The 45,248-nt window shown below is 44.6% G+C and carries 34 protein-coding genes; 11 read left to right on the forward strand and 23 right to left on the reverse strand.

Features of this window, described 5'->3' with window-relative positions:
* Positions 1–27: 27 nt before the first annotated feature.
* Together AB4351_RS21265 and AB4351_RS21270 are read right to left on the reverse strand one after the other, a co-directional pair.
* Positions 28–1,836, reverse strand: coding sequence for a DUF3413 domain-containing protein (locus AB4351_RS21265; protein WP_372127095.1), 1,809 nt, complete (start codon positions 1,834–1,836; stop codon positions 28–30).
* 28 nt (positions 1,837–1,864) lie between these two features.
* The gene (locus tag AB4351_RS21270; protein ID WP_004734063.1) at positions 1,865–2,092 is read right to left on the reverse strand and encodes a YejL family protein; all 228 of its coding nucleotides are present in this window, start codon (positions 2,090–2,092) and stop codon (positions 1,865–1,867) included.
* Positions 2,093–2,176: 84 nt separating this feature from the next.
* Between AB4351_RS21270 and yejK the strand changes: the two genes are divergently transcribed.
* The 3 genes from yejK to AB4351_RS21285 all read left to right on the forward strand — a co-directional run bounded on the left by yejK (position 2,177) and on the right by AB4351_RS21285 (position 5,945).
* The gene (gene yejK / locus AB4351_RS21275) at positions 2,177–3,181 is read left to right on the forward strand and encodes a nucleoid-associated protein YejK (RefSeq protein ID WP_017061190.1); all 1,005 of its coding nucleotides are present in this window, start codon (positions 2,177–2,179) and stop codon (positions 3,179–3,181) included.
* Positions 3,182–3,286: 105 nt separating this feature from the next.
* Positions 3,287–4,690 carry an Hpt domain-containing protein gene (locus tag AB4351_RS21280; protein ID WP_372127097.1) on the forward strand — a complete coding sequence of 468 codons (1,404 nt, stop codon included), beginning with the start codon at positions 3,287–3,289 and terminating at the stop codon, positions 4,688–4,690.
* Positions 4,691–4,766: 76 nt separating this feature from the next.
* The gene (locus AB4351_RS21285) at positions 4,767–5,945 is read left to right on the forward strand and encodes a chemotaxis protein (protein WP_372110587.1); all 1,179 of its coding nucleotides are present in this window, start codon (positions 4,767–4,769) and stop codon (positions 5,943–5,945) included.
* Positions 5,946–6,049: 104 nt separating this feature from the next.
* Here AB4351_RS21285 and nhaC read toward each other — a convergent pair whose 3' ends face one another.
* A complete protein-coding gene (gene nhaC / locus AB4351_RS21290; RefSeq protein WP_372127099.1) occupies positions 6,050–7,486 on the reverse strand; it encodes a Na+/H+ antiporter NhaC in 1,437 nt (478 codons plus the stop codon).
* 500 nt (positions 7,487–7,986) lie between these two features.
* On the opposite strand from nhaC, the gene asd reads away from it, so the two are divergent.
* Positions 7,987–9,105: an aspartate-semialdehyde dehydrogenase gene (gene asd, locus AB4351_RS21295; RefSeq protein WP_372127101.1), complete on the forward strand. Its 1,119-nt coding sequence runs from the start codon at positions 7,987–7,989 to the stop codon at positions 9,103–9,105.
* Positions 9,106–9,257: 152 nt separating this feature from the next.
* Here asd and AB4351_RS21300 read toward each other — a convergent pair whose 3' ends face one another.
* The gene (locus AB4351_RS21300) at positions 9,258–10,100 is read right to left on the reverse strand and encodes an ion transporter (RefSeq protein ID WP_029235134.1); all 843 of its coding nucleotides are present in this window, start codon (positions 10,098–10,100) and stop codon (positions 9,258–9,260) included.
* A 149-nt stretch (positions 10,101–10,249) separates the two neighbouring features.
* Positions 10,250–10,888, reverse strand: a complete 639-nt coding sequence (locus AB4351_RS21305; RefSeq protein ID WP_004734056.1) for a YchE family NAAT transporter — start codon at positions 10,886–10,888, stop codon at positions 10,250–10,252.
* A 638-nt stretch (positions 10,889–11,526) separates the two neighbouring features.
* Between AB4351_RS21305 and adhE the strand changes: the two genes are divergently transcribed.
* Positions 11,527–14,232 (forward strand): bifunctional acetaldehyde-CoA/alcohol dehydrogenase, encoded by a 2,706-nt coding sequence (gene adhE / locus AB4351_RS21310; RefSeq protein WP_372127103.1) that lies wholly within the window; start codon positions 11,527–11,529, stop codon positions 14,230–14,232.
* A gap of 186 nt (positions 14,233–14,418) precedes the next feature.
* Here the strand turns inward: adhE and AB4351_RS21315 are convergent, their stop codons facing one another.
* The 3 genes from AB4351_RS21315 to sodB all read right to left on the reverse strand — a co-directional run bounded on the left by AB4351_RS21315 (position 14,419) and on the right by sodB (position 16,716).
* Entirely contained in the window at positions 14,419–15,102 is a 684-nt protein-coding gene (locus tag AB4351_RS21315; RefSeq protein WP_017063454.1) for an SDR family oxidoreductase, read from the reverse strand.
* Positions 15,103–15,380: 278 nt separating this feature from the next.
* Positions 15,381–15,884: a VC2046/SO_2500 family protein gene (locus tag AB4351_RS21320; RefSeq protein WP_372127105.1), complete on the reverse strand. Its 504-nt coding sequence runs from the start codon at positions 15,882–15,884 to the stop codon at positions 15,381–15,383.
* Positions 15,885–16,131: 247 nt separating this feature from the next.
* On the reverse strand, positions 16,132–16,716 hold the full coding sequence (gene sodB / locus AB4351_RS21325) for a superoxide dismutase [Fe] (protein WP_372127107.1): 585 nt from the start codon (positions 16,714–16,716) through the stop codon (positions 16,132–16,134).
* A gap of 269 nt (positions 16,717–16,985) precedes the next feature.
* On the opposite strand from sodB, the gene AB4351_RS21330 reads away from it, so the two are divergent.
* Both AB4351_RS21330 and AB4351_RS21335 read left to right on the forward strand, forming a co-directional pair.
* Positions 16,986–17,324 carry a Grx4 family monothiol glutaredoxin gene (locus AB4351_RS21330; RefSeq protein ID WP_004741702.1) on the forward strand — a complete coding sequence of 113 codons (339 nt, stop codon included), beginning with the start codon at positions 16,986–16,988 and terminating at the stop codon, positions 17,322–17,324.
* A gap of 98 nt (positions 17,325–17,422) precedes the next feature.
* Positions 17,423–18,052, forward strand: coding sequence for a DsbA family protein (locus tag AB4351_RS21335; RefSeq protein ID WP_372099925.1), 630 nt, complete (start codon positions 17,423–17,425; stop codon positions 18,050–18,052).
* A gap of 191 nt (positions 18,053–18,243) precedes the next feature.
* On the opposite strand, the gene AB4351_RS21340 is transcribed toward AB4351_RS21335, so the two are convergent.
* Positions 18,244–19,569 (reverse strand): Na+/H+ antiporter family protein, encoded by a 1,326-nt coding sequence (locus AB4351_RS21340; protein ID WP_029235135.1) that lies wholly within the window; start codon positions 19,567–19,569, stop codon positions 18,244–18,246.
* Between the two features lie 65 nt (positions 19,570–19,634).
* On the reverse strand, positions 19,635–20,279 hold the full coding sequence (rnt, locus tag AB4351_RS21345) for a ribonuclease T (protein ID WP_017061178.1): 645 nt from the start codon (positions 20,277–20,279) through the stop codon (positions 19,635–19,637).
* Between the two features lie 188 nt (positions 20,280–20,467).
* Here rnt and motY point away from each other — a divergent pair, with 188 nt between their 5' ends.
* Positions 20,468–21,349 (forward strand): flagellar protein MotY, encoded by an 882-nt coding sequence (gene motY / locus AB4351_RS21350; protein WP_017063457.1) that lies wholly within the window; start codon positions 20,468–20,470, stop codon positions 21,347–21,349.
* A 95-nt stretch (positions 21,350–21,444) separates the two neighbouring features.
* Here the strand turns inward: motY and AB4351_RS21355 are convergent, their stop codons facing one another.
* Positions 21,445–21,879, reverse strand: coding sequence for a DUF2753 domain-containing protein (locus AB4351_RS21355; protein WP_004734047.1), 435 nt, complete (start codon positions 21,877–21,879; stop codon positions 21,445–21,447).
* A gap of 199 nt (positions 21,880–22,078) precedes the next feature.
* Complete coding sequence (gene gloA, locus AB4351_RS21360) at positions 22,079–22,495, reverse strand: lactoylglutathione lyase (RefSeq protein ID WP_004734046.1); 417 nt, start codon at positions 22,493–22,495, stop codon at positions 22,079–22,081.
* 765 nt (positions 22,496–23,260) lie between these two features.
* Between gloA and AB4351_RS21365 the strand changes: the two genes are divergently transcribed.
* On the forward strand, positions 23,261–26,014 hold the full coding sequence (locus tag AB4351_RS21365; RefSeq protein WP_136981685.1) for a cation-transporting P-type ATPase: 2,754 nt from the start codon (positions 23,261–23,263) through the stop codon (positions 26,012–26,014).
* Between the two features lie 179 nt (positions 26,015–26,193).
* Here AB4351_RS21365 and nth read toward each other — a convergent pair whose 3' ends face one another.
* From nth to AB4351_RS21420, 11 genes are all read right to left on the reverse strand, one after another.
* Positions 26,194–26,829: an endonuclease III gene (gene nth, locus AB4351_RS21370; protein WP_048610522.1), complete on the reverse strand. Its 636-nt coding sequence runs from the start codon at positions 26,827–26,829 to the stop codon at positions 26,194–26,196.
* Between the two features lie 164 nt (positions 26,830–26,993).
* The gene (locus AB4351_RS21375; RefSeq protein ID WP_012603531.1) at positions 26,994–27,686 is read right to left on the reverse strand and encodes an electron transport complex subunit E; all 693 of its coding nucleotides are present in this window, start codon (positions 27,684–27,686) and stop codon (positions 26,994–26,996) included.
* Positions 27,686–28,315 (reverse strand): electron transport complex subunit RsxG, encoded by a 630-nt coding sequence (gene rsxG, locus AB4351_RS21380; protein WP_012603532.1) that lies wholly within the window; start codon positions 28,313–28,315, stop codon positions 27,686–27,688. Before rsxG ends, AB4351_RS21375 begins: the two co-directional genes overlap by 1 nt.
* Positions 28,316–28,329: 14 nt before the next feature.
* Entirely contained in the window at positions 28,330–29,376 is a 1,047-nt protein-coding gene (gene rsxD / locus AB4351_RS21385) for an electron transport complex subunit RsxD (RefSeq protein ID WP_372127109.1), read from the reverse strand.
* Positions 29,376–32,060 (reverse strand): electron transport complex subunit RsxC, encoded by a 2,685-nt coding sequence (gene rsxC / locus AB4351_RS21390; RefSeq protein ID WP_372127111.1) that lies wholly within the window; start codon positions 32,058–32,060, stop codon positions 29,376–29,378. The genes rsxD and rsxC overlap by 1 nt, the downstream gene beginning before the upstream one ends.
* Positions 32,061–32,067: 7 nt before the next feature.
* On the reverse strand, positions 32,068–32,661 hold the full coding sequence (rsxB, locus tag AB4351_RS21395) for an electron transport complex subunit RsxB (protein WP_004734040.1): 594 nt from the start codon (positions 32,659–32,661) through the stop codon (positions 32,068–32,070).
* A gap of 2 nt (positions 32,662–32,663) precedes the next feature.
* A complete protein-coding gene (gene rsxA, locus AB4351_RS21400) occupies positions 32,664–33,242 on the reverse strand; it encodes an electron transport complex subunit RsxA (protein ID WP_004734039.1) in 579 nt (192 codons plus the stop codon).
* A gap of 269 nt (positions 33,243–33,511) precedes the next feature.
* Positions 33,512–34,516: a substrate-binding domain-containing protein gene (locus tag AB4351_RS21405; protein WP_136973536.1), complete on the reverse strand. Its 1,005-nt coding sequence runs from the start codon at positions 34,514–34,516 to the stop codon at positions 33,512–33,514.
* A 284-nt stretch (positions 34,517–34,800) separates the two neighbouring features.
* Complete coding sequence (locus AB4351_RS21410; protein ID WP_136981689.1) at positions 34,801–37,902, reverse strand: beta-galactosidase; 3,102 nt, start codon at positions 37,900–37,902, stop codon at positions 34,801–34,803.
* Positions 37,903–38,023: 121 nt separating this feature from the next.
* A complete protein-coding gene (locus tag AB4351_RS21415; RefSeq protein ID WP_372110616.1) occupies positions 38,024–38,926 on the reverse strand; it encodes a MalM family protein in 903 nt (300 codons plus the stop codon).
* A 107-nt stretch (positions 38,927–39,033) separates the two neighbouring features.
* Positions 39,034–40,278: a carbohydrate porin gene (locus AB4351_RS21420; RefSeq protein ID WP_102321134.1), complete on the reverse strand. Its 1,245-nt coding sequence runs from the start codon at positions 40,276–40,278 to the stop codon at positions 39,034–39,036.
* Between the two features lie 831 nt (positions 40,279–41,109).
* Between AB4351_RS21420 and AB4351_RS21425 the strand changes: the two genes are divergently transcribed.
* Positions 41,110–43,227 (forward strand): alpha-galactosidase, encoded by a 2,118-nt coding sequence (locus AB4351_RS21425; protein WP_372127114.1) that lies wholly within the window; start codon positions 41,110–41,112, stop codon positions 43,225–43,227.
* 475 nt (positions 43,228–43,702) lie between these two features.
* On the forward strand, positions 43,703–45,076 hold the full coding sequence (gene melB / locus AB4351_RS21430) for a melibiose:sodium transporter MelB (protein ID WP_102394332.1): 1,374 nt from the start codon (positions 43,703–43,705) through the stop codon (positions 45,074–45,076).
* Positions 45,077–45,248 lie beyond the last annotated feature (172 nt).

Genomic DNA, 45,248 nt, shown 5'->3' on the forward strand with positions numbered 1-45,248 from the left:
GCCTCCTCCTACTCGATTGCTGATTATTTAGTCATTTTTTGTGTAGAAACGCTGTAGCTCTGTCAGGCCTTGCATCAACACAGGTAAGCGAGGGCTTACGTTTTTCAGGCGCTTGTAATTTTGGTCGTACAATTTGTAGTTACCAAATTTATCCAACACCGTTGTTTGCTGGTCAGTAACAAGAGCAAGTTCACGAGAGTCGCCCGCGAGAATCCACTTTCTGTTACGTTCATTAAACAGGCTGCGACCACTACTGAAATCTGTTGGGTTCGAAGATACACCCAATAGCTCTTGCATCAGTGTTACTGACACGTCTAGATGACTAGAACGGTGGGTGTATTCAGAAGCAGACTTGCCAGGCCAGCTGATAAACAGTGGTACTTGTAACTGATAACGACTGTAGTTGGAGTTTGCACCCCAGCTGTTGGTTTTGGTTTCGTTAAACTCAGTACCGTGGTTAGAGGTAATGATAACCACCGTGTTATCGGCAAGCTCTAAGCGTTCCAGTTCAGCGTAGATAGTTGCTAGCTGAGCATCGGCCGCTGTCGCCGACTTTTGATAGTCTGCTGCAAAACGCTCTGCTGTCGTTAGCGTAGAGTCCGACTCTGAACTTGAATCGTAGCTGGCGAAGTTATCCAGTGTGGTTAATTCAATAAAGTTAAACCAAGGGCGTTTAGCTTGCGGTGATTGAATCCAGTTAGACCAAGCTTTTATGGCACTCTGGTCATCATAAGTTGCTTGCTCTGGCATCACATCACGGCCTCGGAAGATGATATCCGAGTACAGTGCATCACTAAAGTTGTCGCCACTGAAAGCAGCGAACTTGTAATCGTGATTCTCTAAAACATCGAGCAATACTGCGCTTGACCCCTGAGCTTCAATGCTGCTTGCGTAGCTGCTCGGTAGGCCGTAGAACAAGCCAAAAATACCAAACATATCGTTACTTGAACTGTAGTGGTTGGTGAAGTTGATCGACTGTTGTGCGTAGGCATAGCTGTTTGGCATCGCTGTCGCATTAAGAGCGTCAGAGCGAAGGTTGTTCACACTCACCATCAGGATATTAAGATCATCACTGCGGCGGTTGTATTGAATTTTTTCTAGCGGGTAGCTAACTAGGTTTACATTCTCTTTGTTCGCTTCTAAACGCTCAAGGTACTCTTCACGGTCTAATAGGCCATGTTTTTCCATAAAGCTTTTCGCTGTCATTGGGTAAGACAGTGGGAAGTTCGCTTTCTGGCTAGTAATTGGGTTATAGAAGTACGCATCAGCCCACATGTAGGACAAGTGGCTGCTGATGAAACACAAGAAGAAGACGGCAGTAATCGGACGGCCAATGTGTTTATGAGACAGTTTACGCTGCTTACGCCAAACCCACTCAGATAGACCGAGTTGCAGCAAGAAGATAAGCGGCATAACAATGAAGAGGTGCTGCAAATCAGACGTGAATGCAGATTCCTCTCCACTGAATAAAACCTCCCACACGACAGGCGTCAGGTGGAGGTTTATATTTTGATACGTTTGGGTATCAATCAGTAGGACAGTTAAACCTATGGTCGCGAAGATAACGGCAACCAAACGTAATAACTTCCTCGACGGAAGAATAAAAGTGAGCGGGAACAGCACTAATAGATAGAGCGCGAACACTAAAAAGCCAAAATGACCAACCCACGATGCAGCCAAATAGAATTGGCCTAGCAAGGTTTCTGGCCAAGCAGATTGAGTAATATAACGAGTACCAATCAACATCGCAGCAATGATGTTGAAAAATGCAAACCAGTGACCCCAACCAACCAGTCGAGATACACGATCGCTATATGAGTTTGCGCTGTCTACCATTTATAATTCTTTTATCCGTCAATCAAATTTAGTGAGACTTTTTATCTTCAAGAGAAGAAATTAAAGCCTCGGCAAATTTTTCAGCAATTCCTTTGCGTTGTGAAGCAGCAACATTCTGATTTAAGACATTGGTTGCGATATTTCCAGCGATCATCAGTGAAAGTTCTGGCGAAGCTTTGTGCTTAGTTAGTACAGCACCTACTTCAGCTAGGATTTTTTCAACTTGATCATCTGTGTATTTAGATATAATCGGCATAAGGACTCTAATAATGATAGTAAAAGCGGCTTATGATAACCTACTATGCACGACAACTGAAACCTGAACGGTAATATTTTCACTATGAGCCTTCACCTTTCCAACGTAATTTTACACCAGCTGAGCAAGAACGATCAGGATGAGCTGATTGTTAACTATCGTGCTGAATCTCTAGAAAACGATGCTTCATCTGAAAGCCTAGTTGCTGAACTTCACCGTGTTTTTAATTCAAAAGCAGGCAAAGGGTTTGGTTCTTTCAAATCTGACAGCGAATTCCAGCAGTGGTTGCATCAACTTCGTGCTGGTGAGACAAACTTTTACGATTTTTCTCAAAAGAGTGCGCAACGTCTAAAAGACGAACTATCAAAGTACCCATTCGCTGACGAAGGTATCTTGGTAATGGCTGAATATCAGTCACTTGCAACAGATTACCTTTTCATTGGTTTATTGCCTTCAAACCAAAGCCTAAAGGTAACTGAAGGGCTTGATATTAGTGCGACTGACTACCTTGATATCTCAAAAATGGATATCGCGGCTCGCCTAGACCTTTCTACTTATGAGACTGATAAAGAGTCAAACCGTTACTTAACTTATATTAAAGGACGTGTTGGCCGTAAAGTCGCGGATTTCTTCTTAGATTTCTTACAAGCTGAAGTCGGTTTGGATGCGAAACAGCAGAACCAAGTACTGATGCAAGCGGTAGAAGACTTCGTTTCTGACTCTAAATTAGAGAAAGAAGAAGCGATCAGCTACAAAAAGCAGGTTGCGGATTACTGTAACGAGCAGCTTAAAGCGGGCGATGAAGTACAAGTTCGTGAACTTTCTGGTGAGTTGCCAGCAAGCACAGATGGCACAAGCTTCTTTGACTATACTAGTGAGCAAGGCTACGAGTTAGAAGACAGCTTCCCAGCCGATCGCGCAACTATGCGTAAACTAACAAAATTTGTTGGTGCTGGTGGCGGTTTGAATGTTAGTTTTGATAGTCTGCTTCTAGGCGAACGTATCTTTTACGATCCGGAGACAGACACGCTAACGATTAAAGGCACTCCACCGAACTTACGTGACCAACTGACTCGCAATAAGTCATAGTCCGAAGTTAACGGATAAAAGCGGCAGCAGGACGTTGTCGCTTATTTTGTGCTTAATCTTTTAGCTACGGTCATGGCTTCAAGTTAACACGCACAAGGAATATAGATGGAACAATCAGTAGCAAAGCCCAAACGCTTTAAAAAACCAGCCACCTTTTTGGTTGTGCTCTTGGCTCTGTGGTTACTTCCTTCATTGGCTCTTCTTAATCTAAGCCGTTCCTACACCAATTCTCTAGCTCAAATCGAAGAGCTCGGTATTCGAGTCAACGAATTGAGGCAATCGCTTTATTTCTCAGAACCGCTTCGAGTCTCTCGTATCAATGATCTCGCACTCGATGCTCAGTTGGTTTATTCGATCCGACTGCTGATTGAATCTGATTTCCAACACGCCTTGTTTCGTCCTGATGTCAACCAACTGTTGTACGTAGCTGATCAGTTCCTAGAAAAGTTCGATGAGTTCATTCCAATAGAAAGCCAAGTTCAAGACATCGTTGATAACATTAAGATCTTGCGTGCTGATAAAGAGCTTTCCCCTCAGCTAAAACCGCTCCTCAACGAATTCGGTGTTGTGGTATTTGAAGCCATGTATTCTGAAAATCAAAGTTCGTCAGCGACTTATCGCGCCTTTGATTCCATTCTAGAAAAATCTTATTCCTTAGAAAACGAAGAACAAGATGCACTCCAACAACTACTGGCTGATGCGTCAGCATTGTTGAGTGATTACGCTCAGCTTAACTATTTGGTTGATAAGATTAAGAAAAACTCAGTAAATGAACAGATCATAAAACTCGAAGCTGAGTTCCATGATCGTCAATTCAACCTATTGTTGGTGATGCTAGGCTTAAGCTTGGTGGCGATGAGCGGGATAGTGTTTTGGGGCGTTAGGTCCACAAAAACGATGAAAGAAGCAGACCAAGAACTCAGCTCTGAACTAGAAATTAATTCAAGTAAGGAAGACACTTCTTATAGCGATGTTGTTTCCTCAGCAGTGAAACAAGCAGATAGTGACGCTTATGTATCCGAGAACAGGCCAACGCGCCAGTCTTCCGACTCTCAACCTCCGCAGAGCGTTAACGTTACAAGCCAACCCGTTGTACCGCAATACTCTATTCAGCAAGTCCCTGAACAGGCGCCAGTAGTAGAGAAACACGTTGCCATTGTCACAGATTCAAAGCCTGCGATTGATATCGAAGACATGTTAGAAACGCTCGATGGTGATGCTGAGTCTGTCGAACTCTTGCTTGGTGTGTTTGTACAAGACCACGCAGGTGACTACGAGAAGTTTAAGTCTTTGTTGACCAAAGATGAAACCTCCGCGGCTCGCATTGTACATAGCTTAAAAGGCGTGGCTGGCAGTATTAAAGCGTCTCGGTTAGCCATCATTGCCGCAACCATTGAAATGACAATGAAGCAGTCCAGAGCGATCAGTGAACATGATTTAGCTGAACTAGAGCAGGCTATAAAAGCCTCTGTGGATTCTGCTCATGAATATTTAGACAGTCAGCGTTAACTTTTACAGGATTTTTGACAATACTCTGACGAAGCGCTCATACAATCAGCGCCCTTAGTCTTTGTCAGAGGTTTATATGTTACGAGTTTCGAGTCGAAGTTGGATGGTGTTGGTGCTTAGCATTGTGCTAAGTGGTTGTTCTCTCTTAGAAGTTAAGTTAGATAGTCAAACGACGCCTCTCACTCAACAAGAGTTAAATGCTCGGCTCATGACGCGTGAATACGCCAAGATGTTTTTTACACGAGTAGAAGACTCGGCTGATTTAATCGCGCAATTTTATCCTGCTGATGACACTTTACATCAATCTTATGTGTTGCTTTGGAAGATCCATGCAGAGCAGGGATTACAACAAGCGGCTTACCAAACTTCCCCTATGTCTGCGTTAATTGACTCGTGGGTTTTCACTGCCCAAATGAATCAGTTTTATAGCCAAGGCGACGGCGCGGATCTGTTCGCGACGGATGATGCAGTAGAGACCGCTCGTTTTCTTGATCAAGAAGCCGAGAAGCTGGCAAAGGGTGTATTGAGTTCGAGTGATTTCAAAAACAGCAAAGCGTTCGTTGCGCAGTTTTCTGCTAGCCACCCATTTAAAGACCTCACATTCAGAAGCACACCTGCTTACCGTGAATGGCTAAATTACCTTGGTAAAGACGAGTCGCAAATCGTCCAGAGCTTAGGCACCATGCCAGAAGCAATGAGTGACGCATCTGATCGTTTAAGCCTTATGGCTGACCAGACACCGAAACTGATGACGTGGAAAGCTGAGTTGGTTGCATTGAATAGCTCGCTAACGGGTGAAGACCTATCGATGACGCTGGAAAGCCTTCGTCAAACATCAGCAAGCATGCAAGACTTCATTGAGAACAATCCGGAGTACATGCAAACACTGGCTTCTATTATGTCGACAGAAATGCAACCATTGCTCAACGACCTCAGTGATAAAACCGACCAAAAATTAGCGATGCTGAGTGATGAACGTGTGGCATTAGAAAAAATGGTGACACGTGAGAGAGAAGCTCTAGTAGAGATGATTGCGAAAGAGCGCATCGAGATTGCCGGCATTGTGACTTCAGAAAGAGAACTGTTCACGCAAGACCTTGATCGCGTCTCTCAAGAGGTGGTGGTACTGGCGATTGATAAGCTAATGGAGTTAATCAAAGGTGTGATTATCTACTTCATCCTGTTTATCTTAGTAGTGTTCTTTGCACCGTTAGGCATCGGTTACTGGTTGGGTAAACGAACCGCCAATAAATAGATAAATAAGTAAATCAGCAGATCAAAAAAGAGCGCTCTAGGGCGCTCTTTTTGCATTTATCCATTAACGTTTTGAGTTACGTTCGAAAGCGTTAGCTCCTGAACTTAAGCTTGTTGCTTGCTTAACTCTGTTGCTTCTTCAGCTTCAAACGCTGGTGCTGTTGGTTCACACTTATCAACGAACCAACCCATGTAAGATGTCACGATAGTCACGATGATACAGATGAAGCTTAACCACATGAAGGGTGCGTAAGACAGCGTCGCAACACCAAGAATACTCGCCATGTAGATACCGTTATCACTCCAGGGAACCATACCCGACGTTAGCGTGCCACCAAACTCAGCATTACGAGATAGGTTCTTACGTTTGTAGCCCAAGCGGTCGTAGTTCTTTGCACAGATTTTTGGCGTAAGGATTAACGATACGTACATCGCAGAACCGAACACGTTACCCATGAAAGCCGTACCAATGGTGCTGGTTGCTAGAGAACCTGCGCTGTTTACACGGCGCTCGAACACTTTAGCAATTGTCTCTAGTACGCCCACTTTATCCAGTAAGCCACCAAAACCTAGACCAAATACGATAACCGCAACCGAACCAAGCATTGAAGACATGCCGCCACGGTTAAGAATAGAATCAATGAATTCTACGCCAGATGAGATAGAGAACGGTGCCCAAGCAGTATTGAATGCCGTTAGGAAATCGATATCTTGGATCATGACTGCCCAGATAATACCTAGCAGAGAACCAAAGCTGATTACTGGGAATGAAGGCATACGGAAAGCCAACAGGCCAAGCACGATAAGTACTGGAACGAATGAGTAAGGCGTGATGTAGAACTGAACTTCCATAGCTTTGATGACAGAATCTACTTGGCTCATGTCAACATTACCTGCGTAGTGGAAACCAAACGCAGTAAACATGATGCCAGTAATAATGTAGCTGATTAGCGCAACAGGCAGCATGCCTTTGATGTGTTCAACCACTTCGACACCAGACATTGAAGAAGCCAGAATCACTGAATCAGAAAGTGGAGACATCTTGTCACCGAAGTAACAACCTGATAGCACCGCACCCGCTGTAATTGGTGCTGGAACACCTAAGCCTTGGCCAATACCCATCATCGCGATGCCTGCAGTACCCGCAGCACCCCAAGACGTACCGGTCGCCAATGCGGTTAGAGAACAGATGATCATGGTCGCTAAAAGGAAGATAGAAGGGTGGATAGCTTTCAGACCATAGTAAATGATAGTAGGTACGATCCCGCCTGAGATCCAAGTACCAACAAGAGCGCCAACGGCTAAAAGTATTAAAACCGCGCCTAAGCCATTGGATATTCCTTTGAGTGCTGCTTTTTCTAAGTCTTTGTATTCGTGGCCAAGACGAATACCAAGAACCATGATAATGAACCAACCAATATACAAGGCAAGTTGAATTGGAAGGTCAAGCTTTGCTGTAAAGGAAAAAGCAAGGGATAGAAATAGTCCTAACGCGATGAATACCTGTAATAGGTTCGGTAGGCGAGTTTTACTCTGCTTCATAAAAGCCTCTTGTTAATTCGAGCATTTATAGTGCTTCGTTATAGTGTGTGGTGCAAAATGGACACTACAGTAATTAGTTTATTATATCGAAAAAATACGCCCAAGTTGTGATATTTGACTGTTAACTCAATCAATTGTGGTTTCATAATCTGAAATTTTGTTAAATTCATGATTGTTACATGTTGAAGTTTGTCGCACGTTGTTTTCGTTTTGTGAAATATAATTCTGATTAACCTTGGTTTAAAAGAGGGATTTACTGTTTGTGATGGGTGTCGATTCAAGCGGTTTTGGCGATGTAAATGTTTGAATTTGACGATAATGGGTGTTTTAACAATGGTCCAGACATTGAATGTCGATACAGAGATAACTGCACGATTCATTACGTTCACTTAAAAGAAACGAAAAAGTTACACTTTTTGACAAAAAGCGCTTGAGTTCTGTTTCTGAAAAACTTATAGATGGGGGAGAGCAATTTTTAATTTATACATGGAGAGTGAGCGATGAGAGTAGGTCTAGTTGGTTGGCGCGGTATGGTTGGTTCTGTACTAATGCAACGTATGGTTGAAGAGAAAGACTTCGACTTGATTGAGCCTGTTTATTACAGCACATCTCAGATTGGTATTCCTGCCCCTGTTCTAGGTGGTAAAGATGCGGGTCTACTTCAAGACGCCTTTGATATTGATAGCCTAAAACAGCTTGATGCTGTGATTACCTGTCAAGGTGGCGATTACACATCAAAAGTATACCCAGCATTGCGTCAAGCAGGTTGGAAAGGTTACTGGATTGATGCGGCTTCTACCTTACGTATGGACGCTGATTCAATCATCACTCTTGATCCTGTTAACTTGGCTCAAATCCAGCAAGGCATTCACGGCGGTACTAACACTTTCGTTGGTGGTAACTGTACTGTGAGCTTAATGCTTATGGCTTTGGGTGGCCTTTACGAGAAAGGTATGGTCGAGTGGATGAGTGCCATGACTTACCAAGCGGCTTCTGGTGCAGGTGCTAAGAACATGCGTGAACTGATCTCACAAATGGGTGTGATCAACGATAGCGTAAGTTCAGAACTAGCAAACCCTTCAAGTTCCATCCTTGATATTGATAAAAAAGTCGCTGATACCATTCGTTCATCTTCATTCCCAACAGACCAATTTGGTGCTCCGCTGGCGGGCTCACTGATTCCTTGGATCGATGTGAAGCGTGAAAATGGTCAGAGCAAAGAAGAGTGGAAAGCCGGTGTTGAAGCGAACAAGATTCTTGGCCTAGATGGTCAGCCAATCCCGATTGATGGTACTTGTGTACGAATCGGTGCAATGCGTTGTCATGCTCAAGCACTAACAATCAAGCTTAAGCAAGACGTGCCAATGGACGAGATCGAAGAGATCATCGCGACGCACAATGATTGGGTTAAAGTGGTTCCTAATGACCGTGACATCACGGCACAGGAGCTAACACCAGCGAAAGTAACAGGCACTATGTCTGTACCAGTAGGTCGTCTGCGTAAGATGTCTATGGGTAACGACTTCCTGAACGCGTTCACTGTCGGTGACCAACTACTTTGGGGTGCTGCAGAACCACTACGTCGTACTCTACGCATTATCCTTGCTGAGAAATCGTAATAGGCAAGATTGCTTAAATTCTATTAGCTGATAAACCGAAAGGGTTGACGACAAACGTCAACCCTTTTTAGTTTATTGCTACCTCGTTATTCGGCCCTCGAAACTGCCGTTAAATCTCTTCGCATCTCGCTACTCGAATCTCGTGTCTGCTTTTATTTCTCGTCGGTGACGACACGCTTGTCTGGATCCGCTAATTCGCTAGCACAGTGCTTGCAATACATGGCGTCTGAATCATGACCCGCTCGGTTACAATTCGGGCACTTAACCAACTCTTTGTGCGAGTTCATCTCATTACTGAGTTCTGCAGTAATGATCCCGGTTGGCACTGCTAAGATAGAGTAACCCAATAGCATGGTCAGTGATGCTATGGCTTTACCAAGCGCGGTCTGCGGCACCATGTCACCATAACCTACCGTAGTGATAGTCACGATGGCCCAATAGATACTGTGAGGAATACTGGTGAAGCCATTGTCAGGACCTTCAATAACAAAGATCAAGGCGCCAAAGATAACCACCAAGATGCCGACGGTGCTAAAGAAGATCAGTATCTTTCGTCGTGCCATTAATAGTGAGCGCAACAGAATATTGGAATCTTGCAGGTAGCGAACCAGCTTTAGAATTCGGAAGATACGCATCACACGCAGCAGTCTCACCACACCCATAAATGAAGCGCCTGGGAAGATGATTGCTAGGTAGGTCGGAAGAATCGCCAATAGGTCAACGACACCATAAAAACTGGTGGCGTAAGATTTTGGCTTTGGGGAGCAATAGAGCCTTAACAAATACTCAAGAGTGAAGAGTGCAGTGAAGGTGTATTCGATATAACGCAGCTGTTGTGACCATTCGGTCATCACATTAGGGATGGATTCTAAGATCAGAACCAACAGCGAAGCCAAGATTGCAACGATCAGAGTTATATCAAATGCACGTCCGGCTGGCGTGTGAGTACCAAAGATAATGACGTACAAATGATGCTTGAGTGGCTTGCGTGACATAAGGAGAGGTTCGTCTTCTGTTAAATGCATTAACAGTCATTATACAAGCTTCATAATAACGAGGCGAGTGAAAGCCCAATTGCTTTACTCGCCTCATCTATATTTCAATATTGTTGCCCTTTATAGAGCAACCGAAATGTTGTTAAACGTTATGCTAAGCCTGGGAACAGATTACGTAGGCCATTGGCGATGAACTCGATGCCCAATGCGCCAAGAATCAGACCCATGATACGAGTGATCACGTTGATACCCGTTTGACCTAAAAAGCGAACGATAACCGGCGCTGAACGGAACAAAAGCCAAGAGCACGTTGCGAATGCGATGATGCTAATGCCGATGCCGACCGTATCAATAGCAGCAGGGTAGCGAGAACCATAAACAATGGTCGAGCTGATTGCACCTGGGCCTGCCATTAGCGGCATAGCAAGTGGAACAACGCCGATCTGCTCTTTGCTGATGTATTCAGACTTCTCTTGTTTGTTCTGCTTATCTTCACCGAGCTTACCGCTCATCATCGAAAATGCGATGCTCAGTAATAGTAAACCACCTGCAACACGGAATGAGTCCAGCGAGATACTAAACATATCAAGCAGCATTTGCCCCGCAACAAGAGAGACAATGAGGATCACGGCAACAGCAATGTTTGCTTGTAAGGCTGTCCTGTTCCTCTCTTCTGGCGGCATATGAGCAGTAAGAGAAACAAAAACAGGCATGATGCCGATTGGGTTTACGGCAGCAACAAGCCCAAGGAAGAATTGCATAAAAATTGCGAGTTCTAAGCCTTGCATGAGAGCGATCTCCAGTTAGCGTACTTAAGGTTGAAGGGTTGATCTGTGAATAGTTTAGGCGCGTAATGTAAGGGACAAACTCGATTTACGCGAATGAAAAAAACTAACTTGAAATGGGTGATTCTTTTTAGAAAAACTAATTGAATCTCACTTTTGTTTTAAGCCTGTTGCAAGCTAGTTGGTAGTGTTTAATTTTGTAATTTATTATTGAGTAACTGTTAACCGACGCACGAAATTAATAAAAATTATGTCAGAATCTAGCCCGTACAACGCTATGGATATACTCTCAGTAGCACGAATATAGCTGTATACATGTAATTTAACGGACTAAAAATGAAACTTTTTTACAGTTTATTACGCTATGTAGAAAAAAGTTGTCTGTTTGCTTGTTTTTTGCGCGAACGAAAAGTGTAAGTTTAATCTATATAAATCATGCTCTTAAGTTCATTTTTGCGATTGCCTTACTACTTTCTGGTTAATTCTTTTTGGGTAACTGATCTGGGTCAATTTTTTTCACACAGTGAAATAATATACTCAGCCCTGAAAGCAATTTACTAAGAACGCTGGTGTTTAAGGTTAACGGCAAGCAGCGAATTTAATAAAAAGTTTTTAATATTTATTATTTTAGGAGATCCACCATGCCTGTAACTAACTTAGCGGAACTTGATGCTCTAGTAGCTCGCGTTAAAGCAGCACAAGAAGAGTTTGCAACATTCTCTCAAGAGAAAGTAGACGCAATCTTCCGCGCAGCTTCTCTTGCTGCTAACCACGCTCGTATTCCACTTGCTCAACAAGCAGTTGCTGAATCTGGAATGGGTATTGTTGAAGATAAGGTTATCAAAAACCACTTTGCATCTGAATTTATCTACAACAAATACAAAGACGAAAAAACATGTGGCATCTTAGAAGAAGATGACAACCTAGGCACAATGACTATCGCTGAGCCTGTAGGTATCATCTGTGGTATCGTTCCAACAACGAACCCAACTTCTACAGCAATCTTCAAATCTCTAATTTCTCTTAAGACACGTAACGGCATCATCTTCTCGCCACACCCACGTGCAAAGAACTCAACTAACGACGCAGCGAAACTAGTTCTAGACGCAGCTGTTGCAGCTGGTGCTCCAAGAGACATCATCGGTTGGATCGACCAACCATCTGTAGAGCTTTCTAACGCGCTTATGAAGCACGACGGTATCGCACTTATCCTTGCTACTGGTGGTCCAGGCATGGTTAAAGCAGCATACTCTTCAGGTAAGCCTGCTATCGGTGTTGGTGCTGGTAACGTTCCTGTCGTTATCGATGAAACAGCTGACATCAAACGTGCTGTAGCATCTATCCTTATGTCTAAGACTTTCGATAACGGCGTAGTATGTGCTTCTGAGCAAGCTGCAATCGTAGTTAGCGAAGTATATGACGAAGTTAAAGAGCGTTTCGCTTCTCACAAAGCTCACGTTCTATCTAAAGCTGACGCTGATAAAGTACGTAAAGTTCTGCTTATCGACGGCAACCTAAACGCTAAAATCGTAGGTCAACCTGCTCCAGCAATCGCTGAAATGGCTGGTGTTAAAGTTCCTGCTGATACAAAAGTACTTGTAGGTGAAGGTCTTGGTAAAGTTTCTTACGATGACGAATTCGCTCACGAGAAACTATCTCCAACTCTAGGTCTATTCCGCGCAGATGACTTCGAAGACGCAGTTGCTCAAGCGGTAACTATGGTTGAAATCGGTGGTATCGGTCACACATCTGGTCTTTACACTAACCAAGATACTAACGCAGACCGCATCCGTTACTTCGGTGACAAGATGAAGACTGCTCGTATCCTAATCAACATCCCGACTACTCACGGTGGTATCGGTGACCTGTACAACTTCAACGTTGCACCTTCTCTAACTCTAGGTTGTGGTTCATGGGGTGGTAACTCTATCTCTGAGAACGTAGGTCCTAAGCACCTTATCAACAAGAAAACTGTAGCGAAGCGAGCTGAAAACATGTTGTGGCACAAACTACCTAAGTCTATCTACTTCCGTCGTGGTAGCCTTCCAATCGCAATGAGCGACCTAGAAGGTAAGAAACGCGCATTCCTAGTAACTGACCGTTTCCTATTCAACAACGGTTACGCAGATGACGTAGTTAGCTTGCTTAAAGCACAAGGCATCGAAGTTCAAACTTTCTTCGACGTAGAAGCGGATCCAACGCTATCTGTTGTTGAGAAAGGCGCTGAAGCAATGAAGAGCTTCCAACCTGACGTAATCCTTGCTCTAGGTGGCGGTTCTCCAATGGATGCTGCTAAGATCATGTGGGTTATGTACGAGCACCCAGAAACTCACTTCGAAGAACTAGCAATGCGCTTTATGGACATCCGTAAACGTATCTACAAGTTCCCTAAAATGGGTCAAAAAGCTGAGCTTGTATGTATCACTACAACTTCAGGTACAGGTTCAGAGGTTACTCCATTCGCTGTTGTTACTGACGACAAGACTGGTGCTAAATACCCACTAGCTGATTACGAAATCACGCCAAACATGGCTATCGTTGATGCGAACCTAGTAATGAACATGCCTAAGTCTCTAACAGCGTTCGGTGGTTACGATGCAGTAACTCACGCTCTTGAAGCTTACGTATCTGTTCTAGCGAACGAGTACTCAGACGGTCAAGCTCTTCAAGCTCTTAAGATGCTTAAAGAATACCTACCATCAAGCTACAAAAATGGTGCGGCTGACCCAATAGCTCGTGAGAAAGTACACAACGCAGCAACTATCGCTGGTGTAGCATTTGCGAACGCATTCCTAGGTGTGTGTCACTCAATGGCTCACAAAATTGGTGCTGAGTTCCACCTACCACACGGTCTTGCTAACGCACTACTTATCTCAAACGTTGTACGTTACAACGCGAACGATAACCCAACTAAGCAGACTGCATTCTCTCAGTACGACCGTCCACAAGCACGTCGTCGTTACGCTGAAGTTGCTGACCACCTAGGCCTAAGCCAAGCTGGTGACCGTACAGCTCAGAAGATTGAACGTCTACTGACTTGGTTAGAAGAGCTTAAAGTTGACCTAGATATCCCACTATCTATCCAAGCTGCGGGTGTTAACGAGTCTGACTTCATCGCTAAACTAGGCGAGCTAGCTGTTGAAGCGTTCGATGACCAGTGTACAGGTGCTAACCCACGTTACCCTCTAATCACTGAGCTAAAAGAAGTTCTAACAACTTCTTACTTCGGCCAACCATACGTTGAAGGCGAAACTTTCGAAGGTACTACAGTTATCCTTAAGAAAGCAGACCAAAAGCCAGCTGAAGCGAAAGCGCCAAAAGCTAAAAAAGAAAAAGCTAACGCATAATAAGTAAGCATTAGTTTTGAGATAAGTTTTCGCTAGCACGATACTTATCTATCGGGAAAAGATGAAAGCCCCAGTCGAGAGACTGGGGCTTTTTTTATGTTTGGTTCGTTTGTAAAACGGATTGAGAGGCAATAGCTCTGCTACTTAATATGAGCTGAGCCAGTCATGTTCAATTGGAATAGGGAGTTAAACCTCTGCCGCGACAACTCGCCCACTGAAGTAGTCATTCGAGACAATGTATTCGGTTGTTCTGGTCAGCTCGTCTTGCAGCTGCGCCCAGTGACATCGGTTGAGCTTGCCATCGGAGTTATGAACGGCGGGAACAACGCCACCGACTCGAATACCAAAGGGAGTCAGCTCTTTCGCCCAACTATGGGTAAAGCCAGTTATCATTGAGTTTGCGCTCTCTAAGCCAGACACATCGTGAAAGTCATCATGAGATATCACATTCACAATCACGCCTTCCTTATCTTCCTCTCGCAATCTCTCAGCACTGATTTGCCCAAATGCGAACAGGGTCGATGCCATCGATGAGAGATCATTAATAAAGCTGCTCACAGGCTGATCGCCAATTAGGCTAGGCATTGGGGAGCTTATCCAGTTATTGACCAGCACATCGGGTGTCGTGTTGAAGGTGGTTTGAATAAAATCATATACGCTGAGAATCGCTTGGCTGTCATTGCCTTTGAGCGTGTAGTGGTAAACAGAGTCAGAAAACCGGGCACACTGTAGATACGTCGCTTTAAGTGCTTCCGTGTCTTTATCACAAAGGATGACGGTGGCTCCAAGGTTAACAAAGTGGTTCGCAATCGCCCCCCCCAGTAGCGAGCCGGCAGATGTCACCAATATGATTGAGCTTTTTATTTCCATCCCAGTACCTAAACAAATCGTCCATGTCAGATAAGGATGGGTTAAAATTTATACAACGGGTGTGAATTGGTTCAAACTAAGGTGTGCCAATTAATAAGTTTTTATGAACTTAGTGGCACGTCACATTTTGTAGTAACTTCAAGCGGTAACCGACATCAGGTGTTTTTAGGTTGCCTAAGGCTAGTGGTTCATATCATTCGTGTGAATACTTTGAAGTGTGCGAGTTAGTCGAAGAAGAGCTATGGATAGACAGCGAAAAAGGGAAAGGTAGGTGATCGCTATACTTGAGCTTGAATTTGATACCGACGTTGCGCGGTGGTTAGCTCATTGTAGAGCGTGGCATATGGCAAATCAGGTAAATGCTTGTTTGCGAGTTTGCGTCGGTCATGACCAGAAAGGTTTTGGTAAACCTCTTCGGGTAAGTCGGCTGTATCTTCAGGCATGAAGGCAAGCGCTTCAGGTTTCAAGTAATGGCTGAGTTTGGCGCTGGCAAGGCTAGCTTGATGAAAATGATTAGATTGCTGAGCTGAAATCTCATATGAAGACTGGTTTGAACGCAGTTGTTGAGGTTCTGCTACGCCAAATTGTTTGCGCAGGCGATCTTCATTTGTCTCTGTGATTTCAATGGTGTCAATTGGCGTGCAATCACGGACATCATTAGAAAACATAGATAACAGCAACGCGAAATCTGCACGGCGACCTTGCTCAACCGCTTGGCTGATCCCGATGCCGAACTTCAGTTCGTTGATGATTCCTGCTTTGTCTAAAGTATGTATTTGCATGTCGCCTCTCATTGGATACACCTTTAACGGCATGGAGTCGGCAAACTTTAGTGTTTAATTACAGGCAAATAGAGAATTTATGTAGGGTTGGGAAGAACGCTATCAATAGTTCGAGAAGTAAGCGCTATTGGCGGGTTTATTACGAAATGTTTAGATTTTGTGGAACACGACAGATACAAAAAAGCTCACGCCGAGGCATGAGCTTTCAATAGATAACTCGCTATAAATAGCGCAGCGTAAGCAATAATTACTTAGCTAGGTTCTCTTCTACGAAAAACCAGTTTACTAGGTTCCAGAATGCAGCCATGTAGTCAGGGCGAACATTGCGGAAATCGATGTAGTAAGCGTGTTCCCATAGGTCAACAGTTAGAAGTGGAGTAACACCTTCTTCTGTTAGAGGAGTAGCAGCGTTAGAAGTGTTAACGATGTCTAGAGAACCGTCAGCTTTCTTAACTAACCAAGTCCAAGAAGAACCGAAGTTGTTGATTGCTGAATCAGTGAATTTCGCTTTGAATTCTTCGAAAGAACCGAATGCAGCGTTGATAGCTTCTGCAACAGCGCCAGTTGGTTCGCCGCCCGCTTTAGGAGCAAGACAGTGCCAGTAGAACGTGTGGTTCCAGATTTGAGCAGCGTTATTGAAAACACCACCAGTAGAAGTCTTAACGATCTCTTCTAGTGTTTTGCCTTCAAACTCAGTACCTGGGATAAGGCCGTTTAGCTTAACAACGTAAGTGTTGTGGTGCTTACCGTGGTGGAAATCTAGCGTTTCTGCTGAGATGTGTGGTTCTAGCGCGTCTTTCGCGTAAGGAAGAGCCGGTAGTTCAAATGCCATTGCTCAATTCTCCATTGATATGAAAGAGTTAACTCTTTCGATTGCTTCCAGTGATATTATTATTCATGGCTCGCTATACTGCCAACCATGGTCAATTTGCTGACTTGCGATATAGTTTAGCAAGTTTTTACTTTATTAAAAGCTTATTTCATTACTTTTGTGTGAATTGTTAGCTTAGCTTGTTAACCGCTTTTTTTATATGGTTTTTATTCTTTTAGTTTGGGGTAGAATAAAGGCAATAAAAGCCGTAATCCATTAACGAGGAAGCAATGGAAACTATCGATAAAATCAAACAGCAAATTGAAGAAAACACTATTCTACTGTACATGAAAGGTTCTCCTAAGCTACCTAGCTGTGGTTTCTCTTCTCAAGCGTCTCAAGCTCTAATGGCATGTGGCGAAAAATTTGCTTACGTAGATATCCTACAAAACCCTGATATCCGTGCAGAGCTTCCTGCTTACGCACAGTGGCCAACTTTCCCACAACTTTGGGTTGAAGGTGAGCTAATCGGTGGTTGTGACATCATTCTTGAGATGTTCCAAAAAGGCGAACTTCAGCCAATCATCAAAGAAGCAGCGGCTAAAGTTGCTGGCGATGACGCTGAATAAGTTCTAGCCTTTGCGCTGAATAGTTAAAATGAGGGGCCTTAATCAGGCTCCTTTTTTGTTTGAATTGATCGAATCATTGACTCGATAAGGAATGAACAATGAACGTAAAACTTCATTATGTGCATGATCCAATGTGCAGCTGGTGTTGGGGTTACAAGCCAACACTTGAGTTATTGAAACAACAATTGCCTGCGAGCATTGAGTTTAACTATGTAGTGGGTGGTTTGGCCCCGGATTCTGATGAGCCAATGTCAGAAGAGATGAAAGGCAAGCTGCAAGCGATTTGGAAGCAGATCGAAGCTAAGTTGGGTACTGAGTTTAACCATGATTTTTGGACAGAGTGCCAACCTGTTCGCAGTACTTACCCTGCGTGCCGTGCCGTGATTGCTGCAGGTTTTCAAGACCACTACGAAGCGATGCTTGAAGCGATTCAACATGCTTACTACCTTCGTGCGATGTTGCCACATAGCCAAGACACACATTTGCAGTTGGCTGAAGAGCTAGGTATGAATGTTCAACAGTTAGAAAATGACCTTTCTAGCAAGTTATTGGAAAGTGAGTTAGATGACCAGCTAGGCTTTAAAGAAGCGATGGGTGTATTTTCTTACCCGACCTTAATGCTTGAAGTGAACGGCATCTTTAGTGAAGTTGAATTGGATTATCATTCAACGGAAGCGACGCTTAAGTCTATTCGCGAAATTTTAGTGAGTAATGCTCCCGCTGCGTAATTCAGCGAGAGTCATCTGTATTCGCAATGATTTCTAAGGCTTACTCATCAGAGTAAGCCTTTTTTGTTTGGTGTCGCTAGTTCAATGAGAGTGAGCGGAAGGAAGAGTAGAATGAATCTCAGAGACAAAAAAGACCGCACGAGGCGGTCTTTATAAAAGTGAGCGTAGGACTGTTTAACTACAGAACCTAATTACAGAACCATGGCTGCAATCCAACCGAATACGATCAGTGGGATGTTGTAGTGCAGGAACGTCGGTACTACGGTTTCCCATACGTGCTCGTGTTGACCATCAGCATTTAGACCAGACGTTGGACCTAATGTTGAGTCAGAAGCCGGAGAGCCCGCATCACCAAGTGCAGCAGCTGTACCTACTAGAGCGATTGTTGCCATTGGCGAGAAGCCAAATGCTGCTGCTAGTGGAACGTAGATAGTTGCAAGGATTGGAATCGTAGAGAACGAAGAACCAATGCCCATAGTAACCAATAGACCAACAATTAGCATAAGTAGTGCTGCTAGAGGCTTGTTGTCGCCGATGCTTGTTGAAAGTGCTTCAACCAAAGATTCAACGCCACCTGTTTGCTTCATAACTGCCGCGAAACCTGCTGCTGCAATCATGATGAAACCGATCATTGCCATCATGTGAACGCCCTTGGTGAAGACATCTTGTGTCTCTTTCCAAGCAATAACGCCACCGAAGGTAAATACCATGAAACCCGCTAGAGCACCGATGATCATAGAGCCAGTCGATAGTTGAACTGTTAGCGCTGCTACGATACCAGCTGCTGCTACTAGGATGTGCTTCTTGTTGATCTCTTTCACTTCTGTTGAAACAACAGTGTGAGAGGTTTCTTTGTATTGGCGAGGCTTACGGTAAGTAAAGAATACTGCAGTAAGAAGACCGAAGATCATGCCCGCAGCGGGTAACAACATCGCCATTGGCACTTGGCTTGCTACTACGTTTTCAAGACCATTGTCGTGAAGGTTTTTAAGCAGAATGTTGTTTAGGAAGATGCCACCAAAACCAATCGGTAACACCATGTAAGGTGTAATCAGACCAAAAGTCAGCACACACGCAACTAGACGACGGTCTAGGTTCATTTTTGCGAATACGCCTAGTAGAGGTGGGATTAAGATTGGGATGAAGGCGATATGTACCGGAATCACGTTTTGCGAAGACATGGTCACTAAGATCAACGACGCAAGCATGCCGTATTTAAGACCAGTCGATGCTGCACTGTTCTCTTTGCCGTGAATGCGTTTGATAACACTTTGAGCAAGGAGATCTGTGATACCAGAACGTGAGATAGCAACAGCGAATGTACCAAGCATAGCGTAGCTAAGTGCAATCGTTGCACCGCCGCCTAATCCACTTTCGAAAGCCGCGACTGCGTCGTTCAAGCTCATACCAGAGGCTACGCCACCGATAATTGCACTGAACGTCAGAGCAACGACGACGTTTACGCGCATCAAAGCTAAAACAAGCATGATGCAAACTGAAATTACAACAGGATTCATATTATTCTCGGGATGTTGTGTTTTTTATGAAGGCAATACGAAAAAACGTTTACCGACTCTATTTTTTATTCTTCGTCAACAAGAGGCCAACCACCAAGGGCTTTCCATTTGTTTACAATGCCGCAAAATAACTCTGTGGTTTTTTGCGTATCATACAAAGCAGAGTGTGCTTCTTTGTTGTCAAATTCCATCCCTGCAGTGCGGCAAGCTTTAGCCAAAACGGTTTGACCGTAGGCAAGACCACTAAGAGCTGCAGTGTCAAAAGTAGCAAATGGATGGAAAGGGACGCGTTTAAGCTTACAGCGCTCACTTGCCGCATTAACGAAGTTCAAATCGAATGTAGCGTTGTGAGCAACCATGATTGCGCGACTGCAATCTGAAGCTTTTTGTTCTTTTCTCACTAGCTTGTAGATTTCTTTAAGGGCTTCTTGTTCCGACACAGCACCACGTAATGGGCTAAATGGGTCTTTAATTCCGTTAAAGTCTAATGCTGCCTGCTCTATATTTGCGCCTTCAAAAGGCTCAATGTGAAAATGAAGCGTTGATGCAGGGTGCAGATCTCCGTTCTCATCCATTTTTAATGTAATGGCACAGATTTCTAATAATGCATCGGTTTCAGCGTTAAACCCTGCGGTTTCCACGTCGATGACCACTGGAAAATAGCCGCGAAAGCGTTTTTTTAGGGTCAGAGCTTCGTTTTCTACAGTCATGTTAGCCCAAATAAGTGTGATTAAGGCTGCATTATTGCAGATAATAGCAGTGATAAAAACTAGGGAAGGGCAATAAATCTTAAATTACCCAACCCATTACGGCTTGATAATTGCATATTTAAACGTGAGAGAAAAATGCGGCAATTGGCTGCATTGTTAAACGAATTGCTTAAGAGATACTCCACTTTATGAAGAAACAACTCATAACAGGTTCAATGCTATTTTCGCTACTTGTGTCGTCATCGGTCATGGCACAAGAAAAGCGTTACGGAGCATCTCCTCAACAGTCGACATGGGAGATGGTAGCCAACACGCCACTTGAATGTCGCTTGGTCCACCCAATTCCAAACTTTGGTGATGCTGAGTTCTCATCTCGCGCGAGTAAAAAAATCATTTTGGACTTTGAGCTTAAAATGCGCCGTCCAATGGGTGCGACGCGCAATGTAAGCTTGATCTCTATGCCGCCACCTTGGCGTCCGGGTGAAAGTGCTGATCGTATGACAACCATTAAGTTCTTCCAGCAATTTGACGGCTATGTCGGCGGTCAAACAGCTTGGGGCATCTTGAGTGAGTTGGAGAAAGGGCGTTATCCGACATTCAGCTACCAAGAGTGGCAGAGCCGAGATCAACGTATCGAAGTGTCGTTGTCGTCGGTGTTGTTCCAAGAAAAATACAATGTGTTCAGTGACTGTGTTGCTAACTTGCTGCCTTACAGCTTTGAAGATATCTCTTTCACTATTTTGCATTACGACCGCAACAGCGACCAGCTGAACAAGTCGTCGCGCAAAAGGCTGAGCCAGATTGCCGATTACGTTCGCTATAACCAAGACATCGACCTTGTGCTGGTGGCAACGTACACCGACTCTGTCGACAGCAAAGGGATTAGCCAAAACCTTTCAGAGCGCAGAGCAGAATCGTTAAGAGAGTACTTCAAATCTCTAGGCCTGCCAGAAGATCGTATCCAAGTGCAAGGCTATGGCAAGCGTCGTCCGATTGCGGACAATAACTCGCCAATTGGTAAAGATAAGAACCGACGTGTTGTGATCTCTTTAGGTCGCACACAGGTTTAAGCTAAACAACAGCTTGTTTTGAAATGACAAAGCCCGTCTTGATGACGGGCTTTTTTATGTTTTAAATTTGGAGTCGTTGTTTTAACGGAACTTGTTTAATTCAAGCGGAAGCGGGCGATCATTTCACAGTTGGTCGCGGTATCGATCTTTTCCACCATAGAGGCAATTTTAGGGTTTGGGTGGCGTTTCATGAAATCGATCAGCGCTTTCTTACAGCAACCAATAGAATCGATAAAGCTTGAACATTGAGTATTAGGGCACTGAGGGATCAGTGTGAGTACCTTTTCAGAAGCCAGTTGAAGATACTTGAGCTCGTATTCAGTGTCGCCAGCCCAACGCCAGAATTGAGCAAGATTGTGGCAAGAAATCACCGAGATCAGTAAGCGTTCATCGGCTTGAATATCGGTGCGTTCTGTAATTTCTTCACTTAAGTTCAAAGCCTGCTGATAATGAAGAATACTTCGTACAGGATCGTCGAGCTGCAATGCAGTATCGGCAAGTAACGTGTGTTTTTCCCATTCGCTAATCATTGTATTACCTCACTAATCAATAGGTGGTTAATTTAAATGATAATCATTATCGTGTAAAGTTTCATCAATGAGATTGTTAAGAATAATTGGTGAAGCATATCGATTATGGGGAGAGTGATAAAAAAGAAGCGAGCATAGTGCTCGCTTCTTTTTTATTTCATCAGGCGTTCAAACTCAACTTCTCAAAGAGGTTAAGGAATTAACCTTCTAGACCTGCGCTTGCTTGTTTGTTCTGAATCAGCTCAATCATGTAGCCATCAGGATCTTTAACGAACGCAATGTGTGTAGAGCCGCCTTTAACCGGACCCGCTTCTCGCGTTACGTTGCCGCCAGCTGCTTTAATCGCATCACACGTTGTGTAGATGTCATCAACACCGATAGCAACGTGACCAAAAGCAGAGCCAAGATCGTATTCCGTGGTGCCCCAGTTGTAAGTCAGCTCAATCACTGCGCCTTGAGATTCGTCGCCAAAGCCAACGAAAGCCAGTGTGTATTCGTACTCTTTGTTTTCGTTCTTACGTAATAGCTGCATGCCCATTACATTGGTGTAGAACTCGATAGACTTGTCTAGATCACCCACGCGTAGCATGGTGTGTAAAATACGACCGTTTGACATGATTTGCTCCTAGCTTGTTATTGGTTGTTTCTTTTATAGCACTATATATGAGCAAGCTCATAAGCAACACCAAAGAGATGATGAGTTTGGTCATATTTTCTTATTCTCATCATCTATCTTACTCTCCCCCTCTGCCTTTTTTCTTATTTGTATTACAATAAATTAAAGAGCGACGGCCTTATTAATTTGTCAGTCACTAGCGCTTAATTCGCAGTTTTGCATAAATAGTAAGTTTGAGTGTTGGTCTTTTTTGTAATGGCCAAGAATGGCCTTGGTTGTTGAATTGTGACTTATATCTCCATCTTGTTGCTGATTTCCTTTCGTTTTTACAATTGGCATCTAACTTTCCATTTTATCAATTTATGATTACGCCAACATCTCCCTGTTTATAGAAAGGTTATTCCGATGTTTTACTTCGTTATTAAGGAATTTTCGATAAAATACGCCGATAACCAATGGTTTTTACGAAAGTGCAAAGGGTGTCTATTTTTTGTGCTTATCTTTTTTAAACAATAGTTTGGGCTTGTATTGTTTGTTTTATGTTTGATGTTTGATGTGGTTGTGTTTTCAAAGTAGTTGTCAAGTGTGTATCAAGTGTATCTTTTGCGATCTTTGCTAAATAGACAATCCTTACTATATAGTTTTTCAAGCGCACCAAATCGACTAAATATTCACTTTTGATTTGTGCGATTTTTCTATCACATAAGAATAAGTATTATTTTATTACATTAGCCTCGGCGTGAGGCATTGATGTGGAGTACTCAAATGACGAGTAAATGGTTTACACAACAAAGTTCAGATGTTTTAAACGAACTGAACGCAGATCAAACGACAGGTTTATTAACTTCTGAAGCGGATGCACGCTTAGAGAAGCACGGCACTAACGAACTGACTGCACAAGAGTCAGCTTCTGCGTGGGAACTGTATATTCATCAATATAAAAACCCACTGATTTTTATTCTAGCTGTTGGTGCAATCGTTTCTTGGTCTACTGGCCACGCGATTGATGCTATTGCTATTGCAGTGATTATCCTTATCAATACTGGTATCGCGTTCTGGCAAGAATTTAAAGCTCAGAAAGGGATGGAAGCGCTAAAAGAAATGGCAGCTCCAGAAGCCGAAGTGATGCGCGATGGTAAATGGATCAGTGTTCCAGCTAAAACCCTCGTTCCTGGTGACATCATCAAAATTAATACTGGCGATATTCTGCCTGCTGATGTTCGTATTCTTGAGTCAAACCGTCTGACGGTAGATGAGGCTGCACTGACCGGTGAATCTGAGCCAGTGAATAAGCAGTCTGAACGCCTTGAAGATGAGACCCTTGGTCTTGGCGATCAGAAAAACATGGGCTTCATGACAACAATCGTGACTACAGGTACAGGCCTTGCTGTGGTAACAAGCACAGGTATGCAAACTGAAGTTGGTCACATCGCTGATATGATGAACCAAACGGAAGAGACGAAAACACCAATGCAAGAGCGTATGGACACCATCGCACTCGCATTATTGGTTGTTGCTCTTGTGGTTGTTGCTATTGTTTGTGCTATCGGTGTTTACCACGGTATGCCATGGTTAGAAATCCTAACAACAGGTATCTCTTTATCGGTTGCCGCTATTCCTGAAGGTTTACCAACGGTGGTTACTATCGTATTAACGATGGGCTCGACTAAGATGGTTAAGAATAATGCTTTGGCTAAACAGCTAGCAGCAATCGAAACGCTTGGTTCTACAACCGTTATCTGTTCAGATAAAACCGGTACGCTAACACAAAACCAAATGCAGGTGATGAAAGCGTACGATGTGTCTGGTCGTTACTGGGATGTGTCAGGTAAAGGTTTTGATCCTAAGGGTGAATTCATTACCAAAGGTCACAATGTCGAAGCGACAAACAGCCCTGCAATGATGAAAGGTCTTGTTGTTGCAACGCTTTGTAACGATGCTGAATATGTAAATGCTGATGGTAAATGGACGGTTCGTGGCAACCCGACAGAAGGTGCACTAATTGTTGCAGCTGCAAAAGCAGGTCTTAAACAAGATGAAATGCTATCAACGGGTGGCTACTCAATCGTTAAGAAGTTCCCGTTCGATTCTGGTCGTAAGATGGCTTCTGTTATCGTTCGTGACCCACAAGGTAAGCACTTCCTAGCATTGAAAGGTGCGCCAGATGTTGTTCTTGGTAAATCAACCAGCTTCATGGTTGACGGTGGTTTCGTACCAACGGTTGGCTGTGAAGTTTCAGGCAACTTGGCTCTCGATACCGCACCGTCTCAAGAGCTTCATTTAAACTTTGAAGCGGCAATCCAAACCTTTGGTGGTGATGCTCTGCGTACACTTGCCGTTGGTTTCCGTGAATTAAAAGAAGAAGAGCTTGAGTTAGATTTCCCTGAGCTTGAAAAAGACGTCAGCATCCTGGGTATCTATGGCATCATGGATCCACCACGCCCAGAAGTACGCGATGCAGTAAATAGCTGTTATAGCGCTGGTGTTCGTACGGTAATGATTACCGGTGACCACGCAGTCACGGCAGCAGCGATTGCTCGTGAAATCGGAATCATCCGTAGCGAAGACGATCTAGTGGTAACGGGTGCTGAGCTTGACCAAATGGATGACGAGAAGCTGTTGTCTATCTGTTCTCAGGTTGCAGTATTTGCCCGTGTTACTCCAGAGCACAAGCTGCGTATCGTAAAAGCGCAGCAAGAGAACAATGAAGTTGCCTCTATGACCGGTGACGGCGTGAACGATGCGCCAGCACTGCGTCGTGCAGACATTGGTGTTGCGATGGGTATTACAGGTACGTCTGTTGCGAAAGACTCAGGTGACCTTATCCTGTTGGATGACAACTTCAGTACTATCGTGAAGGCGGTACGTCAGGGTCGTCAAATTTTCGATAACCTACGTAAGTTTATCCGCCAAGCACTTACAGCGAACGTGGGTGAGGTTTCGGTAATCCTATTTGCATTCCTACTCATGGGACCAGATGTAGTACTTCCGCTAACTCCACTAATGATTTTATGGGTTAACCTCGTTTCTGATGGTCTACCAGCACTCGCACTTGGTGTTGAACCAGAAGAGAAAGATCTCATGGAGCGTAAGCCAGGCAAACGTGACCAAGGCTTCTTCTCTAATGGTCTAGGCGCTCGTATCCTAACTCGTGGTCTCGCATTAGGTGGTCTAAGCTTTGTGACATTCTCTTACGCACTCGACGGTGGTTACAGTGCTCAATACGCACAAACCGTTGCGTTTTTAACACTGATCTTTGCTCAACTTTGGAGCTTGTTCGATGCACGTACGTTTACAACGATTTATCGTAAGAATCCGTTCACTAACCACTACCTACTTGGTGCGGTGGCAGTATCGGCTATCTTGTCTTTAAGCGTTGTGTACACAAGCTTCGGCCAGCTGGTATTCAGCACAGAAGCACTAGAGTTTAATCACTTAATATCGTTAATCTTCATTGCAGCAGTACCAACATTTGTTCTATCTGCTATCAAAGAAGTGACTAAAGTGAAGTTTATCTAAGACAGACTTCTTAGCAAAATAACTGAATCCCGCCAAAAAAGGCGGGATTTTTTATGCCTGTTATCTTGGGGCGCAGAATTAGAAATGAAAACTGATATAGAAGCAGCTTCTAGAGAGTGGCAATAAAAAAGCAGCGCCTTAAGCGCTGCTGTGTTGATTAATTGTTGTGAACGGAAAGACTAATCTTCGCTCTTTTCTTTGAACTCACAGAGATCTTCAATGATACAGCTGCCACAGCGTGGTTTACGTGCGACACAGGTGTAACGTCCATGAAGAATGAGCCAATGGTGGACATCCAGTTTGAATTCTTTTGGGATAACTTTAAGTAGTTTTGCTTCGACATCGTCGACGGTTTTACCCATCGCTAGCTTAGTGCGGTTTGATACACGATAGATGTGAGTATCAACGGCAATCGTTGGCCAACCAAATGCGGTATTTAACACTACGTTTGCTGTTTTACGTCCAACACCTGGAAGGGCTTCTAATGCAGCGCGATCTTCCGGTACTTCACCATTATGTAGGTCAAGCAGCATACGACACGTCTTGATGGTGTTTTCTGCTTTTGAGTTAAATAGGCCGATGGTCTTGATGTACTCTTTTAAGCCATCAACACCTAGGTCGAAAATTGCTTGAGGCGTATTGGCTACAGGGTACAGTTTATCCGTCGCCTTGTTCACACTGACATCGGTTGCTTGTGCAGACAATAGAACGGCAATCAGCAGTTCGAATGGGCTGTTCCAGTTAAGCTCAGTCTCTGGCTTTGGATTGTTTTCTCTTAAACGCTCAAGTATTTCTACTCGTTTTACATTGTTCATAGCGACATTACTTTCAAATAGTTAGGGCATGAAGCTTGGATTGCTTCTGCTTTATCATCGGTTACGCGCTCTTATGAGCGTCATTATTATATGTACTGTTTAGATCTGATTTGCCCCGCTGAGTGATTGAGCCAACTCAGCGGGGTTTAAGCTAATTTAACTTATTAGGCATTGGTAACGCGAGCGCGTTCAATGACTGGTTTTTCTTGTTTTGGTTGTCTAGATTTTGCTTGGTTATCGATGATGTTTTTCAAAGCAATTAAGAAACCAACACCAATGAAGGCACCCGGTGGAAGCAGGGCTAACAAGAAGCTGTTATCAAATTGGAATATCTGGATTCGTAATACCGAAGCCCAGTCACCAAGCAGCAGGTCTGCGCCATCAAATAGAGTGCCGTTACCAATAATCTCACGCATCGCACCTAACACAACCAATACCGATGTCATGCCTAGACCCATCCAGAAACCATCTTGAGCCGCTGGTAGCACTTCATTCTTTGAAGCGAAGGCTTCCGCACGACCAATGATGATGCAGTTGGTTACAATCAGCGGGATGAAGATACCCAAAGAGAGGTAAAGCCCATAGGCGTAAGCGTTCATCAGTAATTGAACACACGTTACTAGCGAGGCAATGATCATTACGAATACTGGGATACGCACTTCTTTTGGCACATGGTTACGAACCAAAGAAACAGAAACGTTTGAGCCGACCAGTACAAGCAAGGTAGCAATACCTAGCCCAAGTGCGTTAGTGACTGTTGACGATACAGCCAGCAGCGGACATAACCCAAGAAGTTGTACTAGGGCAGGGTTATTGGCCCACATGCCATTTTTGATCAGTGTTTTATGGTCACTCATTATTCACCACCACAATTTAGAGGTTGAGCAAGCAATGCTTGGTTGTTTTGGTTAACGTATTGAACCGCTTGTTTGACTGACTTCACGACCGCTCTTGGTGTGATGGTTGCGCCAGTAAACTGGTCAAAGTCACCACCGTCTTTACGAACCTTCCAACGGTCAAGATTAGAATCTGTTACTTGTTTGCCTGCAAACGAAAGTATCCAATCACTTACACGCAAATCAATCTTATCACCCAAACCTGGAGTTTCTTGGTGAGAAAGCACGCGAGTACCTAAAATAGTACCGTCGATCTTCATTCCAACAATCACTTTAATCGCGCCGTTGTAGCCGTCTGGGGCAATCGCTTCGATCGCAATCGCACTCGGCTCACCATTGATTTTAGCAATGTAAGCCGGCATCGCTTGCTCAGTACCAAGCTCTTCTGCTTGAACCAAAGTACAAGACGAAAACAGCTCGTTGTCGTGCAGATCGTGTGGGATCACTTGGTTAAGAACAGACAGTAACTGAGCCTGTTCTTGTTGTTTGATCTGATCTTTGGTCAGGTAGTGAGTTACCGCGACCAATCCCGTCGAAGCACACGCAAAAATCGCGAGTACAAGGCCGTTTTTCTTAATTGCATTTAGCATGGTATCCGCTCCCTTTAGTGGCCGTATGTACGAGGTTTGGTGTAGTAGTCAATCAGTGGAACACACATGTTGGCTAACAATACAGCAAACGCCACGCCATCAGGGAAACCACCCCAACTGCGGATGATAAATACCAAACCGCCGATCAGAGCGCCAAACACTAAGCGACCTTTCACTGTTGTTGATGCTGAAACTGGGTCGGTCGCAATAAAAAATGCGCCGAGCATAGTCGCACCAGACAATAGATGAATGGTTGGAGAAGCAGTTTCACCTGGAGTTAAGATTAAGAACACTAGGCTAAACAGCGCAAGGCTGCCGATGAAAGCCACAGGAATATGCCATTGAATCACGCGTTGCTTAATAAGTACCAAGCCACCAATTAGGTAGGCAAGGTTCACCCACTCCCAACCCACGCCAGCTAGCCAGCTGAATTGCGGTTGAGACAGAGCTTCAGAAGCGGTGTTGCCTGCCGTTAATGCGGTTTTAAATGCATCAAGCGGCGTCGCCATTGTGGTGCCATCTATACCTAAACGAGCTTGCTGTAGAGACAGCCCCTCATTGTTGAAGCCTGTAAAGATCATCAAAAATGAGTCAACAAAACTCGTTGCTTCAGCTGTTAAACTGGTCGGTGCATTCCAACTGGTCATCTGAACTGGGAATGAGATCAACAAAACAACGTAAGCGACCATCGCTGGGTTAAATGGATTTTGCCCAAGTCCGCCGTATAGGTGTTTCGCTATGACAATTGCGAAGAACATACCTATCACTAGAATCCACCACGGAGAGTGCGGAGGAATCGCGACACTAAGTAGCCAAGCGGTGACAACAGCACTGTAATCACGTAGCGCCATCACTGGCGGGCGCTTTCTTAGCAGCATGATTGCTGCTTCAAAGGTAATCGCAAGTGCGATAGCAAATACTAACTGGATGAGCGTACCCCATCCGAAGAAGTAGGTTTGAGCTAGTAGACCTGGCAATGCACAAATAGCGACCCATTTCATAAGATCTGGGGTGCTTCTACGACTGTGTGCGTGCGGTGAGCTGGCGATAAAGAAGGCCACTACTCTTTCTCCTCATTATTCTTTTTATCTAGCTCTTGCTGTGCTTTTCTTGCTTTAGCACGAGCAATAGCGGCAGCAACAGCTGCTTTCTTAGGATCGACTGGTTCTTGTTGAGTTTCAGCCTTTACTTCAACTGCAGGTTCAACCACAGATTCAGGCGTTTCTGCTGATTCTTCCTGTTTCGCTTGTTGTGCCTTTCTTGCTTTAGCGTGAGCGATTGCGGCAGCAACGGCTGCTTTTTTAGGATCGACGGGTTCTGATTGAGTTTTAGCTTCAACCTCAATCACTGGCTCAGGAGTTTCTGCTGCTTCGTCTTGCTTAGCTTGTTGAGCTTTCTTGGCTTTAGCGCGAGCGATGGCTGCAGCAACAGCGGCTTTCTTAGGATCGACTGGCTCTTGTTGAGTTTCAGCTTCAACTTCAATCACTGACTCAGGAGTTTCCGCTTGCTTAGCTTGCTGTGCTTTTTTCGCTTTAGCGCGAGCAATGGCCGCAGCGACAGCATCTTTCTTAGCGTCGCCAGTACTTTCAGTCGGAGCATCAGAAGCTGATTCTGCTTGTTGAGCTTTCTTGGCTTTAGCACGAGCAATAGCCGCAGCGACAGCATCTTTCTTAGCGTCGCCAGTACTTTCAACCGGAGCTTCGGAAGCTGATTCTGCTTGTTGAGCCTTCTTCGCTTTAGCACGCGCGATAGCCGCAGCGACAGCATCTTTCTTAGCATCGCCAGAGCTTTTAGCTGGAGCTTCACTTTCGGTTTGAGCAGCTGATTCCGCTTGTTGAGCTTTCTTCGCTTTAGCACGAGCAATGGCCGCAGCGACAGCATCTTTCTTGGCGTCGCCAGTACTTTCAGCCGGAGCCTCGGAAGCTGAACCTGCTTGTTGGGCTTTCTTGGCTTTAGCGCGAGCAATAGCCGCAGTGACAGCATCTTTCTTGCCATCACCTGAGCTTTCTGCAGGAGTATCAGCGGCTGCTTGTTGTGCCTTGCGCTCTCGAGCTTGACGTTTACGTTCTTCACGCAATTTCGACATTTCAGAGTTGTCTGGTTCAGCGCCATCCGCTTTCTGAGCCGCAGCTTGTTTCGCTTTTGCCTTCGCAATAGCAGCAGCTACCGCAGGTTTCACTGCTGGTTCTGCATTAGGAGCTTGGTCTGCCGCGGCTTTTTGCGCTTTAACGCGAGCAATCGCAGCTGCAATCGCATCATCACCATCCGCAGACTTCATATCTTTACGACGGTTGTCAGCAGCTTTCTTGAAGCGGTTTTCACGTTCTGCTTTGTCGCGCTCCATACGAGCGTTTTTCTCTTCGAAACGAATCTTGGCGCGCTCAGCAGCTGTCGCTTCATCTTTTCTTGTTTTGATTTCGGCTTTCGCTTGGCGATAGTACTGAACAAGAGGGATTTCACTTGGGCAGACAAACGCACAAGCACCACATTCAATACAGTCTTTAATATTCAGCTCTTCACACTTATCCAACTCGTTGGCTTTGGCGTGCCATTGCAGTTGTTGAGGAAGTAGAGACGCAGGACAAGCTTCGGCACATGCACTGCATCGAATACATTCCATCTCGTAAGTGCTTGGTGAAATCTCACGGCGCGTTGGCGCTAAAATACAGTTCGATGTTTTGGTAATTGGCACATTGGCATGTGGCAAGGTGAAGCCCATCATAGGGCCGCCCAAAATCAAACGCGGCAGTTTTTTATCGGCCTTGTAGCCAAACTCTTCAAGTAACTCATGTACTGGTGTGCCTAGTAGCGCCCAAACGTTACGAGGTTGCTTAAAGGTCTTACCGGTTAAAGTCACCACACGGTTAACCACAGGTTCACCGTCAATTACCGCTCGCTTAATAGAATAAAGAGAACCGACGTTCTGAACCAAAACACCAATATCTGCAGGAATACCGCCAGCTGGGACCTCTTTATTGGTGAGGATCTTGATCAGTTGCTTCTCGCCACCAGAAGGATACTTAGTTGGGATAACACGAATGACGATATCTTTGTCTTTCGCTGCAATCTCAAGTGCTTTTATCGCGTCTGGTTTGTTGTCTTCGATGCCGATAACCGTCAGCTTTGGTTGAAGAATGTGTTCAACCACTTCGATGCCTTTTAATACTTCGTCGGCATGTTCTTGAAGCAACTTGTCATCAGAGGTGATGTAAGGTTCACATTCCGCAGCATTGACGATCAAAATGTCGGTACGACCTAAACCTGATTGAAGCTTCTTAGCCGTAGGGAAGCCTGCGCCGCCCATGCCCGAAATACCAGCTTGGCGAATCACATCTAGCAGTTCGTCAGAAGTCTTTGTCGAAAAATCTTCAACTGGATTTTTTTCAATCCAAGTGTCTAAGCCATCAGGTTTAATAACCACACATATTTCGCTCAAGCCTGAAGGATGAGCGGTAGTTCGCGGTTCGATAGCGGTAATCACACCCGATGTTGGTGCGTGTACTGGCAAAGTAAAACCTGTGTCTAAGGCCGTAAGTTGCTGACCTTTTAACACAGTGTCGCCAGCAGCAACCAATAGGTTCCCCGGCTTACCGATGTGCTGTTTCACAGGAAGAACGATTTCTTCTGGAAGCCTTGCGTGGACGATATCAGTAGTATTCGACTGTTTCTTGTTTTCAGCAGGGTGCACGCCACCAGGGAAGTTCCAAATAGAGCCCGTGCGAATTTGTTCAATTAAAGAGATCATACTAACCCTATGCTTTAGGCTCTGACGCGGTCGCATCAGTCGCTTGGTTAGTGATATCAGTAACAGGAATGATGTTCATCTGCCATTTCCAATTTTCAGTCGTTGTTGCCACTGGAATCATTTCAATACAGTCAGTAGGGCACGGTGCGACACATAGATCACAACCTGTACATTCATCTTTAATTACTGTGTGCAGTGCCTTGGTGCCACCAACAATGGCGTCAACAGGGCAGGCTTGAATACACTTGGTACAGCCGATACACATATCTTCGTGAATGAAGGCAACGGTTTTTACTTTGTTATCTAAGTCATGAGCGGAGTCTTCAACTTCTACGCCCATTAAATCTGCTAGCTTCTCAATGGTTGCTTGGCCGCCCGGAGGACATTTGTTGATCTTGTCTCCGTTAGCGATCGCCTCTGCGTATGGGCGACAGCCAGGGTAGCCACACTGGCCACATTGAGTTTGCGGTAAAATGGTGTCGATTTGATCGACGATAGGATCAGCTTCAACTTTAAAACGGATAGAAGCAAAGCCCAAAATAGCGCCAAAAACAGCGGCTAAAACGGCTAGCGCAATGATCGCAATTAAAATGGTACTCATGTTTATTTCACCAACCCAGTAAAGCCCATGAATGCCAGAGACATTAGGCCTGCTGTGATCATCGCAATCGATGCGCCTTTGAAGGGCATTGGAACATCAGCAACCGCAATACGTTCACGCATCGCAGCAAATAGGATCAATACAAGAGAGAAACCCACCGCAGCGCCAAAACCATAGATGATCGACTGAATGAAGTTGTGGTTTTCATTGATGTTCAAAAGTGCCACACCTAATACCGCACAGTTGGTGGTGATAAGAGGCAGGAAGATACCCAATAGGCGATAAAGAGTCGGGCTGGTTTTGTGAACGACCATTTCCGTAAATTGAACGACCACCGCGATAACCAAAATGAAGCTCATGGTACGCAGGTATTCAATACCCAGAGGGGTAAGGATGTAGGTTTCTACTAGGTATGCAGATACCGACGCTAACGTCAGAACGAAAGTCGTCGCGAGGCCCATGCCAATCGCAGTCTCCAGTTTCTTGGAGACTCCCATGAAAGGACATAGCCCTAAAAACTTCACTAGCACAAAGTTATTGACCAGCACTGTGCCAACCAACAACAAAAGGTATTCGGTCATAATGGATTAATTCTTGAGATTCCGATCCCGATATTATCCTGCTTTGCTCACCTAATAACAACCAAGGATCACTAGGGATTTAGACACTTGGTGAAAAAATCAACGGGTAACCGTTTGATTAAGATGGATCAGGTTAAGTATAGGTGGGTATTTGCGGGGAATGAAAAATAAGATTAACTCAATGATAACTCATCGAATCAATCCTATTTTCTTTGTTGTAAAAAGTGTCGAGGAACGAAATGACTTAGTCTTTATGAACCTGAGCTTTCTCAATTAATGTTTCGAACAGAGGCTCTGCGCACCAAAATTGGCATAAATAGCTTATGTTCCGTGTGTTCTTTTGGCTCGTCACTTGCGAGTTGCAGAGAGAGCTTAACCGCTTGATTAGCCATGACTTGAATTGGGTAACGAATGGTGGTCAATCGAGGGTAGATGAAGCGAGCAATGTGGCCGTCATCAAACCCAATAACTGATATATCTTCTGGAATACGAACGCCATTTTCTTGTAATAACGCCAAACAGCCTGCTGCCATGTAGTCGTTATACGTGGCAATGGCTGTGATATCTGTGTTTTTTGCCATTAAGTTAACCATGGCTTGCTCACCGCCTAGCTCGTCAGGTTCACCATATTCGATGTACTCATCGTTCGATTCAATACCGTGATCTTTCAATGCATCCAAATAGCCACCTAAGCGGTCGTGAGCATCTTCAATATCGTGACTCGAGCAGATGTAGCCAATGTGCTTGTGGCCGTTTTTAATCAAATACTCAGTCGCGATGTAAGAGCCGCGGCGGTTGTCGAGAGCAATACAGCGGTGTTCGATATCGGGAACAATTCGGTTGATGAGAACTAAGCCGGGCACTTCATTGGCTAGCTTAACCAATTCTTCGTCGCTAATGCCTTTGCTATGAACCACGAGTGATTCGCAGCGGCTGTTGATCAGCAAGTTAATCGCATTACGCTCTTTGGTCGCGTCATGGTAGCCGCTGCCAATCAGTAGCTGCTTTTCTTGCTCACTTGCCACGGTATCAATGGCTTTGATCATCGAGCCGAAGAACGGGGCAGAAACATCATTAACCAGTACACCAATCGCGTTTGAAGATTTGCTGACCAATGCACGGGCGTTGGCATTTGGGCGATAGCCGAGTTTTTCCATAGCGGCTTTTACCGCCGCAATTGCGGTTTCACTGGTGTGAGGTGCATTGTTGATTACTCGAGAGGTGGTCGCGATTGATACGCCTGCTTCCTTCGCAACATCTTTAATGGTAGCCATTCCGCTCTCTTATTCTGAATATAATGCTGTGTGCTGGTGGTTGGACATTTAACAACGGATAGTTAGGCAATTCAAATATTAAACATCAAATATGACGAGGTTTGATGGTTTATTTTTGATTGGCTGACTAGTTTGAAAATAATAAGCCAAGCTCTAGATTTGAGCTTGGCTTTTGAGTCACATTGGCGTGTGAGCTGTTGTCGCGTGAAGTAAGGTAATCACAGGTAACCCAAAGTAATAGGGGAACCAAGTGGCTTAGAGCAAGCCGCTTGGTCCGAATCTACTTACGATGCGCTTGTTAGCGTAACCTGATAACGATATTGATTGTCGGTGAGTTGAAACTCTTGGTGAACACTTGGACTCCAAGAATCATCACCACCAACACCCATATGTTGGTGATCTACGCGTACATAGATTTTCTCTTCACGAGTCAGGTCATTGGTATGCTTAGCATCCGTTAATTGTTGCTGGCTGTACTGACTCACACTGAATGAAAAATCGCCTTCGATCCCGATATTTCCTACATTCAAGTTTTTGGTTCCGCAACGTAACCCGCTATCGGTTGGGAATATATACGGCGTATGCATCTGATCCAGTGTCTGTTTGTGTAAACCGAATCGAGCAGCAGCCAAACGGTCTGGATAGTTTTCAAAAGGACCTAATCCCAGCCACGATACTGGAGTTTCATTGGCAGTTTCGAGTGGTAAAGGTAGCTCCATCTCAAGACCAATGCGTGGCATCGGTGGTAAGTGATCGGCTAAGTTGACATCAACCGCGATATTCATTTCGCCTAGGTTATTTAAGGTGTATTGCCATTTGGTAATCGCTTGGATTTGGCCATTAAATTGGTAGGCGAATACTGACGCCACTTGTACTGAGTCTGCGAGCGCTTGCACGACACAACTTGTACACTGACGCTCCCATTGACCAATGCCTGCAAGTTCCCAGCGACAAGCCCATGCATTTGGGTCGATGTTGTCTATCTCACTGATACCAATGTCGTTATCAAGTGGCGCGCGATAGAAGTTATCGACAGGTGCCTTGATAACTTGCGGTTGCCCATCAACGATCCAGTGGGTCAACAATCCACTCTCTGTATCCCATTGCCATTGATGTGTTTCATCTAGGCTAGACACGACCACTTTATTGTCTTGCTGATGTAACTGGGGAGCCAAAGCATTTGCCGTGATCGGGAGTTGCAAGCCAGCATGGTTACGTAAAGCAAATTGCTCCGTCGCACAAACATGGCCTTCTTCTGCCCACTTGGTTGAATGAGTCAGAGTAATATCGGTGTTGAGATGATATTCGGCTTGTGCTTTTGGTGTGAAAGCGAGGTCAATTACCAGCTCTTGTTTACTATCTTCAGCAACGGATAAGACTTGTTGCCCTGATTGAATCACGATGCCATTTTCGAGCAATTGCCAGCGTAAGATTTCATTGTCAGTCGCTCGGAACAGGTTTTCATTGGTTACCGTTAGGCGGCATTGATCTTCAGTTTGCTCTGCTAACGTCACATTGATCATTCTCTGGCAGTATTTCGCCTCTTCCAAGGTCGGGTGTACGCTGCGATCTGGGAAGATCAAACCGTTGATGCAGAACTGACGGTCGTTGATGACATCGCCAAAGTCTCCACCGTAGGCCCAGAAGTGTTCACCGTTTTCATCCCATTGGCTTAGTCCTTGGTCAACCCAATCCCAGATGAAACCGCCTTGTAGGCGAGGATATTCTCGGAATGCATCCCAGTAATCATTAAAGCTACCCAAACTGTTACCCATTGCGTGTGCGTATTCACAAAGAATAAGCGGGCGTTGCTCGTTAGGCAGAGAAACCCATTTCTTGATAGACCATTTTGGAACGGCATCGTCTTCGATAGTGCTGTTAACGCGTGCGTACATTGGCGCAATGATATCGGTCGCTGTGGTATTTGAACCACCGCCTTCATACTGTACCGGGCGAGAAGGATCGTACTGTTTCGACCAAGCATACATCGCATTGTGGCTGCTGCCGTGCCCTGACTCGTTGCCCAAAGACCAGATGATGATAGAAGGGTGGTTCTTATCACGCATGACCATTTGCGTATAGCGACTCATATAAGCGTGTGCCCATTGCGGATCCGCAGACAAGCGATTCATAGGCTGCATGCCATGGGTCTCGATGTTCGCTTCATCACACACATATAAACCGTATTCGTCACACAGCTCGTACCATCGTGGGTGGTTAGGGTAGTGAGCGGTGCGCACAGCATTGAAGTTGTACTGCTTCATTAGACAGATATCGCGGATCATGTCTTCTTCTGTCATCACATGCCCCAACTCTGGGTGATGCTCATGACGGTTGACGCCGCGAATCAATAGCGGTTTGCCGTTTAGCTTTAGCTGACCGTCTGTCATTTCGACTTTACGGAATCCAACTTGATAAGCTTCACTTTCTATGTGGTTACCTTGCCTATCAAGCAATGACACGACAATTCGGTAAAGGTTAGGAACTTCTGCGCTCCATTTCTTCGGATCTCGAACATGAAGAGTTTGGAATACCACATCATCGTAGGTGCCACGCTCGTCAATTCGTCGATTATGAGGGCGATCGATAAGCGGTTCAGTCACCGCGTTTTCACCGTCAAACAGTTGAACCTGAACTTGGTAAGTGTCTGGTGCCGTAATTTTGGTGACAATAGACAGTGAACCATCGCGATAGCATGCGTCTAAGTCCGGCGTAACGAACACATCTTCAATGCACTGCTTTGGTTTAGCTAGTAAGGTCACATCACGGAAAATACCGCTTAGCCACCACATATCTTGGTCTTCTAAATAGCTACCATCACACCAACGTATCACCATGACAGAAAGCGTATTGTCGCCAACCGTTAGATACTGAGTTAAGTCGAACTCGGCAGGTAAGCGGCTATCTTGGCTGTAACCAACCCAATTGCCATTACACCAAAGATGAAAAGCGGAATTGACGCCATCAAAGATAATACGTTGGGTGTTCTTTAGGTCATTTTTAGTCAACGTAATTTGAGTGCGGTAACAACCGGTTGGGTTTTCTGCCGGTACAAACGGTGGGTTCACTTCAAATGGGTATTTTACGTTGGCGTAGATAGGTTTATCGTAGCCTTGCATTTGCCAGTTCGATGGTACGGTAATCTCGTCCCATTGTGAGTCATTGAAACTTGTTTCGATAAATTCACCGTCAACTTGTTCAGGTGCATCAAAGTATTTGAACTTCCATTGTCCATTAAGAGATTTACGTTGTGACTCAATGCCGTCTCGAGCGTGCTTAAGGTTGCGGTAGCTTGATAATGGGCTGTGCGCATTAAGGCAGTGGATATTCACAGACTGTGGGTTTTCCCAATCGCGTCTTTGGATGATGTTTGAAAATGCCTTCATGGTATTCCTACTCTTAAAGTGTTCAATATGGGTAATAATTCTATTAAGTCATCGGTCTTTTAAGCCGTGATGACCGTTATCAAATCGTTGGTTATGCGTATTGTTCTGTTGGCTTATTCAGCTATTCAGCGAGCTGTTTTAATAAATAATCTTTTGCTTCGGGTATGCCCTGTTCGGCCGCTTGATTAGCAATAAATGCAGCTTGTTTGATGTCATTGTTGTTTAGGGCTTGGTCAATGTCTTTTTGGATATTCAGCCATTGCGCCTTTTGATTGGTTTCAATTGTCTGATTTGATGGTTGAGAAACTTGCTTTGAACCTAAGGTTTCGGGTTCATTGTCGGATGAAACACCAAGCTCAGCCAATAGAGTCAAAACCGCACTGTTTGTTGATTTGCTCGCCGTAACATCAATGACACCTACGTAGCTCAACGTCGCAGTCAACGGCAGTTGCTTATTGCCAATAACCTGCTGAGATTCTGAATACAGATCTTCAGGATGAATTCGATTGATGGCGCTATCTAACTTAGTGCTATCGGCGCTGACCACAATAAATTGCGCGTTGTCTCGTTGAGGTTCGAGTGCAATTGATGCTTCAATTCTTTCTAACCCTTGCATCGTTGTCGGGTAGTAAGTGAAGTCGTTAGTACTGTATTGACCAAGCAGTCGCCATTGTTTGTCAAAGACATAAATAGACGGTGCGAATAGCGCATCATTTTTAATGTATGAACGAATGAGCAAGGACAGCGATTCTGTCGTGTCACTGATTTGGTACGCGATGGTCGGAAAGCGTTGGCTATCCGCTTGTGTATTGTCATTTAACAATGAAGAGGAAAGGGTCGGTAAATGACCGTCCATAATCACTTGTTGGTGGAATGGAACAGACAATTGCGTCATTGGCAGCGCACTTAGCTGAGAGCAGCATGCACTCTCATTGAAATCAGTATTAAGTTCCTTTTCAGGTATTCCGCTGCATGCGCTAACTGTGAGTGCCGCGACAATGATCACCAATGATTTTAATTTCATCTGATTGCTACCTTAGTAAAGGGGAAAACATCGGCTTTCCCCGTTAAATTGCTATTCCAGTGTTGAGCGTCAATTCGTTGATTGAACAGACGCTCGGGTGTGGTGGTTTACCACCAAGTCTCTACGTTGAAACCAAAGGTAATCTCGTCAACAGTCTCGGCATTGATGCTTGTTGCCGTTCCATAAGTCTCGTTACCACGATCCCATTCGTTGTTGGATTCAGAGTACGTCGCAAAAATACGAATAGATGGACGAGCCCATACCCCTTTTCCAGCTTGGAACATTTGAGCCACGGTCACTTTATACATATCGTTGGTGCCCGAGCCGTTTTGAGCTTCTACCGTTTCGTAACCCACCTCTAATGCTGTCGACATGTAATCTGTCCAAGCATATTGAGGACGAGCTCCGACACTGAACCACTTCTCACCATCGTTGTTATCTAGGTTTTTGTCTTGATAAGCGATGGAGTACATCACTTGAACATCTTCACTGATATTCAAGTCACCGTGGTTAAATAGGCGCCAGCTAGAACCATCGTGTTCCACACCCGTGCTGTATTTTCTGTTTGATCCACCTTCAGCACTCATTAATCCACCTGCCAACGCATCGGTACCATATTGGAAGGCCAAGGTGTTTGAACCGTAGTTCCAAGCTTGACGGTAAAGAGCAGAGAGCATTGCGCCAGAAGTAGTAATGTCTTTATCGTCGTAGCTTGAGTTCTGCGTGGTTACGTAGTTTAGGCCGAGTGTTAGGTCTGCTGTTTCACTTAGCTCAATGCCACTTAAGCGGGCATCGATGTTATGAAGGCTGCGTCCATCGTCACTTGAAGAGTTTGGTGCCATCCAAGCTAAGTGAGCATCAGCAAAGCCGAGATCCCAATCTTCAATACCAAGACCGGTGCTGGATGTATCCCAGTACTTCACATCTATCATGTGGACTTCGTGGCGACGGTAAAAACGTTCACCTGCCCAAATTTTTGCGTTGGGTTGGCCGTCGATAAGCCCATGGCCTGCTGACCAAAGCTGAATCGTACTCACGTCTCCCCAGCTATCTCCACTGCCTAGATAAATCGTGGTGTCAAAATAGGCGTCATTGTCACGCCATACATCGGCTTTCACTCCCGCTTCCCACCAATTTAGTTCATTACCTAAACGGTAGTTACCGTAACCTTGGCCCGCTCGAATAACGTCGTTGCGTTCTCCTTTGCCGTCGTTATGTTGGTCATTATCGGTGTAGATGTTTCCCCATTTTGCATAACCAAAATACGTTACGTTCTCCACTGCAGCGAAGCTGACTAATGGGGCGAGGGACAGAGTGAATCCTAATGCTTTGACTAGCATTTTTTGTTTCATGAAGTGTCTCCATTATTTTTTATTTATGGATATTTTTATGTTTGAGTCCTAACTCGAGCGAGAGTGTAAATAAACTCTGGAAACGTTTTCATGATGAAGTTGGCATTTTTATGCTATTGATGGGTTTGTGATTATTTTGTGTGATTTTGATCTGATTATTGGGCTTGTATAGGTGTTTTTACGCTAGGTTTTGTGATTTTAAAGTGGAATCGTTTTCTTTACTCAGTGCTATGTGGTGGTTTAGAGGGAGTGATTATGCTGTTGGTTGTCTTGGAATTTGAGGTGAAGCGGGTTTGAGGTACTTTGAGTGTCGGGTTGTTCGAGGGCTTTGAGGAAAAGCAGCCCAGTTAATGATAACTGGGCTCGTGAGACAAGGAAGTAAGTATCAAAGCAAATGCAGCAGCAAGGCTACAAGCATCGTGTTCTGTACCGTCAAGCTGGAATGTAAAAGTTAGGACCCAGAGAGACACTTCATAGATGTACTCGAAGATCTAAGAATACGAGTGTGATGTGATCAGTTCAAGAGGAAATGTATTTTAGCCTATGTGTTAATGGGAACTTTGATTTAATATACTGAATTTAAAAGATTAAATTGCCATTAATTATCGTTTTATATTGCTTTATTTAGAGTGGAAAGTTCAATTCTACCTAGAGGTAGGCAATATGAGATGGAATGGTGGTCAATCTAAATCTTTGAATTAGGAGCTATTTACCAAAGTTATCAGTCTTGAATATTTACTGGAAACGTTTTCATGATTTCGAGTTTGATCACAGAAACTCTGGGCTTAATAATTATGATACGGGGTAATTAAACGCGTTAAGGTTAAAAAAATGACGAATAAATCCCTAATTGATATTACCGGTCAACACTCGCAACTGATTGTAGAACTTGGCGATTTTGCCGAAATTCTTCATTGGGGAGCTCCCGTTCGTGGTGATTTAGCTAGCTTCCGTGTTTCTCTTGAAAGACCGGTTCCATACGGCCGCCTTGATAATGATGTTGCTATGTCTCTGAGCCCAGAGCTCGGGCGCGGTGTTTTCAGCAGTCCGGCATTAGAAGGGCACCGAGACGGATTGGACTGGGCGCCTGTTTTCTCTATTACGGATGTTCAACAAACACCATCTAGCCTAATCATTGAGAGTGAAGATATACGTGCAGGCTTACGTTTAACAACCGAGTTATGCCTCGATAAACATGATGTTGTGAAATCTCGTCACACCTTAACCAACGTTAAAGCCGGCCTTTATCAGGTGAACCGTCTCGCCAATACTTTGCCATTACCAGCAAGAGCTAATGAGTTGATGACGTACTACGGCCGCTGGGTACATGAGTTCCAAACGGTGCGTCAACCCTTACAGCAAGGGGGCTATCAGCAAGAAAATCGTCGCGGAAGAACGTCTCATGAACATTATCCAGCGATGGTTGTCGGTACCGCTAACTTTAATGAAATGGCAGGTGATGTGTGGGGGATTCACTTCGCTTGGAGTGGTAACCACAGACTGCGCGCGGATGTAAAAGCAGACGGTCGTCGCTACGTGCAAGCGGAAGTTATTTATCTACCGGGTGAGATTACATTGGATGAAGGTGAAAGCTTAACGACACCTTGGTTATATGCCAGTTTCAGTTCGGAAGGCTTAAATGGAATGAGCCATCAGTTCCACTCCCATGTGCGTTGTTCCATCTTGCCGGAGTCTTTCGCACAAAAGCCTCGACCTATCCATCTTAATACTTGGGAAGGCATCTATTTTGACCATGATCCTGATTATATTATGTCGATGGCTAGCCAAGCCGCGGATATGGGAGTAGAGCGTTTTATCATTGACGATGGCTGGTTCAAAGGGCGCTGCGGAGACAAGGCTGCGCTAGGGGATTGGTTCTTAGATGAAGAAAAATACCCAAATGGTTTAGATCCGATAGTTGAGCACGTTAATCAGTTGGGTATGGAGTTTGGATTGTGGTTCGAACCTGAGATGATCAATAAGGATTCTGACTTATACCGAGCCCATCCAGACTGGTTGCTTGCGGTTGACGGCTATGACCAACCAACGGGTCGTAATCAATATGTTATCGATCTTCAGAATCAACAAGCATTCGACTTTTTGTTTGAGCGTCTTGACCACTTCTTAAGTCAGTACAACATTGCTTACATTAAGTGGGATATGAACCGAGAAGTTGTACAACCTGCGCATCTAGGCAGGGCTGCGGCTCATCAACAAACCGCTCGTTATTATGAGTTGGTCGATAAAGTCCGAGAGAAGCACCCAATGGTTGATATTGAATCGTGTGCGGCTGGTGGTGGTCGTATCGATTTTGAGGTTCTTAAGCGTACGCAACGTTTTTGGGCGTCTGATAACAATGACGCGCTGGAAAGACAAACGATTCAGCGTGGGATGAGTTACTTCTTCCCCCCTGAGGTAATGGGAAGCCATATTGGTGCGAGCCAATGCCACAGCACTCGTCGTCGTCATAGTATTGAGTTTCGTGGTCTAACAGCACTGTTTGGTCATATGGGGATTGAATTAGATCCTGTGAAAGAAGTGCAAGAAGAGAAGCAGGGCTTTGAACACTACATCAAGCTACATAAGATGCTGCGCCCGTTACTGCATAGCGGGAGAACTTGGCGAGTTCCAACGGACGATAGTGCCCATCAAATCCATGCGGTCGTCTCCGAAGATGTGTCAGAAGCTGTGGTGATGATTGCACAGCTTGCGATGCCAACCAATTCATTGAGTGGTCATTTGCGTATACCTGGGCTAGATCCACAAAGTTTATACAAGGTATCTGTGATTGATAAACCGTCAAATTACGATGATATTGTGAATTATCAACCGCCATGGACAGAGTCTTGCTGTGAATTATCAGGTGCTTGGTGTGCCGAGGTGGGGCTGACGATGCCAATACTTGACGCAGAAACAGCGATGCTGATTAAGTTTGAACGTATCGAGTAAGTTTTAGCATAGGCTTTATATTTGATGAACCGCGTAGGTGAAATTACGCGGTTTTTTATTGCCTTTAATAAGCCGTCATGAACTATCAAATCAATTTGATGTGCCCGTATAGATTGGAGAACTGTAGGTATTCCCAGCGTGATACTGTACTTATGTAATCGTTCTCATGCGTTACTTCACACAATGAACTGTTTTGAGCACTTTAATTAGCGATATTCTCTATCAATTCGAGGGTTTTATTGTTCGATCTCTCACTTTGGATATTTGACTGAAAACGTTTCCATGGAGTGGTTGTTGATCACAGTATCTGTTCGTTGGAATGGTTACATTAGCATCGGACTTGATACTTGAGTGTTTTAAGAAGCGACCACAGAGTGGCTCTAAAACAGAACTTGAGTGGATAAATTATTATAAATAAAAGGTAAGCGTTTCAACGTCTGTTAGGAGATGAAGTTACGCGCCTGAAGGAAATACTATGTCTGATCAAATTACTCTACAAACCAAATTATCGTATGGACTTGGGGCTTTAGGTAAAGACTTTGCCTGTGCTCCAATCTACATCTTCTTAATGTTTTACTTCACCGATGTTGCTGGGCTGTCAGCGGCATTTGTGGGTACTATCTTTTTGGCCGCGCGCATTGTCGACGCGGTGACCGACCCAATGATGGGCGTTATCGTTGATAACACACGCTCTAAGTTTGGTAAATTCCGTCCTTGGATAGTGATTGGAACCCTGTTAAATGCTGTAGTGCTTGTTGGTCTTTTTAGTACGCATATGTTTGAAGGCACTACGTTATACATTTATGCAGCGGCTGCTTATATTCTGTGGGGCCTTACGTACACTATTATGGACATTCCATATTGGTCTTTGATTCCTGCACTATCGAGCTCTCGTCAAGAACGTGAAAAGTTGGTTGTTTGGCCACGATTATTTGCTAGCTTGGCGTGGTTTATTACGGGTACTTACGGGCTACATATTGTCGGTAAACTGGGTGACGGCGACCAAGGACAAGGTTTCTTCAACGTTGCTATGTTGATTGCTGTGCTGTTCGTGATGAGTGCATTCTTGATTGCTCGCAACGTAAAAGAAAAATCGGCACCAGCAAATGCGAAACCAGCTGAGCGTTTCAGCTTTAAAGATGTAATGGTTATCATTGGTAAGAATGACCAACTAAAAGCACTTATTGGTACCGTATTGTCGTTCCAAATAGCAAACTTGTTGGTGGGTGGTTTTGCGATTTACTACTTCTCTTACGCTTTAGGCAACGCTGACTTGTTCCCCGTTTATATGATGGTGGCAGGTATCGCTGAAGTTGCAGGCGTATTCTTGTTCCCTCGTATTGCATCAGTGTTACCACGCAAACACCTATGGGTTATCGCTTGTGGCTTCCCAGTGCTGTCTTGTACCACTCTACTTATCATGGGCTTTATCGCTCCAGGTAACGCGATTCTAATCGGTATCGCAGGTGCTGCTATCAAGTTTGGTGTGGGTATCGCTAACGCACTGCAAACTGTAATGCTTGCCGATGTTGTTGATTACGGTGAACACAAAACGGGTCGTCGCAGTGAGAGTGTTATCTTCTCTGTTCAAACTATGCTTGTTAAGTTTGCAGGCGCGGCTGGTGGTTTTATTGTTGGTATGGGCTTGTCTGTGGTGGGTTATGTACCAAACGTGGAACAGTCTGACAGCACTATCATGGGACTGCAGTTTATGATGGTAGGTTTACCAGCGATTCTAATGACGGTAAGTGCTCTTGTTTATAAGCGCTACTACCACCTGCATGAAGGATTTGATCAAGACCAAGCCGGTAAAGAGACTCAGACAAATGTTGTTACAGCAGAAGCATAACCGCTAAACGACGTCTAATCTAGAATAAAGCTCAGTTTAGTCACTAAGCCCAAACGCCTCCTTGTGAGGCGTTTTTTTATGGATGTGAGTTAATCAAAGCTGTGCCTGTAGGGCTTTTGTTTCGACTAAAACGCAAAAAGCCGCATCGAATGATGAAGTGACCCCGTAAAGT

The sequence above is a fragment of the Vibrio sp. 10N.261.51.F11 genome (assembly GCF_041471665.1).
GTDB lineage: Bacteria > Pseudomonadota > Gammaproteobacteria > Enterobacterales > Vibrionaceae > Vibrio > Vibrio crassostreae_C.

Coding starts and splice junctions, on each gene's coding strand:
- AB4351_RS21265 (WP_372127095.1), bottom strand. CDS start 1,836: ATGGTAGACAGCGCAAACTCATATAGCGATCGTGTATCTCGACTGGTT.
- AB4351_RS21270 (WP_004734063.1), bottom strand. CDS start 2,092: ATGCCGATTATATCTAAATACACAGATGATCAAGTTGAAAAAATCCTA.
- yejK (WP_017061190.1), top strand. CDS start 2,177: ATGAGCCTTCACCTTTCCAACGTAATTTTACACCAGCTGAGCAAGAAC.
- AB4351_RS21280 (WP_372127097.1), top strand. CDS start 3,287: ATGGAACAATCAGTAGCAAAGCCCAAACGCTTTAAAAAACCAGCCACC.
- AB4351_RS21285 (WP_372110587.1), top strand. CDS start 4,767: ATGTTACGAGTTTCGAGTCGAAGTTGGATGGTGTTGGTGCTTAGCATT.
- nhaC (WP_372127099.1), bottom strand. CDS start 7,486: ATGAAGCAGAGTAAAACTCGCCTACCGAACCTATTACAGGTATTCATC.
- asd (WP_372127101.1), top strand. CDS start 7,987: ATGAGAGTAGGTCTAGTTGGTTGGCGCGGTATGGTTGGTTCTGTACTA.
- AB4351_RS21300 (WP_029235134.1), bottom strand. CDS start 10,100: ATGTCACGCAAGCCACTCAAGCATCATTTGTACGTCATTATCTTTGGT.
- AB4351_RS21305 (WP_004734056.1), bottom strand. CDS start 10,888: ATGCAAGGCTTAGAACTCGCAATTTTTATGCAATTCTTCCTTGGGCTT.
- adhE (WP_372127103.1), top strand. CDS start 11,527: ATGCCTGTAACTAACTTAGCGGAACTTGATGCTCTAGTAGCTCGCGTT.
- AB4351_RS21315 (WP_017063454.1), bottom strand. CDS start 15,102: ATGGAAATAAAAAGCTCAATCATATTGGTGACATCTGCCGGCTCGCTA.
- AB4351_RS21320 (WP_372127105.1), bottom strand. CDS start 15,884: ATGCAAATACATACTTTAGACAAAGCAGGAATCATCAACGAACTGAAG.
- sodB (WP_372127107.1), bottom strand. CDS start 16,716: ATGGCATTTGAACTACCGGCTCTTCCTTACGCGAAAGACGCGCTAGAA.
- AB4351_RS21330 (WP_004741702.1), top strand. CDS start 16,986: ATGGAAACTATCGATAAAATCAAACAGCAAATTGAAGAAAACACTATT.
- AB4351_RS21335 (WP_372099925.1), top strand. CDS start 17,423: ATGAACGTAAAACTTCATTATGTGCATGATCCAATGTGCAGCTGGTGT.
- AB4351_RS21340 (WP_029235135.1), bottom strand. CDS start 19,569: ATGAATCCTGTTGTAATTTCAGTTTGCATCATGCTTGTTTTAGCTTTG.
- rnt (WP_017061178.1), bottom strand. CDS start 20,279: ATGACTGTAGAAAACGAAGCTCTGACCCTAAAAAAACGCTTTCGCGGC.
- motY (WP_017063457.1), top strand. CDS start 20,468: ATGAAGAAACAACTCATAACAGGTTCAATGCTATTTTCGCTACTTGTG.
- AB4351_RS21355 (WP_004734047.1), bottom strand. CDS start 21,879: ATGATTAGCGAATGGGAAAAACACACGTTACTTGCCGATACTGCATTG.
- gloA (WP_004734046.1), bottom strand. CDS start 22,495: ATGTCAAACGGTCGTATTTTACACACCATGCTACGCGTGGGTGATCTA.
- AB4351_RS21365 (WP_136981685.1), top strand. CDS start 23,261: ATGACGAGTAAATGGTTTACACAACAAAGTTCAGATGTTTTAAACGAA.
- nth (WP_048610522.1), bottom strand. CDS start 26,829: ATGAACAATGTAAAACGAGTAGAAATACTTGAGCGTTTAAGAGAAAAC.
- AB4351_RS21375 (WP_012603531.1), bottom strand. CDS start 27,686: ATGAGTGACCATAAAACACTGATCAAAAATGGCATGTGGGCCAATAAC.
- rsxG (WP_012603532.1), bottom strand. CDS start 28,315: ATGCTAAATGCAATTAAGAAAAACGGCCTTGTACTCGCGATTTTTGCG.
- rsxC (WP_372127111.1), bottom strand. CDS start 32,060: ATGATCTCTTTAATTGAACAAATTCGCACGGGCTCTATTTGGAACTTC.
- rsxB (WP_004734040.1), bottom strand. CDS start 32,661: ATGAGTACCATTTTAATTGCGATCATTGCGCTAGCCGTTTTAGCCGCT.
- rsxA (WP_004734039.1), bottom strand. CDS start 33,242: ATGACCGAATACCTTTTGTTGTTGGTTGGCACAGTGCTGGTCAATAAC.
- AB4351_RS21405 (WP_136973536.1), bottom strand. CDS start 34,516: ATGGCTACCATTAAAGATGTTGCGAAGGAAGCAGGCGTATCAATCGCG.
- AB4351_RS21410 (WP_136981689.1), bottom strand. CDS start 37,902: ATGAAGGCATTTTCAAACATCATCCAAAGACGCGATTGGGAAAACCCA.
- AB4351_RS21415 (WP_372110616.1), bottom strand. CDS start 38,926: ATGAAATTAAAATCATTGGTGATCATTGTCGCGGCACTCACAGTTAGC.
- AB4351_RS21420 (WP_102321134.1), bottom strand. CDS start 40,278: ATGAAACAAAAAATGCTAGTCAAAGCATTAGGATTCACTCTGTCCCTC.
- AB4351_RS21425 (WP_372127114.1), top strand. CDS start 41,110: ATGACGAATAAATCCCTAATTGATATTACCGGTCAACACTCGCAACTG.
- melB (WP_102394332.1), top strand. CDS start 43,703: ATGTCTGATCAAATTACTCTACAAACCAAATTATCGTATGGACTTGGG.